This window comes from Mycobacterium tilburgii, assembly GCF_902168065.1.
Taxonomy (GTDB): Bacteria; Actinomycetota; Actinomycetes; order Mycobacteriales; family Mycobacteriaceae; genus Mycobacterium; species Mycobacterium tilburgii.
Window position 1 is genome coordinate 1 of sequence record NZ_LR655708.1, and the last position, 54,595, is coordinate 54,595.

General features: G+C 66.5%; 43 protein-coding genes and 27 pseudogenes. 19 read left to right on the forward strand and 51 right to left on the reverse strand.

Going from position 1 to position 54,595, the window contains the following annotated elements:
- Window positions 1-36 precede the first annotated feature (36 nt).
- Window positions 37-1,165 (reverse strand): annotated as a pseudogene (locus FQ389_RS09365) (methylmalonyl-CoA mutase family protein); the annotation flags it as partial.
- Between the two features lie 109 nt (window positions 1,166-1,274).
- Window positions 1,275-1,555: pseudogene (locus FQ389_RS09370) on the reverse strand (methylmalonyl-CoA mutase family protein); the annotation flags it as partial.
- 189 nt (window positions 1,556-1,744) lie between these two features.
- Here FQ389_RS09370 and FQ389_RS09375 point away from each other — a divergent pair.
- Complete coding sequence (locus tag FQ389_RS09375; RefSeq protein ID WP_144207025.1) at window positions 1,745-2,500, forward strand: TVP38/TMEM64 family protein; 756 nt, start codon at window positions 1,745-1,747, stop codon at window positions 2,498-2,500.
- 765 nt (window positions 2,501-3,265) lie between these two features.
- Here the strand turns inward: FQ389_RS09375 and FQ389_RS19635 are convergent.
- The 4 genes and pseudogenes from FQ389_RS19635 to FQ389_RS09395 all read right to left on the reverse strand — a co-directional run.
- Window positions 3,266-3,388: a hypothetical protein gene (locus tag FQ389_RS19635; protein WP_260860624.1), complete on the reverse strand. Its 123-nt coding sequence runs from the start codon at window positions 3,386-3,388 to the stop codon at window positions 3,266-3,268.
- A 176-nt stretch (window positions 3,389-3,564) separates the two neighbouring features.
- The gene (locus FQ389_RS09385; RefSeq protein WP_144207097.1) at window positions 3,565-3,924 is read right to left on the reverse strand and encodes a DoxX family protein; all 360 of its coding nucleotides are present in this window, start codon (window positions 3,922-3,924) and stop codon (window positions 3,565-3,567) included.
- Between the two features lie 18 nt (window positions 3,925-3,942).
- Window positions 3,943-5,023: pseudogene (locus FQ389_RS09390) on the reverse strand (SPFH domain-containing protein).
- 46 nt (window positions 5,024-5,069) lie between these two features.
- Window positions 5,070-5,222, reverse strand: a pseudogene (locus FQ389_RS09395) (NfeD family protein); the annotation flags it as partial.
- On the opposite strand from FQ389_RS09395, the pseudogene FQ389_RS09400 reads away from it, so the two are divergent.
- A pseudogene (locus FQ389_RS09400) lies at window positions 5,221-6,139 on the forward strand (hypothetical protein). The pseudogenes FQ389_RS09395 and FQ389_RS09400 overlap by 2 nt on opposite strands.
- On the opposite strand, the pseudogene FQ389_RS09405 reads toward FQ389_RS09400, so the two are convergent.
- The 4 genes and pseudogenes from FQ389_RS09405 to FQ389_RS19640 all read right to left on the reverse strand — a co-directional run bounded on the left by FQ389_RS09405 (window position 6,105) and on the right by FQ389_RS19640 (window position 9,159).
- A pseudogene (locus tag FQ389_RS09405) lies at window positions 6,105-7,173 on the reverse strand (ferrochelatase). The pseudogenes FQ389_RS09400 and FQ389_RS09405 sit on opposite strands and share 35 nt — an antisense overlap.
- Before the next feature lie 6 nt (window positions 7,174-7,179).
- Complete coding sequence (inhA, locus tag FQ389_RS09410; protein WP_144207029.1) at window positions 7,180-7,989, reverse strand: NADH-dependent enoyl-ACP reductase InhA; 810 nt, start codon at window positions 7,987-7,989, stop codon at window positions 7,180-7,182.
- Between the two features lie 19 nt (window positions 7,990-8,008).
- Window positions 8,009-8,764: a beta-ketoacyl-ACP reductase gene (gene fabG / locus FQ389_RS09415; protein ID WP_144207031.1), complete on the reverse strand. Its 756-nt coding sequence runs from the start codon at window positions 8,762-8,764 to the stop codon at window positions 8,009-8,011.
- A gap of 53 nt (window positions 8,765-8,817) precedes the next feature.
- Window positions 8,818-9,159 carry a GMC oxidoreductase gene (locus tag FQ389_RS19640; protein WP_260860625.1) on the reverse strand — a complete coding sequence of 114 codons (342 nt, stop codon included), beginning with the start codon at window positions 9,157-9,159 and terminating at the stop codon, window positions 8,818-8,820.
- On the opposite strand from FQ389_RS19640, the gene FQ389_RS19645 reads away from it, so the two are divergent.
- A complete protein-coding gene (locus FQ389_RS19645) occupies window positions 9,145-9,324 on the forward strand; it encodes a hypothetical protein (protein WP_260860626.1) in 180 nt (59 codons plus the stop codon). The two genes, FQ389_RS19640 and FQ389_RS19645, sit on opposite strands and share 15 nt — an antisense overlap.
- Window positions 9,325-9,522: 198 nt before the next feature.
- Here the strand turns inward: FQ389_RS19645 and FQ389_RS19650 are convergent, their stop codons facing one another.
- From FQ389_RS19650 to FQ389_RS19670, 5 genes are all read right to left on the reverse strand, one after another.
- Window positions 9,523-9,684, reverse strand: a complete 162-nt coding sequence (locus FQ389_RS19650) for a GMC family oxidoreductase N-terminal domain-containing protein (RefSeq protein ID WP_260860627.1) — start codon at window positions 9,682-9,684, stop codon at window positions 9,523-9,525.
- Window positions 9,612-10,073: a GMC family oxidoreductase N-terminal domain-containing protein gene (locus FQ389_RS19655; RefSeq protein ID WP_327021928.1), complete on the reverse strand. Its 462-nt coding sequence runs from the start codon at window positions 10,071-10,073 to the stop codon at window positions 9,612-9,614. The genes FQ389_RS19650 and FQ389_RS19655 overlap by 73 nt, the downstream gene beginning before the upstream one ends.
- Before the next feature lie 5 nt (window positions 10,074-10,078).
- Window positions 10,079-10,393 carry a GMC family oxidoreductase N-terminal domain-containing protein gene (locus FQ389_RS19660; protein WP_260860628.1) on the reverse strand — a complete coding sequence of 105 codons (315 nt, stop codon included), beginning with the start codon at window positions 10,391-10,393 and terminating at the stop codon, window positions 10,079-10,081.
- A gap of 73 nt (window positions 10,394-10,466) precedes the next feature.
- Window positions 10,467-10,739, reverse strand: a complete 273-nt coding sequence (locus tag FQ389_RS19665) for a helix-turn-helix domain-containing protein (RefSeq protein ID WP_260860629.1) — start codon at window positions 10,737-10,739, stop codon at window positions 10,467-10,469.
- On the reverse strand, window positions 10,736-11,254 hold the full coding sequence (locus FQ389_RS19670) for an AraC-like ligand-binding domain-containing protein (protein WP_407662829.1): 519 nt from the start codon (window positions 11,252-11,254) through the stop codon (window positions 10,736-10,738). Before FQ389_RS19670 ends, FQ389_RS19665 begins: the two co-directional genes overlap by 4 nt.
- Window positions 11,255-12,003: 749 nt before the next feature.
- On the opposite strand from FQ389_RS19670, the pseudogene FQ389_RS09430 reads away from it, so the two are divergent.
- A pseudogene (locus tag FQ389_RS09430) lies at window positions 12,004-12,600 on the forward strand (DUF559 domain-containing protein).
- 59 nt (window positions 12,601-12,659) lie between these two features.
- Here the strand turns inward: FQ389_RS09430 and FQ389_RS09435 are convergent.
- The 6 genes and pseudogenes from FQ389_RS09435 to FQ389_RS09460 form a co-directional block, all read right to left on the reverse strand.
- Window positions 12,660-13,664: pseudogene (locus FQ389_RS09435) on the reverse strand (VWA domain-containing protein).
- Window positions 13,661-14,623: a DUF58 domain-containing protein gene (locus FQ389_RS09440; RefSeq protein ID WP_144207033.1), complete on the reverse strand. Its 963-nt coding sequence runs from the start codon at window positions 14,621-14,623 to the stop codon at window positions 13,661-13,663. The pseudogene FQ389_RS09435 and the gene FQ389_RS09440 overlap by 4 nt, the downstream one beginning before the upstream one ends.
- Window positions 14,620-15,747, reverse strand: coding sequence for a chaperone MoxR1 (gene moxR1, locus FQ389_RS09445; RefSeq protein WP_144207035.1), 1,128 nt, complete (start codon window positions 15,745-15,747; stop codon window positions 14,620-14,622). The genes FQ389_RS09440 and moxR1 overlap by 4 nt, the downstream gene beginning before the upstream one ends.
- Before the next feature lie 116 nt (window positions 15,748-15,863).
- A complete protein-coding gene (gene ripB, locus FQ389_RS09450) occupies window positions 15,864-16,595 on the reverse strand; it encodes an NlpC/P60 family peptidoglycan endopeptidase RipB (protein WP_144207037.1) in 732 nt (243 codons plus the stop codon).
- A gap of 9 nt (window positions 16,596-16,604) precedes the next feature.
- Window positions 16,605-18,032: an NlpC/P60 family peptidoglycan endopeptidase RipA gene (gene ripA, locus FQ389_RS09455; RefSeq protein WP_144207039.1), complete on the reverse strand. Its 1,428-nt coding sequence runs from the start codon at window positions 18,030-18,032 to the stop codon at window positions 16,605-16,607.
- A gap of 240 nt (window positions 18,033-18,272) precedes the next feature.
- Entirely contained in the window at window positions 18,273-18,806 is a 534-nt protein-coding gene (locus FQ389_RS09460; RefSeq protein WP_144207100.1) for an Rv1476 family membrane protein, read from the reverse strand.
- Window positions 18,807-19,051: 245 nt separating this feature from the next.
- Between FQ389_RS09460 and acnA the strand changes: the two genes are divergently transcribed.
- Complete coding sequence (gene acnA / locus FQ389_RS09465) at window positions 19,052-21,850, forward strand: aconitate hydratase AcnA (RefSeq protein ID WP_186296337.1); 2,799 nt, start codon at window positions 19,052-19,054, stop codon at window positions 21,848-21,850.
- A 24-nt stretch (window positions 21,851-21,874) separates the two neighbouring features.
- Window positions 21,875-22,474 (forward strand): TetR/AcrR family transcriptional regulator, encoded by a 600-nt coding sequence (locus FQ389_RS09470; protein WP_144207043.1) that lies wholly within the window; start codon window positions 21,875-21,877, stop codon window positions 22,472-22,474.
- On the opposite strand, the gene FQ389_RS19675 is transcribed toward FQ389_RS09470, so the two are convergent.
- Both FQ389_RS19675 and FQ389_RS09480 read right to left on the reverse strand, forming a co-directional pair.
- Window positions 22,471-22,659 carry a helix-turn-helix domain-containing protein gene (locus FQ389_RS19675; RefSeq protein ID WP_144207045.1) on the reverse strand — a complete coding sequence of 63 codons (189 nt, stop codon included), beginning with the start codon at window positions 22,657-22,659 and terminating at the stop codon, window positions 22,471-22,473. The two genes, FQ389_RS09470 and FQ389_RS19675, sit on opposite strands and share 4 nt — an antisense overlap.
- Window positions 22,660-22,763: 104 nt before the next feature.
- Window positions 22,764-23,853, reverse strand: a pseudogene (locus FQ389_RS09480) (ATP-binding cassette domain-containing protein); the annotation flags it as partial.
- Between FQ389_RS09480 and FQ389_RS09485 the strand changes: the two are divergent.
- Window positions 23,833-24,246 (forward strand): annotated as a pseudogene (locus FQ389_RS09485) (acyl-CoA dehydrogenase C-terminal domain-containing protein). The pseudogenes FQ389_RS09480 and FQ389_RS09485 overlap by 21 nt on opposite strands.
- Before the next feature lie 10 nt (window positions 24,247-24,256).
- Here the strand turns inward: FQ389_RS09485 and FQ389_RS09490 are convergent.
- From FQ389_RS09490 to FQ389_RS09520, 7 genes and pseudogenes are all read right to left on the reverse strand, one after another.
- Entirely contained in the window at window positions 24,257-24,604 is a 348-nt protein-coding gene (locus tag FQ389_RS09490) for a metal-sulfur cluster assembly factor (protein ID WP_144207047.1), read from the reverse strand.
- Window positions 24,543-25,047 (reverse strand): annotated as a pseudogene (gene sufU / locus FQ389_RS09495) (Fe-S cluster assembly sulfur transfer protein SufU). Before sufU ends, FQ389_RS09490 begins: the two are co-directional and overlap by 62 nt.
- 18 nt (window positions 25,048-25,065) lie before the next feature.
- Window positions 25,066-26,319, reverse strand: a complete 1,254-nt coding sequence (locus tag FQ389_RS09500) for a cysteine desulfurase (RefSeq protein WP_144207049.1) — start codon at window positions 26,317-26,319, stop codon at window positions 25,066-25,068.
- A gap of 2 nt (window positions 26,320-26,321) precedes the next feature.
- The gene (sufC, locus tag FQ389_RS09505) at window positions 26,322-27,089 is read right to left on the reverse strand and encodes a Fe-S cluster assembly ATPase SufC (protein WP_144207051.1); all 768 of its coding nucleotides are present in this window, start codon (window positions 27,087-27,089) and stop codon (window positions 26,322-26,324) included.
- Window positions 27,086-28,270 (reverse strand): Fe-S cluster assembly protein SufD, encoded by a 1,185-nt coding sequence (gene sufD, locus FQ389_RS09510; protein ID WP_144207053.1) that lies wholly within the window; start codon window positions 28,268-28,270, stop codon window positions 27,086-27,088. Before sufD ends, sufC begins: the two co-directional genes overlap by 4 nt.
- Window positions 28,270-29,718, reverse strand: a complete 1,449-nt coding sequence (gene sufB, locus FQ389_RS09515; protein ID WP_144207056.1) for a Fe-S cluster assembly protein SufB — start codon at window positions 29,716-29,718, stop codon at window positions 28,270-28,272. The genes sufD and sufB overlap by 1 nt, the downstream gene beginning before the upstream one ends.
- Window positions 29,719-29,774: 56 nt before the next feature.
- A pseudogene (locus FQ389_RS09520) lies at window positions 29,775-30,574 on the reverse strand (helix-turn-helix transcriptional regulator).
- A 57-nt stretch (window positions 30,575-30,631) separates the two neighbouring features.
- Between FQ389_RS09520 and mptB the strand changes: the two are divergent.
- The 4 genes and pseudogenes from mptB (at window position 30,632) to FQ389_RS09540 (ending at window position 35,111) form a co-directional block, all read left to right on the forward strand.
- Window positions 30,632-32,342 (forward strand): annotated as a pseudogene (mptB, locus tag FQ389_RS09525) (polyprenol phosphomannose-dependent alpha 1,6 mannosyltransferase MptB).
- Window positions 32,343-32,413: 71 nt separating this feature from the next.
- The gene (locus FQ389_RS09530; protein WP_407662831.1) at window positions 32,414-33,301 is read left to right on the forward strand and encodes an ABC transporter ATP-binding protein; all 888 of its coding nucleotides are present in this window, start codon (window positions 32,414-32,416) and stop codon (window positions 33,299-33,301) included.
- Window positions 33,298-34,083, forward strand: a complete 786-nt coding sequence (locus FQ389_RS09535) for an ABC transporter permease (RefSeq protein WP_144207061.1) — start codon at window positions 33,298-33,300, stop codon at window positions 34,081-34,083. Before FQ389_RS09530 ends, FQ389_RS09535 begins: the two co-directional genes overlap by 4 nt.
- 92 nt (window positions 34,084-34,175) lie before the next feature.
- Entirely contained in the window at window positions 34,176-35,111 is a 936-nt protein-coding gene (locus FQ389_RS09540) for a COX15/CtaA family protein (RefSeq protein ID WP_144207106.1), read from the forward strand.
- Here the strand turns inward: FQ389_RS09540 and FQ389_RS09545 are convergent.
- Window positions 35,041-35,544 carry a hypothetical protein gene (locus FQ389_RS09545; RefSeq protein WP_186296339.1) on the reverse strand — a complete coding sequence of 168 codons (504 nt, stop codon included), beginning with the start codon at window positions 35,542-35,544 and terminating at the stop codon, window positions 35,041-35,043. The genes FQ389_RS09540 and FQ389_RS09545 overlap by 71 nt on opposite strands.
- Here FQ389_RS09545 and FQ389_RS19680 point away from each other — a divergent pair.
- A pseudogene (locus tag FQ389_RS19680) lies at window positions 35,435-35,713 on the forward strand (quinone oxidoreductase); the annotation flags it as partial. The gene FQ389_RS09545 and the pseudogene FQ389_RS19680 overlap by 110 nt on opposite strands.
- Window positions 35,714-35,728: 15 nt before the next feature.
- On the opposite strand, the gene FQ389_RS09555 reads toward FQ389_RS19680, so the two are convergent.
- Together FQ389_RS09555 and FQ389_RS09560 are read right to left on the reverse strand one after the other, a co-directional pair.
- On the reverse strand, window positions 35,729-35,917 hold the full coding sequence (locus tag FQ389_RS09555; RefSeq protein ID WP_144207067.1) for a hypothetical protein: 189 nt from the start codon (window positions 35,915-35,917) through the stop codon (window positions 35,729-35,731).
- Window positions 35,918-36,193: 276 nt separating this feature from the next.
- On the reverse strand, window positions 36,194-37,120 hold the full coding sequence (locus FQ389_RS09560) for a heme o synthase (protein WP_144207070.1): 927 nt from the start codon (window positions 37,118-37,120) through the stop codon (window positions 36,194-36,196).
- Between the two features lie 260 nt (window positions 37,121-37,380).
- Here FQ389_RS09560 and tkt point away from each other — a divergent pair.
- From tkt to pgl, 5 genes and pseudogenes are all read left to right on the forward strand, one after another.
- Window positions 37,381-39,484: pseudogene (tkt, locus tag FQ389_RS09565) on the forward strand (transketolase).
- A 13-nt stretch (window positions 39,485-39,497) separates the two neighbouring features.
- Entirely contained in the window at window positions 39,498-40,619 is a 1,122-nt protein-coding gene (tal, locus tag FQ389_RS09570) for a transaldolase (RefSeq protein WP_144207076.1), read from the forward strand.
- Window positions 40,616-41,892, forward strand: a pseudogene (zwf, locus tag FQ389_RS09575) (glucose-6-phosphate dehydrogenase). Before tal ends, zwf begins: the two are co-directional and overlap by 4 nt.
- A gap of 49 nt (window positions 41,893-41,941) precedes the next feature.
- Window positions 41,942-42,774, forward strand: a pseudogene (locus FQ389_RS09580) (glucose-6-phosphate dehydrogenase assembly protein OpcA).
- Window positions 42,771-43,532, forward strand: a complete 762-nt coding sequence (pgl, locus tag FQ389_RS09585) for a 6-phosphogluconolactonase (protein WP_144207079.1) — start codon at window positions 42,771-42,773, stop codon at window positions 43,530-43,532. Before FQ389_RS09580 ends, pgl begins: the two are co-directional and overlap by 4 nt.
- Window positions 43,533-43,779: 247 nt before the next feature.
- On the opposite strand, the pseudogene FQ389_RS22350 reads toward pgl, so the two are convergent.
- The 13 genes and pseudogenes from FQ389_RS22350 to FQ389_RS09640 all read right to left on the reverse strand — a co-directional run.
- Window positions 43,780-44,561: pseudogene (locus tag FQ389_RS22350) on the reverse strand (P-type ATPase); the annotation flags it as partial.
- Window positions 44,562-44,708: 147 nt separating this feature from the next.
- A pseudogene (locus tag FQ389_RS09595) lies at window positions 44,709-44,914 on the reverse strand (hypothetical protein); the annotation flags it as partial.
- A gap of 34 nt (window positions 44,915-44,948) precedes the next feature.
- A pseudogene (locus FQ389_RS09600) lies at window positions 44,949-45,095 on the reverse strand (acyl-CoA dehydrogenase family protein); the annotation flags it as partial.
- Window positions 45,096-45,394: 299 nt separating this feature from the next.
- Window positions 45,395-45,795 (reverse strand): annotated as a pseudogene (locus tag FQ389_RS09605) (TetR/AcrR family transcriptional regulator); the annotation flags it as partial.
- 58 nt (window positions 45,796-45,853) lie between these two features.
- Entirely contained in the window at window positions 45,854-46,741 is an 888-nt protein-coding gene (locus FQ389_RS09610; protein WP_144207082.1) for a universal stress protein, read from the reverse strand.
- Window positions 46,742-46,836: 95 nt separating this feature from the next.
- A pseudogene (locus tag FQ389_RS21215) lies at window positions 46,837-47,097 on the reverse strand (hypothetical protein); the annotation flags it as partial.
- Window positions 47,094-47,713 (reverse strand): annotated as a pseudogene (locus tag FQ389_RS09620) (RNA polymerase sigma factor). The pseudogenes FQ389_RS09620 and FQ389_RS21215, both read right to left, overlap by 4 nt.
- Window positions 47,714-47,723: 10 nt before the next feature.
- Window positions 47,724-48,312, reverse strand: a pseudogene (locus FQ389_RS09625) (hypothetical protein).
- A gap of 54 nt (window positions 48,313-48,366) precedes the next feature.
- Window positions 48,367-48,955, reverse strand: a pseudogene (locus FQ389_RS09630) (OsmC family protein).
- Between the two features lie 31 nt (window positions 48,956-48,986).
- The gene (locus tag FQ389_RS21585) at window positions 48,987-49,202 is read right to left on the reverse strand and encodes a hypothetical protein (RefSeq protein WP_327021929.1); all 216 of its coding nucleotides are present in this window, start codon (window positions 49,200-49,202) and stop codon (window positions 48,987-48,989) included.
- Between the two features lie 13 nt (window positions 49,203-49,215).
- Window positions 49,216-49,566, reverse strand: a complete 351-nt coding sequence (locus tag FQ389_RS19700) for a Dyp-type peroxidase domain-containing protein (protein ID WP_313901967.1) — start codon at window positions 49,564-49,566, stop codon at window positions 49,216-49,218.
- Window positions 49,538-49,756 carry a hypothetical protein gene (locus FQ389_RS21590; protein ID WP_327021931.1) on the reverse strand — a complete coding sequence of 73 codons (219 nt, stop codon included), beginning with the start codon at window positions 49,754-49,756 and terminating at the stop codon, window positions 49,538-49,540. Before FQ389_RS21590 ends, FQ389_RS19700 begins: the two co-directional genes overlap by 29 nt.
- A 132-nt stretch (window positions 49,757-49,888) precedes the next feature.
- Window positions 49,889-50,317: pseudogene (locus FQ389_RS09640) on the reverse strand (imelysin family protein); the annotation flags it as partial.
- A 143-nt stretch (window positions 50,318-50,460) separates the two neighbouring features.
- Here FQ389_RS09640 and FQ389_RS09645 point away from each other — a divergent pair.
- Entirely contained in the window at window positions 50,461-50,748 is a 288-nt protein-coding gene (locus FQ389_RS09645) for a hypothetical protein (RefSeq protein ID WP_260860633.1), read from the forward strand.
- A 72-nt stretch (window positions 50,749-50,820) separates the two neighbouring features.
- On the opposite strand, the pseudogene FQ389_RS09650 reads toward FQ389_RS09645, so the two are convergent.
- A pseudogene (locus FQ389_RS09650) lies at window positions 50,821-51,299 on the reverse strand (DUF3097 family protein).
- Window positions 51,300-51,506: 207 nt separating this feature from the next.
- Here FQ389_RS09650 and FQ389_RS22355 point away from each other — a divergent pair.
- Window positions 51,507-51,668: a DUF3349 domain-containing protein gene (locus FQ389_RS22355; protein WP_144207085.1), complete on the forward strand. Its 162-nt coding sequence runs from the start codon at window positions 51,507-51,509 to the stop codon at window positions 51,666-51,668.
- On the opposite strand, the gene FQ389_RS09660 is transcribed toward FQ389_RS22355, so the two are convergent.
- From FQ389_RS09660 to FQ389_RS19705, 4 genes are all read right to left on the reverse strand, one after another.
- The gene (locus FQ389_RS09660; RefSeq protein WP_144207088.1) at window positions 51,665-52,621 is read right to left on the reverse strand and encodes a patatin-like phospholipase family protein; all 957 of its coding nucleotides are present in this window, start codon (window positions 52,619-52,621) and stop codon (window positions 51,665-51,667) included. The genes FQ389_RS22355 and FQ389_RS09660 overlap by 4 nt on opposite strands.
- Window positions 52,618-53,688, reverse strand: coding sequence for an ABC transporter ATP-binding protein (locus FQ389_RS09665; protein WP_144207091.1), 1,071 nt, complete (start codon window positions 53,686-53,688; stop codon window positions 52,618-52,620). The genes FQ389_RS09660 and FQ389_RS09665 overlap by 4 nt, the downstream gene beginning before the upstream one ends.
- 3 nt (window positions 53,689-53,691) lie before the next feature.
- Window positions 53,692-54,531, reverse strand: a complete 840-nt coding sequence (locus FQ389_RS09670; RefSeq protein WP_144207094.1) for a carbohydrate ABC transporter permease — start codon at window positions 54,529-54,531, stop codon at window positions 53,692-53,694.
- Window positions 54,518-54,595 (reverse strand): hypothetical protein (locus FQ389_RS19705; protein WP_260860638.1); only part of this gene is annotated, 78 nt, incomplete at its 5' end. The genes FQ389_RS09670 and FQ389_RS19705, both read right to left, overlap by 14 nt.

Genomic DNA, 54,595 nt, shown 5'->3' on the forward strand with positions numbered 1-54,595 from the left:
CCTTCAACAACGTCGCCCACCCCTGCATCGAGGCGATGGCCGCGTGGTCCCCGACCCCTGTCGCAACACCAACTGTGTGTTGCGGGCTATGCGGGCGGAGAAGTCGGTCGGCAGTGCCAGAGCCTCGTACAGCACATTGGTGTGCATCGACTGGGTGTGCCCCTGCGTCGCGGCCATCGCCTCGATGCAGGGGTGGGCGACGTTGTTGAAGGCGTCCTGCGCAATCAGCGACCACCCCGAGGTCTGCGAATGCGTGCGCAGCGACAGCGATTTCGCGCTCTTCGGGTTGAACTGACCGACCAGTTCTCTCCACAGCAACCGTCCGGCCCGCAGCTTGGCGACCTCCATGAAGAAGTTCATCCCGATGCCCCAGAAGAAGGACAGCCGGGGCGCGAACTTGTCGATGCCCAGCCCGGCGTCCAGGCCGGCCTTGATGTAGTCGACGCCGTCGGCCAGCGTGTACGCCAACTCCAAATCTGCTGTGGCAAAGGCCTCTTAGATGTGATAGCCGGAGATCGAAATAGAATTGAATTCGGCATCTTGGCGCTGGTATAGTCGAAGACGTCGGGGATGATCCGCATCGACGGCTTCTGCGGATAAATGTAGGCGTTGCACACCATGAACTCTTTAAGGATGACACTGAGGACAGGTCGATACCGTCGATCAGCTGTCACATGTACAAGATGGAATCGATTGCCACACAGTCCATTCCGATGTCACCCTGCACGCGGGGATGGTCGGAGTCGTAGCCCCGGTGGGTAACCAGGTCGAACGCCACCGACAGCCCCTTCTGGTCCGCGGCCAGGTTGCGACGGTAGAAGGCGTTGGATTCCGCGGTGGAGAACCCGGCGTACTGCCGGATGGTCCAGGGCTGGTTGACGTACATCGTCGAGTATGGGCCGCGCACGAACGGCGGTTTGCCGGGAAAGCTGTGTAGCGGAAAACCATCGGCTGCGACGGCGGCGCGGTCGGCTGCGATGTACACCGGCTTGACTGCGATGTCTTCGGGCGTATGCCAGATCAGCTGCTCGGGCGAGTACCAGTGCGCCGCGGCGGCCGCGGCGACATGCTTGTCCACCGCGGCCGGCGCCGGCGCCTGGCCCGCGCGGTCACCGTGCAGCGGTACGTCGGCGAAGCTGCCGATAACCGGAGTAGACGTCGTCATCGTGTCACGCCCCAACCGAGTGAGCAGATCCGAAAGTGCTTCGATCGCATTAATGTTGGCTGTCAGGTACTCGTCGGGACGGTGCGCCGCATCGACGTCGGCGACCGCCTTGTCCGGCCCTCAAGCCGGATTTGACGTCGCGGAACGGGTCGGCGCCGCGCAGATAGGGCCATTCGCCGGGCAGCGCCGGCTCGGGGAGTTCGTCGAAGGCGGTGTAGAGCGGCCGCACGGCGAACCCGTCGTAGGTCGGGTGTCCAGCAGACGTTCGGGGTGGTCTCCCAACTCGGCGGGTTCCTTGTGGGTGCTCTTGGCAAGCACACCGGCAACCGCGGTGCGCCAGCGCTCGCGAACCTGTTCTAGGTCGGCGAGCTCGGGTACATCAATGGACACCGACTGTTCCTGTTTCCGCAGCTGCAGCAACGTTGATTGAGGCTGCTGGGGATATGCGACTCGCTAATCAGGCTAAATTGATTGACCCCGCCGCTAAAAACCGCTCGGGCAGCGATGAGGCCGAGCCGGCGGTGAAACGCCAGGTTTGGGATACAGGTTATTCACATACGACCCGTAACGTTGACTGACGTGACGGTCCCCGCCACCCCCAAAACCACCAGCACGCTGCGTACTCGGTCGCGCGCGCTGGGATTAACCGCGCGCCGGCTGGCGCGGCCGCACACGCTCGCAGCAGTAATTGGGATCACAGTCCTGATCGCGGTGGTGTTGTGGGTTCCGCTGCCCAGCGCGGTGCAACTGCGCGATTGGGCGCAATCGGTCGGCCCGTGGTTCCCGTTAGCCTTCCTGGTCGCGCACATCCTCGTCACGGTGGTGCCGATCCCGCGCACGGCGTTCACCCTGGCCGCGGGCCTGCTGTTCGGGCCGGCCCTGGGCGTGCTGATCGCCGTGGTGGCTAGCACCGCAAGCGCGGTGCTAGCGCTGATGCTGGTCCGCGCGGCCGGGTGGCGACTCAACCGGCTGGTTCGCTACCAGGCCATTCACCGCGCCGACGAGCGGCTGCGGGAGCGAGGCTGGGTGTCGGTGCTGTCGTTGCGACTGATTCCCATCCTGCCGTTCTCGGCGATCAACTACGCCGCCGCCGCGTCGGCCGTCGGCCTGCTCCCCTACACGGTGGCCACCCTGGCCGGTCTGCTGCCCGGCACCGCCGCGGTGGTTTTCCTCGGCGACGCGCTGGCCGGCCACCCCAGCCCGCTACTGTTTACGTTCTCGTTGTTCACCAGCGCCCTAGGCCTCACGGGTCTGTTTATTGAGATTCGGCACTACCGCCGCCAGCACCCGTCGCGTCCCGACGCGCCCGCGGCCAAGCCCGTCGTCATCAGCTAACTGCAAACGCACTGTTGAATGCGTAGCCGATTGCCTGAAAGATCTACATCAATGGAGAGGCTCTACGCGCAGCAGCTTGCGAGCTTCAATCTGCAACCGTCGCGGACCGGCCTGCTCATGCAGCTGCTCGGCGCCTTCACCTCGGTGGACGTCGCGATGCTATCGTTTGTGCTGGACCGGATCAAGCTGCATCGCGTTCCCGGCGGGGGCGTGGTGGCCGCCCGTACCGCCATCCGCTACGCGCCGGCACCACGGCCGCGACCACATGCCTCAAAGCTGACGATCGCGGCGGCGCTCGTGGCCGCGATCTGCATCACGGCCATCTGGCTGATCCCCAAGAACGTCGCCTACGCGCCGAACCCCACCCCGGTGCCCGGACCTGACGCCCATCACGTTTCCCGCGGCCAGTGCGGCCGGACGGGGCACCGGCATCTACTTCGAGTACGCAGACGGCTCTGGCGGAATGGGTTGTACTGCAGGGTTTTTGGTGCATACCAGCACGGGCCAAGCAGTGGTGCTGACCGCCGGACACTGCAACTGCCCTGGCAAGCCGAGCAAGGTGTGGTGAACCTCGGCGAAGTCCTTCCGTACGCCGCAATGGGCACCTTCGTCAAAACGGTCAGCGAAGGGGTGCACAACGAACAACACGACATCGGCCTGATCGTGCTCGACCGCGACAACGTACCACGCAGCTCCGCCATCGCCACGACACTGCCGATCACCGGGGTCACCAGCGAGCTGACGACCGGCCAGGAATTATGCAAGTTAGGCATGGGCAGCGTCGAGGCCGAATGCGGACAGATCTTCGACGTCACCGAGCGCAAGGTTTCGTTCGCCGCGGGCGGCCAACGTGGCGATTCCGGTGGCCCGGTCTACCTGATGCAACACGACGGCACCGTCACCGCGGTCAGCATAGACATCCGCGGCAGCAACCCCGCGACTCCCAAAGCGGGCTGCTTGGCTCCCGCGAAGTACTCCATCGCCGAACTTGTGCAGCCCTGGCTGGACAGGTGGCAGCTCACCGCCGTGACCGCGCAATCGGCCGGGCCGCGCTTACGGACGCCCTACCGGCTGCGGTCCGGCCCCTTGACGGTCATCGCGGCGAAAAGCGCCAAGAACACCGCGGCCGGCAGGCCATTGACGACCTTGTCCCGCACCCGCACATGCGCGCCCACCGCCAACACGAAGTACAGCGTCAGCATCGCCGTCGTCAGCCGCGCCAAAGCGGGGAACCGCACCACCGACGCCAGCCCGACCGCCGCGACGGCCTTGACCACGGGGAACACCGGCCGGATGTTTTCCGGGACGCCCACATCGTCCAGGGTCTTCTTGACCGGAGCCACCTGGACGCCGCACGCGACCGCGTCGGCGGCGTGGAACACGGCAAGGGCCGCATAGGTTTTAGGCGAAGTCAAAACACTCATCCGGCAATCCTAGTGATCTTATCGGGTCAGTTCCGGTGGTGCCCCGGGCTGGCCGTCGACAGGTTGGCGGGCGATCGCCTCGGCGTTGGCGGCAGCCTGGGCGATCTTCGGATAGCTCTCGGTGGAGAACCAGTCCGCGACCTCGGCGTCGTCCTCGTCGACGCTGTGTCGGGGCGCATCCTCGACCGGCGATGGCTGGAACCGGAAACACCCCGTCCTCGCCCGGTGTACCTAGCAGCTTGGTGAAGCCCTGTAGCGCCGCGCTGAAGTCGCTGGGCACCACCCGCACCTTGTTGGCATCGCCGCGCGCCGTCTTCGGCAGCGTCTGCAAATATTTGGTAGGCTAGTATCTCCGGCGTCGGCCGCCCCGCCTTGTTCGCCGCGAACGTCTTCTCGATGGCCTTGAGCTGCCCCTGCGCCTGCAGGTAGGTGGCTGCGCGTTCACCCTGGGCGCGCAGCATCCGGGACTGCCGGTCGGTCTCGGCCGCCAGGATCGCGGCCTCCCGGGTGCCCTCGGCGGTCAAGATCATCGCCCGCTTCTCCCGGTCGGCTTTCATCTGCTTTTCCATCGACGCCTGGATCGACGGTGGCGGGTCGATGCTGCGCAGCTCCACCCGTGCCACCCGCAGCCCCCAGCGGCCGGTGGCCTCGTCGAGGACGCCGCGCAGCTGCACGTTGATCTGGTCACGGGAGGTCAGGGTCTGCTCCAGGGTCATGCCGCCGACCACGTTGCGCAGCATCGTCGTGGTAAGCTGCTCGACACCGACGATGTAGTTGCTGATCTCATACACCGCCTTCTGCGGGGCCATGACCTGGAAGTAAACCACGGTGTCGATGTTGAGCGTCAGGTTATCCTCGGTGATCACCGGCTGCGGCGGAAGTGACACCACCCGCTCACGCAGGTCAACCCGGTCGCGGATGCGATCGATGAAGGGCACCAACAACGTCAACTGGCCGCTGACCGTACGACTGTACCGACCCAGCCGCTCGATCACCTCGCCTAGTCCTTCGGGATCAACGCCACCGATTTGGCCACAACGATGATCGCAAAGATCACCAGGACGGCCAGCAACACCAAACCAGCAACCGCACCTTCCACCGGAGTTCCTTTCTCTCGCAGCGTGTTCGCAGCGTCTAGGCCGACGTCAATGTTTCAAGACGACCGCCGTCGCACCGTCGATGTGGACGACGGTGACCGATTCCCCCGGTTCGTAGACATCGTCATCGTTGAACGACCGCGCCGTCCAGACCTGGCCGTCGAGCTTGACCTGGCCTTCGTCGCGGGCGACCCGTCCGATGTCCCTGTGGGCTAACGCATGGCTCGCGGGCACAGCTGCGCCCGACGATGTGGTGGACGCGTTATCTCTTTGAGCGCCAAAGCAATCCGTCACCGCGTATTATGCCGGCGCGGCCGGTCACATCGGGCTGCCTTAGCCCAATGTGCACGACGCCAGAACCGTCACCTTGTTACAGTTGCAGACACTGCGTGGCGCGGTTGGCCGGCTGACCGGCCCGGGTTCCAGCGGCGCCCTGGGGGCGTCGCGAGGGACGATCAACGTGGTGTTGCCGGTGCCCGGCGACGTGCGCGGCCTGACTCCCGGCACGCAGTTCGAGCGCGACGCCCTGGCCGCCGGTGAGGCCGTGATCGTCACCAACCCAGACGATCCCACCGCGGCCGTCGGCCTGGTTCCCGAGTTCTCCTACGCCGATGCCGACGACTCGGCAGACGACGACGGCACAGCACCGGAGCTGTGCGCACTGTCGTGGACGGTGTACTCGCTGCCCGACGCTCCGGTGTTCGAGCACCACGAGCTCGGCGATGCCGACTACTCGGTGCGGTCGGCCGCCGATACGCTCGGCGCCATCGGGCTGGGAGCGACGAGCGACATCGACGATCCGCGCGGCTTGGTGGGGCAGCTGCTGGAATCCGCACGCCAACATCGGGTTCCCCGATCATACACCTCGACGGGCGTTACGGGTGCTGGAGAACGCCGCGCATGTCGACGCGATCATCGCGGTCAGCACCGGGCTCACGCGGTCAGACTCGCCGGAGCGGTTCACGGCGCCGGTCGCCGCCGGCCCGAAACCACTCGAGACGCAATCCGCGTCCGAGGCACGCATCGCCGGCGATGCCCTGCTACCTTTGAGCGGCGTGGTGCGGTCGGCGCGGATGGCCGCGGTCAACGCGATCCTGCACTCGGCCTGGGCGAACTAACCGTTCTGTCCCGCAACGCAATGCGGCGGTCGGCACGCCTGGCCGTCGATGCTGGCAAGGCAACCGGGCACCGGATCGGGACCGCTCACCCGCTCCGGTGGGCGGCCGTACCGTAACTCGTCGATCAGATCCACGGCCAGCTGCGCGAACCGCTGGTGCGCGTTGGGCGTCGAGGCCCGCACCAACACCATGCCAGCCGCCTCAGCCTGCTCGCGTAGTTCTACGTCGAGATCCCACACCACCTCGATGTGGTCGGCCACGAACCCGACCGGGCAGACGATCACCGCCTTGGTACCCGCGGCGGCCAGGGCGGCCACCTGGTCCTCGACCTCGGGTTCCAGCCACGGCACCTGCGGCGGCCCGGACCGCGACTGCCAGGCCAGATCGTATTCGGCATATCCGGCCGCGGTCGCAACAAGCCTTGCGGCGTAGGCAACCTGGCGGCTGTACAATTGCGGGCCCATCCGTTCGTTAGCGGACACTGGAATCGAATGAGCCGTGAACAGCAACCGCGCGCCGGCTTGCTGCTCGGGGGTCAGGGCGCCGGCGGCTTCGCCGATGGTATCGGCGAAGATCTGCGCGAACCGCGGGTGGTCGAAATAGGGCCGCAGCTTGACCAGGTGGGGCACACCCGGCCCCGCAGCCCGGCGGGCGTGGGCGATGTCTTCGACATACTGCGTGCAGCTGGAATAGCCGCTCCAGGCCGACGTGGTGAACACCGCCGCGTGGCGAATACCGTTGTCGCGCATCGTCGTCACCGTGTCTTCGATGTACGGCTCCCAGTTGCGGTTGCCGAAATACACCGGCAGGTCCAGACCCCGGTTGCCGAGTTCATGTTCGAGCTCGGCGATCAGCGCACGGTTGATGCCGTTGATCGGCGAAACCCCACCGAAGTGCAGGTAATGCTCGGCGACGCGGTCGAGTCGTTCCGGCGGCACATCGCGGCCGCGGGTGACGTTCTCCAGGAACGGCCGCACCTGCTCGGGACCCTCTGGCCCGCCGAAGGACAGTAGCAGGACGGCGTCGAATTCCATTGCTGTCTACAGTAATTGGGTGCTGGCGCCGCCGTCGGCGTAGATGATGGTTCCCGTCGTCGCCGGAAGCCAGTCGGAAAGCAGCGCACACACCGTCTTGGCCACCGGGGTGGGGTCCTTCATGTTCCAACCGATCGGGGCCCGCTGGTCCCAGCCCTCCTCGAGCAGCTGCATCTGGGCACCGGCCTCTTCACCCAGCGCGCCGCCGACGATGGCGCTCATAGCGAGCGTCCGGATCGGCCCGGCGGCAACGAGATTGGAGCGCACTCCGGCCTTGCCCGCCTCGCGTGCCACGAACCGGTTGACCGACTCCAGCGCGCTCTTGGCGACCGTCATCCAGTTATAGGCTGGCATCGCCCGCGACGGGTCGAAGTCCATGCCGACGATGGAGCCGCCCGGATTCATGATCGGCAGCACCGCCTTGGCCAGCGAAGCGTACGAATATGCAGAGATGTGAATGCCTTTGGAGACGTCCTCGTACGGCGCATCGAAGAACGGGTTGATTCCCATCCCGGTCTGCGGCATGAAACCGATCGAGTGCACCACGCCGTCCAGCTTGTTGCCCTCACCGATCTCGGCGGTCACACGCTCGGCCAGGGTGTCGAGGTGCTTCTCGTTCTGCACGTCGAGTTCGATCAGCGGAGCCTTCTCGGGCAGCCGGTCGGCGATACGCTGGATCAGCCGCAACCGGTCGAATCCGGTCAGCACCAACTGCGCCCCGGCTCCCTGGGCCACCTTGGCGATATGAAACGCGATCGAGGAGTCGGTGATGATCCCGGTAACCAGGATCCGATTGCCCTCGAGAAGTCCTGTCATGTGAAAGTCCTTTTCTCTCTTAATGGCCCAGGCCCATGCCGCCGTCGACGGGGATGACCGCGCCGGCGATGTAGCTCGCATCCTCGGACGCCAGGAAGCTGACCGCCCCGGCGACCTCCTCGGCCGTACCGACCCGCTTGGCCGGGATGAATTCCAGTGCGCCCGCCTGGATCCGCTCGTCGAGCGCGCGGGTCATCTCGGTGTCGATGTAGCCAGGGGCAACCACATTGGCGGTCACCCCGGCCTTGGACAGCTCGCGGGAGATCGAGCGGGCCATGCCGATTAGGCCGGCCTTGGCGGCGGCGTAGTTGGCCTGGTTGCCGATGCCCCACATGCCGGACACCGACCCGATGAAGATGATGCGGCCGAACCGCTTGCACTGCATGCTGCGCGACGCCCGCTGGGCTACCCGGAACGCGCCGGTGAGGTTGACGTTGATGACCTCTTCAAAGCGCTCCTCGGTCATCCGGATCAGGAAGGCGTCCTTGGAGATGCCCGCGTTGGAGACCAGCACCTCGACCGGCCCCTGGTGCTCCTCGACCGCTTTGAAGGCGCGATCGACGGCTTCGCTGTCCGTGACGTCACACACCACGCCGAACAGTCTGTCGGGCGCGCTGGAGCCGCGGTGGGTGACGGCGACCTTGTGGCCGTCGGCGGCCAGCCGTTGCGCGATCGCCAATCCAATTCCCCGGTTTCCGCCGGTGACCAGGACTGAACGGGATACGAAAGGGGGTTTGCCGCCGGTCGCGGCGAGCTCAGTGGCTGTGTAAGTCACCCGGTCAACTTATCGCCTCGCCTCGTCGAGGCCGAAATCGGCATGCTCGCTGATCAATAACCGGCCGCGGTTAGCACGAAATCGGCCGCGCGCTCCCCGATCAGCACCGACGGCGCATTGGTGTTGCCAGAGGTGACCGCCGGCATGATCGACGCGTCGGCCACCCGCAACCCATCGACCCCGTAAACGCGGAGCTGCGAATTCACCACCGAGGCGGCCTCGACGCCCATCTTGCAGGTGCCCACCTGGTGGTGATACGTCATCGCGGTGCGACGCACGTAGTCGGCCAGCGCGGCCTCGGACCGCATCTCCGGCCCTGGGTATTGCTCTTGGAATCCGTACCCGCGCATCGCCCCGGGGCCGTGCACCTCGCGGCACAGTTGCAGAGCGGACACCAGTACGGCGAGGTCTTCGGCGCAGCTAAGGTCGCGGGATCGATCAGCAGCGGGTCATCCGGGTTCGGGCCGGTCAGCCGGATGCTGCCGCAGCTGTTCGGCCGGGCCTTGCCCGCCAGCAGCGAGATGCCGTTCTCCGGCCCGGTCATCCACGCCTCGCTGTAGAGCGGAAACGCGAACACGATCGGTTGGACGTCGGGCGTGAGCAGACCGGGCCGGGCGTGCCCACGGGGTGGGTCTGGGCCAGCGGCAGGCCGGGTGCCGGCGAAGCGATGGTTTGCTCGGTCGTCAACACCACCGGCGCCAGCACGTGGTCGTGCAGGTTGCGGCCGACTCCGGGCAGGTCGACCGGTCACACGGATCTCAAGGGGCGCGCAGGTTCCGGGCGTCGCCGATGCCCGACATCACCAGCAACCGGGGCGATTCGATCGCACCCGCCGAGACGACCACCTCTAACGCGGCGGTCGCCGCTTCCAGCCGGCCGGCGCGGATCCATTCCACCCCGATGCACCGGCCGCCGTCCATCTCAGCCGGCGAACGTGTGCACCGGTGAGGACCGTGAGATTGGGATGTGTCTCGACGGGTCGCAGATAGGCCGCGGCCGTGCGATGCCGCCGCCCGTCCTTGATCGTCAGCGCCATCGACGACACGCCGTCGAGCAGCCCGCTGTTGTAGTCCGCGTTGACCGGCAGGCCGAGCCCGACGAAGCCGTCCATCGCCGATCGTTGCACCGGATCCGGCTGGTAACGGGTGAGAACGCGCAGCGGTCCGTCGACGCCGTGCAATGCGGAGGTCCCGCCGTCGTAGTCCTCCATGCGCCGGAAAATGGTCAGCACGTCAGCCCAGGACCAGCCGGTGTTGCCCAGATACGCCCAATGGTCGTAATCGAATCGAGCGCCGCGCACGTAGATCATGGCGTTCAGCGAGCTCGACCCGCCAACACCTTCCCCCGCGGCCAGTTCAGCCGTCGATCGGCCTCCTGCGGCCGCGGGACGGTCTGGTGGGCCCAGTCATCGGGGCTGGACCACAGCTCGAACATCCGTGCCGGATCGGCGATCGCGGAATTGGTGTCTGGTCCGCCGGCTTCGAGAACCAAGACGGTCAGGCCGTGGTCGACAAGTCGGCGCGTGACGGCGGCTCCCGCCGATCCCCCCGCACCCACCACGATCACGTCCGCGTTGTACTCCGACGTCGGCGTCCAGCGCGACCCCCTTCGTTCGAGCGGTGGAATCACCTCCACTCTGGGGGCAGCAGCCGACCCGTTCTTGCCACCTCGCGCACAGGACTTTTCCGCCTAGCGCATGGACTTAGGCACCTTCGGCGGCTGTTGCGCGCGCACGGTAGTGCGTCGGGGGGACGCCGTGCACGGATTTGAACAGCCGGGAGAAATGCGCAGCGTTGGTCAGCCCCCAGCGTGCGGCCACCGAACTCACCGACACGTGGGCGTACCTGGCATCAGTGAGATCACGCCGGCACCGTTCGATCCGCCGGGCGCGGATCCAGCCGGTGACGGTGTCGCCGTCCTCTTCGAAGAGCCGTTGCAGGTACCGCACCGACATGCCGTTGGCCGCGGCGATCACGCCGACGTCGAGGTGGGGGTTGCCCAGTGAGCGCTCCAAATAGGCCTGAACGCGGGCCAGTTGCGCCTTCGCCGGCCAGGATCTGGCCGGCGGCCCGCGTCAAGAACGGGGACACCGCCGCGCCCAGACCCAACCGGCCGCTGATCGTCCGGGCGGTCAGGTCGGCCAGCCGCGCCGCGGGGAAGCGCAGCAGCGCCTTGGGCACCATCACCACAAGCAGACCGGTAGGACTCGGTGAACCGCAGTCGATACGGCCGCAAGGTGTCGTAGACGGCCATGTCGCCGGGCTGCAGAGTCGAGTGCCGGTCGTCTTGGTGCACCGTACAACGGCTGCTGAACTGCACCCCTACCTCGATGCAGTCCGGGTCGTTGCGCCGGACCAGCCGCTTCGTGCGCCGAACCTCTACGCCGTTGGCGTCGACGGCCATCTCCGACAACATCACATCGCCCACACTGGCGGAGCGGAGTTTGCCGGAGAATCGGGCGGGATCGGCGATGGACATCGTCAACGGCACGTAATGTCTCCGACACTGCGTGCCGGAACGTGTCGACCTGTTCTTCCGCGCCGTTGCGGGTGCCTTCCTCGATTTGCGGGTCCCGACGGTTCATGACTCCGTTGCGGTCTACAGCCGCGCTGGGCCAACCACGCCAGGATGCATTCGGCTGGCCACCGCTGTTCGAGCATCATATCGTGTCCGATGTTGGAGATGAGCTCAGCTCGGTGCCATAGCACGCCGCCGTCGCCACCACGTCACAGGGCGGATACTGGCGTCGTGTTCCCCGCCGACCACCAACACGGGAGCGCCGATCCGCGACCAGCGCAGCAATGTCGTCGGGCCCATGTCGATCAGCAATGCCCGCGTGCTTTCGGGTTGGAACTGCCGCGCTGACTGGGCGCCAGGACTTGAAATCCCCGTTCTGCGAAGAAGTCCAGGAAGTGTGCGTCCCAACACTATCCGCCCTGAAAGGCGCCGTGGACGAACACCAGCGGGTGCGGGTGCGCCTCGGTGGGCTGGCCCTTCGCGACCACTGCGAGCAAGCGATACTCCTCTACGTGCGATAAACGCTGCCACACCTCACTATTCGGCAGCTGCCCGCGCGAGACTTGCTCACAGGTGCACGACTGTTGTCCGTACGCGCCCAATGTCACATATCAAGCGCCGCGAGCGGAACGCCAGGGTGCAAAAGCGAGCCAAATCTCGCCCTGGCGTTAGGCTCGAGGTCATCAGTGCCGCGCTGTCGTGGCACTCGTCACACTTCCGCCATGGATGAGCCGTTTCTGGGCAGCCGGGCGCGGGCCGCGGGTGCAATCACCAGGCACGAGCTGCGCCGTCGATATGTCGCAGTGCACCGTGACGTGTATGTCGTTCGAGATACCGAGTTGACCCCGATACTGCGCGCGAAGGCATGTTGGTTGCGATCGCGTGGTCGCGGCATTCTTGCCAGCCATTCCGCCGCAGCCCTCTACGGCGCGAAATGGATCGATCCGGGGTTGCCGGCCGCGATCATCGACACCAATCGCCGTCGCATAGCCGGTGTGAATGTCTGGGAAGAGCGGATCGAGGCCGACGAGATCGCCGTCGTCGAGGGCATGCGGATAACCACCCCGGCGAGGACGGCTCTCGACCTCGCGCGACGGCATCGGCCGAAGCATATTTGGATATGGGCTCGGAGGACATCAAGGTCGCTGTGGAGTATGACGGAGACCGGCACCGGTCCAGTCCGAGCGCAGTACGTCCGGGACATTCGCAGGCTCGAAATGCTGCAGCGCAGGGGGTGGTTGGTGGTGCGGGTGATCGCCGAGGACCACCCCGACGACATCGTGCGCCGCGTCCGCGAAGCACGCGCGCGCCGAGCGTAACGGCAGGCCGCAAAACCGAGTCAGATCCCGCCCCGGCGTTACGCTCGCGGGAAATGGGGCTAGTTCGGGAGGCGGCGGTTGATCAGCAGGGCCGCCAGGGCGGCGAGCGCCAAAACCAGCGCCCCCAGTCGTAGCCAGCCCACGCTGGCGTCGCCTTTGATGGTCTCGTAGCCGATCTGCTGCTGCAGTGAGGCGTAGACGGCCTTCGGCTCCGCCAAAGTCGCGGCGTTGTAAGCGTTTCCACCGAACAGCTGGGCGACCTTCTTCAGCGTCTCGTCGTCGACCGGCACCGGTTGCCGTTGGTCGTTGATCTCGACGAACCCATAAGGGGCGCCGAACGAATCGTCGAAATCGGCACGCCTGATCTTTGGCGGTGCGCGCGGCGGTGAACGCGCCCTTCGGTTTATCCGGGTTGGTCGGCATCGTCTCCTTACCGTCGGAGAACAACACGATGCGCGCCGGGGGCGGTTTGTCGCCGCGCCGATCACCGCGCCGACCGTTGCGATCGCCTGCAGCGCAGTGAAGATCCCCTCCCCGATGGGCGGTGCGGTCGGCGAAATGCAGCTTGTCCAGGGCGATCTTGGTGGCGTCGCGGTTGGTCGTCGGCGACACCAGCACGGTCGCGGTGCCGGCGTAGGCGATCAGCCCAAGGTGATGCTCGGCGTGAGCTCGTCGGCGAATTGCTTGGCCGCCTCTTGCGTGGCGGCCATCCGGTTCAGTTCGACGTCGGTGGCCCGCATCGACTGCGACACATCTATCACGAGCATCACCACCGTGCGGTTGCGCGGAATCCGCACGTCGTTGGTCGGGCCCACCATCGCGATGGTCAACAACACCAACGACGCCACCAGCAGGATCGCCGGAAGGTACCGCCACTTGGCGGGCCGTTTGGAGGCCACGCTTTCCAACAGCTCCATGTTGACGAACCGCAGCATCCGCCGCTGGCGGACCAACTGCATCAGCACATAGAGCACGGCCAGCCCGGCGACGACGAGCAGGAACAGGAACCACCACGCGTGAGCGAACCCGGACAGCGACATTGCGCCAAGCAGAGGCACCGTCACTGGCGCCCCGCCATGGCCCCGCGCCGCCGGGACTCCACGAAGCGGACGATGTCGGCGATCCAGTCCCGGTCGGTGCGCAGCGTCAAAACCGGTGCGTCACAACCGCGGATGGTGCGGGCCACGTCGGCGCGATGCGCCGCCGCCGCCTTGGCGAAGTCGTCACGCAGCTGCGCGTCGACGGTGAACTCGCGGGTCACGCCGGTCTCGGCGTCCTGCAGCACGACGTCGCCGACGTCGGGCAGTTCGATGTCGCGCGGATCGAGCACCTCGATGGCCAGCGCCTCGTGCCGCGCGGCGATCGCGCGCAGCGGCCGCATCCAGTTGATCGGCCCCAGAAAATCGCTGATGATCACGGCCATACCGCGGCGCCTTTCCGGCCGGCGCAACGCGTCGATGGCCACCGCCAGGTCGCCGCGCACCCCGACCGGCGCCTTCGGCATCGTCGCGATGGTGCGCAGCAGCGTCTGCTCGTGTTGCCGCCCGGACCGGGCCGGTACCCGAACCGTGGTGGCGCCGTTGGTGATCAGCGCGCCGAGCCGGTTGCCGCCGGCGCTGTTGAGGAAGGTGATGGCGGCCGCGGCGGCCACCGCCAGGTCACGCTTTTCGCAGAACGTGGTGCCGAAGTCCAGGCTGGCCGACATGTCGACCACCATCCACGTCTCCAGCTCACGGTCGGCGATCATCTGCCGCACGTGCGGGTGGGTGGTGCGGGCGGTGACCGCCCAGTCCATCCGCCGCACGTCGTCGCCGGGCTTGTACTCCCGCGACTCCCCCGGCTCCGAACCGGGCCCGGGCATCAGGCCCAGGTGATCGCCGTGCAGCACGCCGTCCAGCTTGCGCTTGACGGTGAGCTCGAGGGTGCGCAGCGCCGCCGATAACTTCGAGTCGTCAATCTGTCCGCGCTGAAAAGACGGCGGATGCAGCGCCGCTGGTTTCGCGGCGGGTCTTGGGTCGGTCACCGACTGCCGGCCGCGCCCGCGGCCTGCATCACCGGCGGTACCGAATGCCCTTGCTGCGGGACGGCATTCACTTGCGGAAGGGCCACCGTCTGCAGGACCCGGTTGATCACGATCTCGGGCGAGATCTCGTCAGCGAGCGCGTCGTAGGTGAGCACCAACCGGTGCCGCAGCACATCGGGGATGACCTCCACGACGTCTTGCGGGATGACGTAGTCGCGGCCACGCACCAACGCCAGCGACCGGGCGGCGGCGATGATGCCCAGTGACGCGCGCGGGGATGCGCCGAACGAGATCCAGGTTTTGACGTCGTTCATGCCGAGCCGTTCAGGGTGGCGGGTAGCGGTGACGATGCGCACCACATAGTCGACCAGCGCGTGGTGCACGAAGTTGTTGGCGGCGATATCCTGCAGCCGGAGCAGGTCCCCGGTCTCCAGAATCTGCTTGGGCTGCGGGGGTTTGACACCCATCCGGTAGATGATCTCGCGCTCTTCCTCCGGCGACGGGTAGCCGACGTTAATCTTGAGCAGGAAGCGGTCGCGCTGGGCCTCGGGCAGCGGGTAGACACCCTCGTGCTCGATGGGGTTCTGCGTCGCCATCACCAGGAACGGGTTGGGCAGCGGGAACCGCTTACCGCCGATCGACACCTGACGTTCGGCCATGACCTCCAGCAGCGCCGACTGCACCTTGGCGGGCGCGCGGTTGATCTCGTCGGCCAGCAGGAAGTTAACCACGACGGGGCCCAGCTCGGTGTCGAACTCTTCCTTGCCCTGCCGGTAGATGCGGGTACCGATGATGTCGGTGGGCACCAGGTCAGGGGTGAACTGGATACGCGCGAACGTCCCGCCGACCACCTTGGCGAACGTCTCGACGGCCAGCGTCTTGGCAACACCGGGCACACCTTCAAGCAGCACGTGCCCCTTGGACAGCAGCCCGACCAGCATCCGCTCGACGAGCTGGTCCTGGCCCACGATGATCCGCTTGACCTCGAAGATGGCCCGTTCCAGGGTGTGCACCTCTGCAGCCAATCCGTCGGAACCCCCGAATGGCGCCGCGTGGGCACCGGGGCCCGACTGTCCACCCGGGTAACCACTGGCCCCCTGGGGTGGCCCACCTGCTGCTGTCATCACATCACCTTTCTCGGTCCCGCCTACAAAGCTTCGCCGTGCCCAGGTCCAACTATTCCAGGCCGCTGGGAATCCGTCGACGCCACGCAGCGCGGGAGCAAATCAGCGCACCCGGGTCAGTACTCGATGATCCTAGTCAGATACGGCGTCATCCCGAGCTTACGCACGGGGCTCACGGTCACCTTTCCTGCGCTGCCCGAGGCCTCCAGCATCTGCCCGTTGCCCAGGTACATGGTGACGTGTTGGCCGCCGCCGGGGCCGTAGAAGATCAGGTCGCCGCGGCGCGCCTCGCTCGGCGGAATGTGCCGACCGGCGTTGTACTGGTCGCCGGAGAACCGCGGGATCAGCACGCCGACGCCGGCGAATCCGTACCGCATCAGGCCCGAGCAGTCGAACCCGGTGATGTTGGCGCCGGAGCCGATGCCCTTGCTCGGCCCGTCCAGCGAGCCGCCGCCCCAGGAGTACGGGACACCCACCTGCGAGCCCATCCGCTTGATCACGTATTCGATGGCCTGCCGACCGTAGACCCTCGGGATCTTGCCGCCAGGGTTGGTGGGGGTCGCCGCCGCGAAGGCGGGATCGCCGAGGATGTTGATCCCGAGGCCGCCGAGGAACTGCCGGCCCAGGTCCATCGTGGTCTGGGTGGCCTGCGCGGTGGCCTGCAGCGAGGCGTTCGCCACGGCCAGCGGGTCGCCGGGCGCGCCGGCGCTGATGGTGGCCGGCAGGGTGGGATCCCATGCGGGATCGGCGTTGGCCACTGGAGCCGGAGCGGCGACGGCCAACATCAGCCCGGTCACCAGGACGGTGATCCAGGCCAGGTTGGTCGGGCGAAAACGCTTGTGCGCCACAGCTCCTCGTCAGTATTCGATGTAGCGAACCACGTACGGTGTCATGCCGCTGGTGCGCACCGGCGCCACGCGCACCTTCAGGCCGACGTCGGGAGCCTCGAGCATCTGACCCTGACCGAGGTAGATCGTCACGTGCTGGCTACCGCCCGGGCCGTAGAAGATGACGTCGCCGCGGCGCATCTGGGAAGACGGGATCTTGCGGCCCAGGTTGTACTGCGAGCCGGAGTAGTGCGGCAGCTTGATGCCGACCCCGGCGAACGCGTACAGGACCAGACCCGAGCAGTCGAAGCCGGTAATCCCGGCGCCGGAGTCGATCCCCTTACTGGGCCCGGCCGCGTTGCCCCCGCCCCAGGAGTAGGGCACGCCAACCTGGGACAGACCGCGACGGATCACGTACTCGGAGGCCTGCCGGCCGTAGACTCGCGGGATGCGTCTGCCTACGCCGCCGGGCGTTGCGTTAGTGATCCCGGTGTCGTCGGGACGCAAGATGCCGAGCCGCTGCAGGAAGCCCTTCCCCATCTGCGCGGTGACCTGGGTGGAGGTGGCCGAGATCCCCAGCACCTGGTTGATCACCGCCACCGGGTCACCCGGGACGTTGGCGCTCGGCACCATCGGCAGCGTGGGATCCCACCCGTCCCAACGGCGGCCGCCCGATATCGACGGTCCGGCCGGGGCGCCCGGATCCCAGCGGTCACCGGTCGTCGGCACACCGCCCTCGGACCAATGCGCCGACGTCAGCTGTGCCTCCTGGAGTTTGGCCTGAGCCTCGTCGCGCTCGGCGGCCAGCCGGGCGATCTGCTCGCGCTGCTCGTCGAACTTGCGCTTCGACTCGTTGAGCGCGGCGACGGCGGCATCCTGGCTGGCTTTCGCGTCCGCGGCGGCCCTTTCCGCCTTCCGCTCGGCCAGCCGCGCCGCGGACTCCTTATTGACTTGTTCGGTCCGCGCCCGCTGCAGGTTCGCCATCACCGTCTGCGAACTGGCCGTCAGGGTCCGCGCGGCGGATTCGGTGGAGATGATGTCCTCGGGGCTGCTCGCGGCCAGGTAGCTGCCCGACGGACCGTTCATGTACACGGCCGCCGCGAAGGTGTTGAACCGGCGCTGCGCCGCGGCGATGGCGGCGTTGGCGTCCTTGACCGACTGCCGGCTGACTTCCAGGTCGTGCTGGGCCGCGGCGAGGTTGTCCCGCGAAGTCTCGACGTCGACCAGGGCCTTGTTGACGGCCTCCTGCTCGCCCTGAATCTCGGCGCTCAGATCTTCCAGGCGCTGGTTGGCTTTGGCGACGTTGGCGATGAGCGCGCCGAGCGTGTCGGCGTTCGGATCACTGTGTGCCAGACCCGGTGTGGCGACCAGCAGGGCGACACTCAAGACTGAGCTCAAGACTGACGGAATGAGTGGACGGAACGGTCGCGTAGCGGAGCCGCAGCGTGTAGGTCTCATTGGACTTGGCTCCCCTTGGGCTCAACGCGGACGGCGGCGCCAGCCCCCTTTTTATCTACAGGCGCCAAACACAACACGAGCATCATTTGCACCGTACGTCACACTGATGCGCGTGGAAATGCTCGTTGCAAATCGCAACCCTCTACGTGTGTTTAATGTGACCGAACGGTGACCTAGGCCGTTTGCCGTGCGCTGTCGCGCAATTCGCCCGGAGGCGCCGTGCGCTACGGATGTGCGTGGTTAGACGCCGTCGGCAGGCCGGCCGACGTCGGCGGCTTCGCCATCGGGTGAGGTTGCTGACCGTTCGCGCAGCTGCAGGAACCGCGCGCCGACGGCCGCCGCGAACACAGCGATGAGAAAGAATATCGTCAGCCCGGTCCAAGGGAACTCCGGGGTTTGAAGCTCGTGCAAAAAGTGCTGCGCGGAGACGACGGGGTTGCCTGTTTTGGCGATGTCCTCGCCGGCCTCCAACGTGACGCGCGGGAACTGGGTGCTGTAGGTGCCAACGTAGCTGGGGCTCAGCGTCAGGACGATGGCGTCGTGGTAGTCGGCGCCGACGACGGTGGAGATGTCGCGCAACGGTGTGTCGTTGGGCGGATTGTGGTCGAGCAGCACGATTTTGAGATTGATGCCGTGGGCGTGCGCCTGGTTGACCACCTCGAGCAGGGCCGGCACCGTCTCCGGGGGCGCGCTGACGCCGGACGCCGCGACCGCCGCCTTGATTGCCGTCAGGTCGACGTCCTGGGGAATGTAGGTGGGCAAGACCGGACGCAAGCAATAGGTGGTCTGCGGTGCTGGGACGAACGAACTCTGCTCGGTCACGGTGTGCCTCCTGCCTGCGCTACACGAACCGTACGCGAACGGTGCGCAAAGGTTTCAACCCCGCCCCGACCCGGCCAAGACTGAGTTGGTGTGCCGATGAATTGCAGGACAAGCGTACTGTTAGGGTTGGCATGATCGTTCGGAGCACCGCCCGGCACAGCCCCGCCGGCGGAAGAACTTAATCCCAGGGAGTTGATGTGACCAAGCAAGATTCTGTGAACTCGTTCGGAGCCCGCGGCACCCTTACGGTCGGCGACAAGAGGTACCAAATCTACCGTCTGGACACCGTACCCAACACCGAGAAACTCCCCTACAGCCTGAAGGTCCTTGCCGAGAACCTGCTGCGCAACGAGGACGGCAGCAAGATCACCAAAGACCACATCGAGGCGATCACAAATTGGGATCCCAAGACGGAGCCCAGCATTGAAATCCAGTACACCCCCGCCCGGGTGGTGATGCAGGACTTCACCGGGGTGCCGTGCATCGTCGACCTCGCCACCATGCGGGAGGCGATCGCTGATCTCGGCGGCAAGCCGGACAAGGTCAATCCCCTGACGCCGGCCGACCTGGTGATCGACCACTCGGTGATCGCCGACCTATTCGGTACCGCCGACGCGTTCGAACGCAATGTCGAAATTGAGTACCAGCGCAACGGCGAGCGCTACCAATTCCTGCGCTGGGGGCAGGGCGCCTTCACTGACTTCAAGGTCGTGCCGCCGGGGACCGGCATCGTGCACCAGGTGAACATCGAGTACCTGGCCAGTGTGGTGATGACCCGCGACGGGGTAGCCTACCCGGACACCTGCGTGGGCACCGACTCGCACACCACGATGGTCAACGGCCTCGGTGTGCTGGGCTGGGGCGTGGGCGGTATCGAGGCCGAGGCCGCGATGCTGGGCCAGCCGGTCTCGATGCTCATCCCCCGGGTCGTCGGCTTCAAGCTGACCGGCGAGATCCAGCGGGGCGTCACCGCCACCGACGTCGTGCTGACGGTCACGGAGGTGTTGCGTAAGCACGGCGTCGTTGGCAAGTTCGTCGAGTTCTACGGCAAGGGCGTGTCCGAGGTGCCGTTGGCCAACCGCGCCACGCTAGGCAACATGAGCCCCGAATTCGGTTCCACCGCAGCCATTTTCCCGATCGACGAGGAAACCATCTCCTACCTCAAGTTTACCGGCCACACCGACGAGCAGCTGGCGCTGGTGGAGACCTATGCCAAAGAGCAGGGCCTGTGGCACGCCCCATCCCACGAGCCGGCGTTCTCCGAGTACCTGGAGCTCGACCTGTCCACCGTCGAGCCGTCCATAGCCGGGCCCAAGCGGCCGCAGGACCGGATCGCCCTGTCGGCGGCCAAGGAGACGTTCCGGGAGCAGATCCTCAGCTACGTCGACGGCAACGAGGACCCCAAGCAGGGCTACTCGAAGTTTCCGGCCAGCGACCCGGGCGCGGTGTCGAACGGACACGCCGACGACGTTCCCGAAGTGCATTCGGCGGCGATGCATTCCAAGGGACGACCCAGCAAACCGGTGACGGTGCGCTCCGACGAGCACGGCGAGCTCGTGCTCGACCATGGCGCCGTCGTGATCGCGGCGATCACCTCGTGTACCAACACCTCGAACCCCGAGGTGATGCTGGGCGCCGCGCTGTTGGCTCGCAACGCCGTTGAAAAGGGTCTGGCGTCCAAGCCGTGGGTGAAGACCACGATGGCGCCCGGTTCCCAGGTGGTCAACGACTACTACGACAAGGCGGGCCTGTGGCCCTACCTGGAGAAGCTCGGCTTCTACCTGGTCGGCTACGGCTGCACCACGTGCATTGGCAACTCCGGCCCGCTGCCCGAGGAAATCTCGAAAGCCATTAACGACAACGATCTTTCGGTAACCGCGGTGCTGTCCGGCAACCGGAACTTCGAGGGCCGCATCAATCCGGACGTCAAGATGAACTACTTGGCCTCCCCGCCGCTGGTGGTGGCCTACGCGCTGGCCGGCACGATGGACTTCGACTTCGAATCCCAGCCTCTGGGCACCGACAAGGACGACAATGACGTCTACCTCAAGGACATCTGGCCGTCGCAGCAGAGCGTCTCGGACACCATCGCCTCGTCGATCAACTCCGAGATGTTCACCAAGAACTACGGCGACGTGTTCAAGGGCGACGAGCGGTGGCGCAACCTGCCCACCCCGAGCGGCAACACCTTCGAGTGGGACCCGGATTCTACGTATGTGCGCATGCCCCCGTACTTCGAGGGCATGCTCGCCGAGCCCGAGCCGGTCGGCGACATCACCGGCGCGAGAGTGCTGGCGCTGCTGGGTGATTCGGTGACCACCGACCACATCTCGCCCGCCAGCAGCATCAAGCCAGGCACCCCCGCCGCGCAGTACCTCGACGAGCACGGCGTCCAGCGCAAGGATTACAACTCCTTCGGGTCGCGGCGCGGCAACCACGAAGTGATGATCCGCGGCACGTTCGCCAACATCCGGCTGCGCAACATGCTGCTCGACGATGTCTCGGGCGGCTACACCCGCGACTTCACCCAGGACGGCGGTCCGCAGGCCTTCATCTACGACGCGGCGCAAAACTATGCGGCGAAGAACATTCCGCTGGTGGTGCTGGGCGGCAAGGAATACGGGTCGGGCTCGTCGCGAGACTGGGCCGCCAAGGGCACCCGACTGCTGGGCGTGCGCGCGGTGATCGCGGAGTCGTTCGAGCGCATCCACCGCTCCAACCTGATCGGCATGGGCGTGATTCCGCTGCAGTTCCCCGAGGGCAAGACGCCCCAAAAACTGGGCCTGAACGGCACCGAGGTGTTCGACATCACCGGCATCGATGCGCTCAACGAGGGTAAGACGCCGAAGACCGTGCACGTCAAGGCCGCCAAGGAATCCGGAGACCCAATCGAGTTCGACGCGGTGGTGCGCATCGACACCCCCGGCGAAGCCGACTACTACCGCAACGGCGGCATCCTGCAGTACGTGCTGCGCAACATGCTCAAGTCCGGTTAGTCGGAGCCGAGCCAGGCCCGGCCCATGCCCAAAGTCAGCGAGGACCATCTGGCGGCGCGCCGCCGCCAGATCCTCAACGGTGCCCGACGGTGTTTCGCCGAACACGGCTATGACAGAGCCACGGTTCGGCGACTGGAGCAGTCGATCGGGATGTCGCGTGGCGCAATCTTTCACCACTTCCGGGACAAGGACGCGCTGTTTTTCGCGCTGGCCCACGAGGACGCGGAGCGGATGGCCGACGTCGCCTCGCGCGAGGGACTGATCCAGGTCATGCGCGACATGCTCGCCGCGCCCGAAGAATTCGACTGGCTGGCCACCCGGCTGGAGATTGCGCGCAAGCTGCGCAACGACCCCGCATTCAGCCGGGGCTGGTCGGAGCGGTCTGCGGAACTGGCGGCGGCCACCCACGATCGGCTGCAGCGCCAGAAGGAAACGCACCGGGTGCGCGACGACGTGCCCGGTGACGTCTTGCAGTGCTACCTGGAACTGGTCCTGGACGGATTGGTGGCCCGGCTGGCCTCCGACGAGGATCCACAACGGCTATCTGCCGTGCTGGATCTGGTAGAAAAGTCGGTGCGCCACAACGACTCTGGGCTGGCCGGAGCGCGGTCGGCGGACGGCTAGCAATGACGGGTGTGGTTCGGCCCGCACCGGCTGCGCATTTGTGGTACCGACTCATGCAGCAAGCTGTGTATCGACCCATACAATCTGCCGGTGCTGGCGACGAGCGTCCGAATGCTCGCTCCGCCTTCGTAGGCCGAGCGCAGCCCATCCAGCAATTCGGCACGCAGTTCTTTCGACGTTGGCACTGACCCCTCCACGCTTGAAACTCAAATCCAAGCCCCAAGAGTAAGAAGCCGCCGTCTTAAGCGTGTCAATTTCGCGGAATTCGCCCGCGATGATTTGCCCGGGCTCAGGCGAGTTCGATGAGATCCCGGTATTCCTCGGGCCAGTAGTCCTCGGTGCCGTCGGGCAGCAGCACCACCCGCTGGAGGTTCAGCGCATCGGCCGCCCCGGGGTCGTGCGTCACCAGCACCACCGCGCCCTGATAGCTGCGCAGCGCATCGAGCACCTGTTCGCGCGACGCGGGATCGAAGTTGTTGGTCGGCTCGTCGAGCAGCAGCACGTTGGCCGTGGAGGCCACCAGACCGGCCAACGCGAGTCGCGTCTTCTCTCCGCCGGACAGGGTCCCCGCCAGTCTTGCCGGCGCCGTTGAGCCCCAGCACCACCACGCGCGAGCCGCGGTCGATGGCCAGGTCGACGCCAGTGCACACCTCAAGCGAGCCGTAGGACTTGCTCAGTCCCCTGGCCACCAGTGGGGTGCGCCCGCACGCGGCCGGCGTGGGGAACTTGATCCGGGCGACCTTGTCGGCGACCCGCTCCTCGTCCAGGGCCGCCATAATCCGATCGGCACGTCGCAACATATTCTGTGCCGAAACGGCTTTGGTGGCCGTTGTACCCAGCTTGGCGGCCTGGGAACGCAGCGCGGCGGCCTTGCGTTCGGCATTGGCGCGCTCGCGGCGGCGGCGTTGCTCGTCGGTGGCGCGTGCGTCCAGATACTTCTGCCAGGTCATGTTGTACACATCGGCCTCGCCGCGCACGGCGTCCAGGAACCACACCCAGTTGACGACGTCGGCGAGCAACTCCACGTTGTGGCTGATGACCACCAGTCCGCCGGTGTGCGACCACAGGAAATCCCGCAGCCAGCCAATCGAATCCGCGTCGAGGTAGTTAGTCGGCTCGTCAAGCAGCAAGGTGGTCGATGAGCCCGATCCGGTGTCGGAAGCGGCAAACAGGAGATCGCGGTCAAGGCCGCCGGTGCGTAGTTCACCGGCTACCTCAATGCCCTGCACGACTATCCGCTCGAGCAGTACATCCGCGATTCCAAGATCGACTCCCTCTACGAGGGCACCACCGCGATTCGGGCGCTGGACTTCTTCTTCCGCAAGATCGTCCGCAACCACGGCCAGGCACTGCGGTTCGTGATCGCGCAGATCAGCAAGACCATCGACACCTGTGACGACGCACTGAAATCGCAAGCGCAGCAGCTGCAAACGGCGCTCGACGAGGTGACGGCAATGACGGGCGCGTTGACCGGCTTCTTGATGTCGGCCAGTCAACAGCCCACCGAGATCTACAAGGTGGGGCTCGGGTCGGTGCGGTACCTGCTAGCGGTGGGCGACCGGCTCATCGGCTGGTAGCTGCTGGTGCACGCCGGGGTCGCGCACGCAGCGCTGGCAGGCAGCCCGTCGCCCAGTGACGCGGCGTTCTATCAGGGCAAGATTGCGACATCGGCCTTTTTCGCTAAGAACATGCTGCCACGACTGACCGCGCTGCGCCACGTCATCGAACCCCTCGACGACGACGTCATGTGCCTCGCCGAAGACGCGTTCTGACCGGTCGCCTTCAGACGGTGAAGCCGAGCGCACGCAGTTGTTCGCGGCCGTCCTCGGTGATCTTGTCCGGGCCCCACGGCGGGTTCCACACCCAGTTGATTCGCAGGTCGTCGACCAGCCCGCTGCCGACCAGCGCGGTGCGGGACTGATCTTCGATCACATCGGTCAGCGGGCAGGCCGCCGACGTCAGCGTCATGTCGATGGTAGCCACCGTGCCCTCGGCACCCTCTTCGACGTTAAGGCCGTACACCAATCCCAGATCGACGACGTTGATCCCCAACTCCGGGTCGACGACGTCACGCATAGCCTCCTCGACGTCGGAGAGGAATTCCTCGTTTGCCGCGGCGGTTTCGCTCATCGCTGGTCCTCCTCGAAAGCATGGCTGGCTTGGACCAGTGCGTCTTTGAACGCCATCCAGCCCAGCAGGGCGCACTTCACCCGGGCCGGATACTTCGCCACTCCGGCGAACGCGATGCCGTCGCCCAGGATGTCCTCGTCGCCCTCGACCGTCCCCCGCGACGACACCATCTCGGTGAAGGCGGTCACCGTCTTCACCGCTTCCCCCACGCTCTGACCGATCACCTGCTGGGTGAGCACCGAGGTAGACGCCTGGCTGATCGAACAGCCCTGCCCGTCGTAAGAGACGTCGGCGACGGTCTGCCCGTCGTCGGACAACGCCACCCGCAGCGTCACCTCGTCACCGCAGATCGGGTTCACGTGCGACACCTGCGCGCCGAACGGTTCCCGCAGACCGCGGTACTGCGGGTGTTTGTAGTGATCCAGGATCACGTCCTGATACATCTGCTCCAGGTGCACGGCTCACGCTCCGCCGAAAAAATCCACGGACCGGCTCACGCCGGCCACCAGCCGATCGACCTCGTCGGCGGTGTTGTACACCGCGAACGACGTCCGGGCCGTGGCGGCCACCCCGAACCGGCGGTGCAGCGGCATCGCGCAGTGATGGCCGACCCGAACCGCCACGCCCTCGTCGTCGAGCACCTGGCCAACGTCGTGCGCGTGCACCCCGTCGACGACGAACGCGACCGGCGAGCCACGGTCCTCCATCGAGGTGGGCCCGATGATGCGGACCGCGTCGATCCCGGACAGGCCGTCGATGGCCTGCTCCACTAGCTCACGCTCGTGGGCCTCGACCGCGTCCATGCCGAGGGCCCCGAGATACCGGGTGGCCGCGGCTAAGCCGACCACCTGGGAGGTCATCGGGGTACCGGCCTCGAATCGCTGCGGCGGTGCGGCGTATGTGGTGGCTTCCATCGTCACCGTCTCGATCATCGAACCGCCGGTCAAAAACGGCGGCAGCGCCTCGAGCAGCTCGCAGCGGGCGTAGAGAACGCCTATTCCGTTGGGCCCCAGCATCTTGTGCCCGGAAAAGGCACCGAAGTCGACGCCCAGGGCGTGGAAGTCGACCGGCTGGTGCGGCACCGACTGGCAGGCATCCAGCACGGTGAGCGCACCCACGGCCCGCGCCCGGGCCACCAGCTCACCCACCGGCGCCACCGCACCGGTCACGTTCGAATGATGGCTGAAAGAAACAACTTTGACGCGCTCGTCCAGTTGCAGCGAGTCCAGGTCGACGCGCCCGTCGTCGGTCACGCCATACCAGCGCACCGTCGCCCCGGTCCGCCGGGCCAATTCATGCCACGGGACGATGTTGGCGTGATGTTCGAGTTCGGTGACGACGATGACATCACCCTCGCCGACGGCGCCGTCAAAGCGCTTGTCGCCCAACACATAAGACACCAGGTTGAGCGACTCGGTGGCGTTCTTCGTGAAGACCAGCTCGTCGACGCCAGCGCCGACGAACGCCGCGATGTCGGCCCGCCCCTGCTCGTAGGCGTCGGTGGCTTCCTCCATCAACTGATGGGCGCCGCGATGCACGGCGCCGTTGGACGTGACGAGGAATTCACGCTCGGCGTCCAGCACCTGCAACGGCCGCTGCGACGTCGCACCGGAATCCAAGTACGCCAACTGATTTCCGCTGCGCATCACCCGCTTGAGGATGGGGAAATCGGCACGGATAGCCGCGAGATCCAGTCGATTCACGGAGGCCGTCATCGTTACGCCCCCGCGGCCGCCGAGGTGAAACGCTCGTAACCGTGCTCTTCGAGTTCGTCGGCGAGTTCGGAGCCGGCGGACTCGACGATGCGACCACTTACGAACACGTGCACGAACTGCGGTTGGATGTAGCGCAGGATCCGGGTGTAGTGCGTGATCAGCAGGACACCGCCGTGCTCGGCCTCGGCGTAGCGGTTCACACCCTCGCTGACCACCCGCAGCGCGTCGACGTCCAACCCGGAGTCGGTCTCGTCGAGGATCGCGATCTTGGGCTTGAGCAACGACAGTTGCAGAATCTCGTGCCGCTTCTTCTCGCCGCCCGAAAAGCCTTCATTGACACTGCGTTCGGAGAAGGACGGATCGATACCGAGATCGTCCATCGCGCCCTTGACTTCCTTCACCCAGTGCCGCAGCTTCGGCGCCTCGCTGCGCACCGCGGTGGCCGCGGTGCGCAGGAAGTTCGACATCGACACCCCGGGCACCTCGATCGGGTATTGCATCGCCAGGAACAACCCGGCGCGGGCGCGCTCGTCGACGCTCATCGCCAACACGTCCTGGCCGTCCAGCGTGATCGAGCCCGACGTCGCCTCGTACTTGGGGTGCCCGGCGATCGCGTAGGACAGCGTGGACTTGCCGGACCCGTTGGGGCCCATGAGCGCGTGCGTCTCCCCCGAGGACACCGTGAGGTCGACACCCTTGAGGATCGCGATGGTGTCGGCGTCGGTGCGTGCGACGCTGACGTGCAAATCCTTGATTTCCAGCGTGGTCATTGGTTCTTGATTCCTTCGGTCAACTCAAGTTCGTGCTCGATGGCCTCAGTGAGCCGGTCCCGCACGGCGGGCACGGCGATCTTCTGGATGATCTCGCCAAAAAAGCCGCGCACGATCAGACGGCGGGCCTGGGCTTCCGGAACACCGCGGGCCTGCAGGTAGAACAGCTGCTCGTCGTCGAATCGCCCGGTGGCACTGGCGTGTCCGGCACCGACGATCTCACCCGTCTCGATCTCGAGATTGGGCACCGAGTCGGCGCGGGCGCCGTCGGTGAGCAACAGGTTGCGGTTGGTCTCGAAAGTATCCGTGCCGATGGCCTGCGGGCGAATCAGCACATCGCCGACCCAAACGGTGTGTGCGTCGGGGCGGCCGGAGCCCGGGTCGGCTTGCAACGCACCCTTGTACAACACATCCGAGCGGCAGTTGGGCTGCGCGTGGTCGACCAGCAACCGGGATTCGAAGTGCTGGCCGTCGTCGGCGAAGTAGGTGCCGAGCAGCTGAGCTTCGCCGCCAGGCGCGGTGAACCGCACCGTCGTCGACGTGCGGACCAGGTCGCCGCCGAGCGTCACGTTGACGTGCCCGAGCACCGAATCCTTGCCCAGCCGTGCGTGATGCGCGCTCACGTGGACGGTGTCGGCCCAATCGGCGATCCAGATCACCCCGACGCCGGCGGAGTCACCGACGATGATCTCGACGTTGTCGGCGTAGGTTCCGCTGCCGCGCAGGTCGACGACGAAGATGGCCCGGGCGAGCTCCTCGACGCGAATCTGCAGATGCCCGTAGGCGACCGCGCCTTCGCCAGGTCCCTTGATCGCGATCTCGACGGGTTTGGCCACCTCGGTGTCCCGCGCGACGGTCACCACCGTCGCCGAGTTGAACGACGAAAAGGCTTGCGCAGCAACACGGTCGGTGGGAGCGCCGCCCTGCCCGAGTCGCTCGTCGCCGCGGTGCACGGTTTCGACCGTCACGCCGGGTTGCTCGCCGACGGTGATCTGGGCCTTGCCGGTGGCGCGAGCCGAGCCGTCGTGCAGGCCGCGCAGCCGCTTGAGCGGCGTGAACCGCCACAGCTCGTCGCGCCCGTGCGGAACCTCGAACGCGTCGACGTCGAAGGACGCGAACAATTCGCCCTTGTTGACGGCAGTGAGTGCCGAACCCTCCACTGCCTCGGTCAGATTGCCCACTAGCCGACCGCACCTTCCATCTGCAGCTCGATCAAGCGGTTGAGCTCCAGAGCGTACTCCATCGGAAGTTCCTTGGCGATCGGCTCCACGAAGCCGCGCACCACCATCGCCATCGCCTCGTCCTCGGTCAGCCCGCGGCTCATCAGGTAGAAGAGCTGGTTCTCGCTGACCTTCGACACGGTGGCCTCGTGCCCCATCGTGACGTCGTCCTCGCGGATGTCGACATACGGGTAGGTGTCGCTGCGGCTGACCGTATCAACAAGCAGAGCATCGCATTTCACGCTGGACCGCGACCCGTGAGCGCCCTTGTTCACCTGCACCAGGCCGCGGTAGGACGCCCGGCCACCGCCGCGCGCCACCGACTTGGAGACGATGTTGCTCGACGTGTTGGGCGCCAGGTGCAGCATCTTGGCGCCGGTGTCCTGGTGCTGGCCCTCGCCGGCGAACGCGACCGAGAGCACCTCACCCTTGGCGTACTCACCGGTCATCCACACCGCCGGGTACTTCATCGTCACCTTTGACCCGATGTTGCCGTCGACCCACTCCATGGTGGCGCCCGCCTCGGCGCGGGCCCGCTTGGTGACCAGGTTGTAGACGTTGTTCGACCAGTTCTGAATGGTCGTGTACCGGCAGCGGCCACCGGGCCTCACGATGATCTCGACCACCGCCGAGTGCAGCGAATCGCTCTTGTAGATCGGTGCCGTACAGCCCTCGACGTAGTGCACGTAGGCACCCTCGTCGACAATGATCAGCGTCCGCTCGAACTGCCCCATGTTCTCGGTGTTGATCCGGAAGTACGCCTGCAGCGGGATGTCGACGCACACGCCCGGCGGCACGTAAATGAAAGAACCGCCCGACCACACCGCGGTGTTCAGCGCGGAGAACTTGTTGTCCCCGGCCGGGATCACGCTGCCGAAGTACTGCTTGAAGATGTCCGGGTGCTCGCGCAGGCCGCTGTCGGTGTCCAGGAAGATGACGCCCTGGCTCTCAAGGTCCTCGCGGATTTGGTGGTAGACGACCTCGGACTCGTACTGCGCGGCGACGCCGGCGATCAGGCGCTGCTTTTCCGCCTCGGGGATACCCAGCTTGTCGTAGGTGTTGCGAATGTCCTCGGGCAGGTCCTCCCAGGAGGCGGCCTGCTTCTCCGTCGAACGCACAAAGTACTTGATGTTGTCGAAGTCGATGCCCTCCAGGTTGGAGCCCCAGGTCGGCATCGGCTTCTTCTCGAAGGTGCGCAGCGCCTTCAGCCGGGTCTGTAGCATCCACTCCGGCTCGTTCTTCTTGCCGGAGATGTCGCGTACCACTGCCTCGGACAACCCGCGTTGCGCGCTGGCGCCCGCGACGTCGGAGTCCGCCCAGCCGTAGCCGTACTTGCCCAGCGAGGCGATCGTCTGCTCCTGGGTCAGGGGCTCTGACGGCGACGTGGTTGCCTCTGGTGTGAGGGTCATACGGACACTCCTTTGATGCTCGTACGGTGCGGGTGCGGACTGGGCGCCGCTTGATGCTAGGTCTTGATTGCTACCTTGCCCGCCGCCTGGGTCAGCGGGACGTGGGTGGTGCACGCGCAGTCGCCGTTGACGATGGTCGCCAACCGCTGTACGTGCGTGCCTAGTACCTCGGCCATGGCCTCCCGCTCCGCCTCGCACAACTCCGGGAACGCCTCGGCGACATGCGATATCGGGCAGTGGTGCTGGCAGATATGCACGCCGTGCAGCGGCGGACCCACCCGCGTCGTGGTGGCCACGTAACCGGCCTTGGTCAGCGCGCCGGCCACCCGCTCGGCGGCGGCCTCGACGTCGGCGTCGCCGGCACTGCCGGCGGGCTGCACCTCGGCCAGAATCGTGTCGATGCGGCGCCGGGCGAACTCCTGCAGCGCGCCCTGCCCCCGATTTCCCACAGCTGGCGCATGGCCGCCGCGGCCAGATCGTCGTAGGCGTGGTCGAGCTTGGCTCGCCCGGCAGCCGTCAGCCGGAACCGCTTGGCGGGCCGTCCCCGGCCGGCCTGCTGCCACGCCGCGGCGGGGGCGGACTCGACGTCGCCGGCGTCGACCAGCGCGTCGAGGTGCCGCCGCACACCGGCGGCGGCCAGGCCCAGCCGGTCGCAGATCTCGCTGACCGTGATAGAGCCGGATTTCAGCAGCAACCGCACGATGGCATGGCGGGTGTGACCATCCAACACTCCAGCCGGAACCGCCGCACCGATCGTGGGCGCGGCGCTGTCCTGAGAGGTCGGGATTTTCACAACACCAGTGTGACGCAATTCGGAAATCGGTCCAGGAAGGGTGCCCTCAGTCGGCGGATGCACGGGATCGGCGGCCCGACATCGGGCCGCTCCCCGGCGGCATGCCGCTACGCTGCACTGATGGCAGCGCGCCAGCACACGCTGAGCTCGTCGATCGCCAGTTTGCACGGCGACGAGTCAGCGGTGGGTTCACCGCTGAATGAGACGGAACTCACTGCACTTCAACGCACCCGTTTGTTCGGCGCGACCGGAACCGTCCTGATGGGGATCGGCGCGCTGGGCGCCGGGGCCCGGCCCGTCGTGCAAGACCCCACGTTCGGCGTCCGGCTGTTGAACCTGCCGTCGCGCATCCAGACGGTGTCGTTGACGATGACCACCGTCGGGGCCGTGATAATGACGCTGGCCTGGCTGATGCTGGGCCGATTCGCGCTGGGCAAGCGGCAGATGTCGCGCGGCGAACTGGATCGCACCCTGCTGCTGTGGATGCTGCCGCTGCTGATCGCGCCGCCGATGTACAGCAAGGACGTCTACTCCTATCTGGCGCAGAGCCAGATCTCCCTTGAGGGCCTCGATCCGTACAAGGTCGGTCCGGCGTCCGGTCTCGGCCTCGGGCACGTGTTCACCCTGTCGGTGCCCAGCGTGTGGCGGGAGACGCCTGCACCCTACGGCCCGTTGTTCCTGTGGATCGGCCGCGGCGTCTCCGCCCTGACCGGCGAGAACATCGTCGCCGCCGTGCTCTGCCACCGGCTGGTGGTGCTGGCCGGTGTGGCGATGATCGTCTGGGCCACGCCGCGGCTCGCCCGCCGCTGCGGGGTGGCCGAGGTCGGCGCGCTGTGGCTGGGCGTGGCCAACCCGCTGCTGCTGATGCATCTGGTGGCGGGCATCCACAACGAGGCGCTGATGCTCGGGCTGATGCTGATCGGCGCCGAGTTCGCGCTGCGCGGTATCGAAGCGCCGCTGCTGTGGCCGACCTCGTGGCGTCGGCTGGGGCCCGGCTGGGAGCCGCTAGGCATGCTACTCGCGGGCTCTGTCCAGATCACGCTGTCCTCGCAGGTCAAACTGCCCTCGCTGCTGGCACTGGGGTTTGTCACGATGGCGCTGGCCCACCGCTGCGGGGCCAACCTGCGCGCCTTTCTGCTGGCCGGCGGCGGCATGGGAGCGTTGTCGCTGGCGGTGATGGGCCTGGTGGGCTGGGCCAGCGGGCTCGGGTTCGGCTGGGTGTTCACCCTCGGCACCGCCAACGTGGTGCGCAGCTGGATGTCGCCGCCGACGCTGCTGGCCCTGGCCACCGGTCAGGCGGGAAATCTGCTGGGTCTGGGCGACCACACCACCGCCGTGTTGGCGCTTACCCGGTTCATCGGCGTGCTGATCATCATGGTGCTGGTCACCTGGCTGCTGCTGGCCGTGTTCCGCGGTCGCCTGCACCCGATCGGCGGCCTCGGCGTCGCCCTGGGCATCTGCGTACTGCTGTTCCCGGTGGTGCAGCCCTGGTATCTGCTGTGGCCGATCATTCCGCTGGCGTGCTGGGCGACCCGGCCCGGCTTCCGCGTCGCCGTCATCGTGATCACCCTGGTCGTCGGCATCTTCGGCCCGACCGCCAATGGCGACCGGTTCGCACTGTTCCAGATCCTGGACGCCACCCTGGCCAGCGCCGCCGTGGTGGCCCTGCTGATCGCGTTGACCTACACCCGGCTGCCGTGGCGGCCGCGGCTGCTTACACCGATGGACACTAGACTCGCCGAGCAGGCGCCGAGTCCAGAGACGACGTCGGCCGAGCGGTCGACCCCTACAATCCGAGTCGGCGCCCGGCGCCTATGCTGACTCGACGTGAGTTCGGCGCCCACATCTCCCCCCGCCAGCGAAACGGTGGTGCGGCTGCGCGGGGTGAGCAAGCATTACGGTATGGGTGCGACCGTCTGTCAGGCCGTGTCCAACCTCGATCTGGACGTGCACGCCGCCGAGGTGCTGGCCCTGTTGGGACCCAACGGCGCCGGCAAGACGACGACGGTCGAGATGTGCGAGGGGTTCGTGAGCCCGGATGCCGGCACGATCGAGGTGCTGGGGCTGGATCCGATAGCAGACAACGCGCGACTGCGTGCCCGCATCGGGGTGATGCTGCAGGGCGGCGGAGGCTATCCCGCGGCGCGCGCCGGGGAGATGCTCGAGCTGGTCGCCGCCTACGCCGCCGACCCGCTGGACCCGAACTGGCTGCTGTCCACCCTGGGGCTGACCGACGCCGCGCGCACCACCTATCGGCGACTCTCCGGCGGCCAGCAGCAACGCCTCGCCCTGGCCTGCGCGCTGGTCGGCCGACCCGAACTGGTTTTCCTCGACGAGCCCACCGCCGGCATGGACGCGCACGCCCGGCTGCTGGTTTGGGAACTGATCGACGCCCTGCGCCGCGACGGGGTGACGGTAGTGCTCACCACCCACCAGCTCAAGGAGGCCGAGGAACTCACCGACCGGATCGTCATCATCGACCGCGGCGCGACCGTCGCGGCGGGCACCCCGGCAGAGCTGATGCGCTCCGGCGCCAAAGACCAGCTGTGTTTCACCGCGCCGCCACGGCTGGACCTCTCGCTGCTGTCGTCGGCGCTGCCGGAAGACTACAAGACCACCGAGGTGACCCCGGGTGAATACCTGGTCGAGGGTCCGGTCGACCCCCAGGTGCTCGCAACGGTGACCGCGTGGTGCGCCCAGATCGATGTGCTGGCAACGGATCTGCGCGTCGAACAACGCAGCCTCGAGGATGTGTTCTTGGACCTCACCGGCAGGAAGTTGCGACCGTGACCTACAGCAACGCGCCGCTGTTCCCGGCGGGCACCTTCACCCCGGATCCGCGCCCCAATGCGGTGCCGAAAATGCTGGCCGCGCAATCCAGGCTGGAGCTGAAGTTGTTGCTGCGCAACGGCGAACAACTGCTGCTGACCATGTTCATCCCGATCACCCTGCTGGTCGGGCTGACGTTGTTGCCGTTCGGCTCGTTCGGACACAACCGCTCCGCGACCTTCACCCCGGTGATCATGGCGCTGGCGGTGATCTCGACGGCGTTCATCGGGCAGGCGATCGCGGTGGCTTTCGACCGCAGGTATGGGGCGTTGAAGCGGTTGGGTGCCACGCCGCTGCCGGTCTGGGGCATCGTCGCCGGCAAATCGCTGGCCGTCATCAGCACGGTGTTCCTGCAGTCGATCATCTTGGGCGCCATCGGTTTTGCGCTAGGCTGGCGGCCCGCCCCGGCCGCGCTGGCGCTGGGCGCGGTGGTGATCGCGCTGGGCACGGCCGGCTTCACGGCGCTCGGCCTGTTGCTGGGCGGCACGCTGCGCGCCGAGATCGTGCTGGCGTTGGCCAACCTGATGTGGTTCGTCTTCGCCGGTCTGGGTGCACTGACGCTCGAGACGAACATGATCCCGACGGCGGTCAAGTGGGCAGCGCGACTCACCCCCTCTGGCGCGCTCATCGAGGCGCTGGCACAGGCGATGACGCTGTCGGTCGACTGGTTCGGCGTCGTCGTGCTGGGGGCTTGGGGTGCGGTGGCTGCCCTCGCCGCGCTGCGCTGGTTCCGCTTCACCTGACGTCAGGCCCTGTTCCCGACACTGCCGCCACGTACTACAGGCCGTAGTTTTCGTTGGGCTACGATCGGACGGTGGGCGTCGGACGAATGCTGATGCGGTTGGTGGACTTGCTCCCCGACCCCAGCGCGCGCGTCAAACGCATCATCACCGCGACTATGATCCTGTCCCAGGGCGGCATCGCCGTCACCGGCTCAATCGTGCGCGTCACCGCCTCGGGGTTGGGCTGCCCCACCTGGCCTCGGTGTTTTCCGGGCAGCTTCGTCCCGGTGACCGTGTCCGAAGTGCCGCGCGTGCATCAGGCCATCGAATTCGGCAACCGGCTGTTCAGCATCGCGGTGGTCATCACCGCGGCACTCGCGGTGCTGACGGTGACCCGGGCCCGGCGGCGGAGCGAGGTGCTGGCCTACGCGTGGCTGATGCCGGTGTCGACGGTGGTCCAGGCTGTGATCGGCGGCATCACGGTGCGCACCGGACTACTGTGGTGGACAGTGGCCATCCACTTCCTGGTCTCGATGACGATGGTGTGGCTGTCGGTGCTGCTCTACGTCAAGGTCGGCGAGCCCGACGACGGCGTTGTGCACGCGCGGGTGGCCCGGCCGTTGCGACTGCTCGCCGCGCTCACTGGAGTGATCCTGGCGGTGGTGCTGGTCACCGGGACGCTGGTGACCGCCGCCGGCCCGCATGCCGGTGACCGCAGCCCCAGCCGGACGGTGCCGCGGCTGAAGGTCGATATCACCACGCTGGTGCACCTGCATTCGTCGCTGTTGGTCGCCTACCTCGCCCTGCTGGTGGGGCTGGGGTTCGGGCTGCTGGCCGTCAACGCCGCGCGTCCGATAATGGTGCGCCTCGGCGTGCTGCTGGCGTTGGTGTGCGCGCAGGCCGCCGTCGGGACCACCCTGTACTTCACCGGTGTCCCGGCCGTCCTGGTCGCCATCCATGTCGCCGGGGCCGCGGCCGTCACGGCGGCCACCGCGGCGCTATGGGCATCGATGCGGGACCGGGCCCAGCCCGAGCCGCTCGCAGGCTGACACCACTGCGAACGCGAACGAGCGCTGAGGCCAGATCACGGGCGCCGTTGTCCAGCAGCCGCCAGCCCAGCGACGGCGCCACCACATCCACTCCCACCCGCACCGGGTCGGCTGCGGTCACGTCGACCCGCGCGTACAGCAGCTCACCGGCACGGATGCCGACGCGGTCAGCGGCCGCCGCGATGGCGGCATGACCGACATCCCAGGACTCGAACTCGGGCTCGACCGCACGCGTCGCGGTAAACGAGTGCGACTGCTCACCCCCGACGAACACCAACGCAACGGTGTCTCGCGGCGCGACACCGAACAGTGTTGGTACAAAGTCGTTCTCGTTGTTCGGCACGGCCAGCGGCCCGGTGCCGCCGGTGGACCGGCAACGGCTCAACGCCGCGGGCTCGGTGTTCCTGACCCGGTTCACACTGACCCACTTCATGCGCACCGGTCACGAATTCAGTTGGCGCGCCTAGGAATTGTTCGACGTGATCGGCAACGTGTCGATCAGTATCGAAATCGGCGGCCGCTACCCGCTGGCCGAAGCCACCCGCGCTCACCAGGATTTGGAAGGACGCAATACGATCGGTCCGATCGTATTGCCACCCTGAGTAATTCGGCCCCGGTCACGTCTTGTGGCAGAAGATGCCCAGGATCTGCTGGCAGTTGTCCCGGTTGATCAGGCCCGGCGGCGCCGGTGGGGGCGACGGCGGATCGTCGCCTTCCCAAACGTTTTGGGCGAAATTGCCATTCCCGAAATACACGTAGTAGTAGGTGTGGCAAATGTTGTTGTCCCAAACCACGGGGTTGGTCACGTGATTGCCGGTCGGCGATAGTGTTACCCGGGGCACCAACGGCACGGGCCGGCCGGGTGGTCATACGGGCAGCCGGGCCAGGCATTCAACGGCATCGGCCCGGGCGCAGCAGCGGCGATACCGGCATTGGACACGACCAGTGCGCCCGACAGCAGCGCGCCGGCGAGCATTTTCCTGACAATGCGCTGGTTTTGCCGTGGCCACAGTGTGAGCCGGTGGGCCGGCTACCGATCCCAAAATCGTGACATCGGCCGCACGCCGAAAGGGCCGCGCGGGTCAGAGCAGGGTCGGCAGGGCGATCACCGAGTCGATCGCCAGCGCGCAGAACACCACCGCGAGGTAGTTGTTGGACTGCAGGAACAGCCGCAGCGGCTTGACCGGTTCGCCTGCGCGGATCCCGGCATACAGCTGGTGGGCCATGGCCAGGAACCACACCCCGGCGACCACCGCGACGGCCGTGTACAGCCAGCCGGCGGCCAGCGCCAGCACCATGGTCGCCAGCACGGTCAGCCAGGTGTAGATCAGGATCTGCTTGGTGACCTGACGCTCGGACGCCACCACCGGCAGCATCGGCACGCCGGCCGTTTTGTAGTCGTCCTTGTAGCGCATCGCTAGCGCCCAGGTGTGCGGCGGCGTCCAGAAGAAGATGATCGCGAACATCGCCAGCGTCGGCCATCCGATGGTGCCGGTGACGGCCGACCAGCCGATCATCACCGGCATGCAGCCGGCAGCACCGCCCCATACCACGTTCTGCGAGGTGCGGCGTTTGAGCAGCAGCGTGTAGACGAACACGTAGAACGCGATCGTCGCGATGGCCAGCAGGCCGGACAACAGGTTCGTCGTCCACCAGAGCCAGCAGAACGAACTCACCGTCAGCACCAGCCCGAGGACCAGCGCGTTGCGCGTCAGGACCGCCGCCCGGGCCAACGGCCGGCGCGCGGTCCGCTTCATCATCTTGTCGATGTCGGCGTCGGCCACGCAGTTTAGCATGTTGGCGCCGCCGGCCGCCAGCATCCCGCCGATCAGCGTGTTGAGGATCAGCAGCGGGTTCACGTGACCCCGGTCGGCGAGCAGCATCGCGGGAATCGCGGTGACCAGCAACAGCTCGATGACGCGCGGTTTGGTCAGCGCCAGGTAAGCCAGCACTGTGCCGCGTATGCGGCTCGGGGCTCGGGTCGGCTTGACGCGCCCGCGAACGCTCACGCTATGACTCCTCGGGTGCAGCGGGGCGCAGGATCTACTACAGACGATGGTAGACCGCGTCACCACCGCGGCCAGCCTCCAGGATCTATTCATCAAGAATTTCCCGGCCGCAGCCTTGAGCGCAAGCCTTGCTCCACCCCGATGCTCGGGGCCGAGGCGGGCGCAATACCCCGGATCCCGTACTGCAACGCCGGCGGTCCCGCACTAGGGTGAGCATTGATCGGCGCTACGAATTTCGGCCACCCCACGGACTGACGCCTGTGACCACACTCGAAGAGATCTCCACGCTGACCCGACCGCACCACCCCGACGACTGGACCGAGCTCGACACGGCCGCCGTCGACACGGTGCGGGTGCTCGCCGCCGACGCGGTGCAGAAGGTCGGCAATGGTCACCCGGGCACCGCGATGAGCCTGGCCCCGCTGGCCTACACGCTGTTCCAGCGCACGCTGGTGCACGACCCCAGTGACACGCACTGGCTGGGCCGCGACCGGTTCATCCTGTCAGCCGGCCACAGCAGCCTCACGCTGTACCTGCAGCTCTACCTGGGCGGGTTCGGCCTGGAGCTGTCCGACATCGAGTCGCTGCGCACCTGGGGATCCAAGACGCCCGGGCATCCGGAGTTCCGGCACACCCGGGGTGTCGAGATCACCACCGGTCCGCTAGGGCAGGGCCTAGCCTCCTCGGTCGGCATGGCGATGGCGGCGCGGTACGAGCGCGGCCTGTTCGACCCCGATGCGGCCCCGGGCGAGAGTCCGTTCGACCACTACATTTTCGTGATCGCCTCCGACGGCGACATCGAGGAGGGCGTCACCTCCGAGGCGTCGTCCCTGGCGGCCGTCCAGCAGCTGGGCAATCTGATCGTGTTCTACGACCACAACCAGATCTCGATCGAGGACGACACAGACATCGCCCTGTGCGAGGACACCGCGGCCCGGTATCACGCCTACGGCTGGCACGTCCAGGAGGTCGAGGGCGGCGAGAACGTCGTCGGGATCGAGGAGGCCATTGCCAACGCCAAGGCCGTCACCGACCGGCCGTCGTTCATCTCTCTGCGCACCATCATCGGATATCCCGCCCCCAAGTTGATGAACACCGGCAAGGCGCACGGCGCGGCCCTGGGTGACGAGGAGGTCGCGGCGGTCAAGAAGATCCTGGGCTTCGACCCCGACAAGACCTTCGAGGTGCGCGACGACGTCATCGCCCACACCCGCAAGCTGGTGCATCGAGGCAAGGAAGCGCACGAGAAGTGGCAGGCGTCCTTCGACGCCTGGGCCCAGCGCGAACCCGAGCGCAAGGCGCTGCTGGACCGGTTGACGGCCGAGAAACTGCCGGACGGCTGGGACGCCGACCTGCCGCGGTGGGAACCGGGATCCAAGGAGCTGGCCACCCGCGCGGCGTCGGGCAAGGTGTTGTCCGCGCTGGGACCCAAACTGCCCGAACTGTGGGGCGGTTCGGCCGACCTGGCGGGCAGCAACAACACCACCATGGACGGTGTCGAATCCTTTGGGCCGCCGTCGATTTCCACGAAGGACTACATGGCCGACTGGTACGGCCGGACGCTGCACTTCGGGGTGCGCGAGCACGCGATGGGCGCCATCTTGTCCGGCATCGTGCTGCATGGCCCGACCCGCGCCTACGGCGGCACCTTCCTGCAGTTCTCCGACTACATGCGCCCGGCGGTACGGCTGGCCGCGTTGATGGACATCGACACCATCTACGTGTGGACGCACGACTCCATCGGCCTCGGCGAGGACGGCCCCACCCACCAGCCGATCGAGCACCTTGCGGCGCTGCGGGCCATCCCCAGGTTGTCGGTGGTGCGCCCCGCCGACGCCAATGAGACGGCGTACGCCTGGCGCACGATCCTGGCCCGCGGCAACGGCAGCGGACCCGTAGGGTTGATCCTGACCCGCCAGGGCGTTCCGGTGCTGGAGGGCACCAGCCTCGACGGTGTCGCCCGCGGCGGCTATGTGCTCAGCGCCGGGACCGGTGACGACGAAGACGACGAGCCCGACGTGGTCCTGATCGCCACCGGTTCGGAGGTCCAGATGGCGGTGGAAGCCGCAGAGTTGTTGGCGGACAAGGACATCATCGCGCGGGTCGTGTCGATGCCGTGTGTGGAGTGGTTCGAGTCCCAACCGGCAGAGTACCGCGACAGCGTGCTGCCGCCGTCGGTCTCGGCCAGGGTGGCCGTCGAGGCCGGCATCGCCCAGTCCTGGCACAAGCTGGTAGGCGATACCGGAAAGATCGTTTCGATCGAGCACTATGGCGAATCCGCCGACGCCAAGACATTGTTCCGTGAGTTCGGCTTCACCGCGGAGGCCGTCGCTGCCGCTGCGGAAGGAAGTAGTCGACAACTGAGAAAGGCGATTCCATGAGCACTCAGAACCCCAATCTGGCGGCACTGTCTGCCGCGGGCGTGTCCGTGTGGCTCGACGACCTGTCGCGTCAGCGGCTGCAGTCGGGCAACCTGCAGGAGCTGATCGACACCAAGAGTGTCGTGGGCGTGACCACTAACCCGTCGATCTTCCAGAAAGCCTTCGCGGAGGGCGTGTTTTACACTGAGCAGAACACCGAACTGGCCGAGCGCGGCGCTGACGTGGATGCCACAGTCCGCACAGTCACCACCGACGACGTCCGTACCGCTTGCGACGTGTTGCGGCGCGAGTGGGAAGCTTCCGACGGCGTGGACGGACGGGTGTCCATCGAGGTCGACCCGCGGCTGGCCAACCAGACCGACAAGACCATCGCGCAGGCCGTCGAGCTGTGGAAGATCGTCGACCGGCCGAACCTGTTCATCAAGATCCCGGCCACCAGGGCCGGCATCTCCGCGATCACTTCCGTTCTGGCGGAAGGGATTTCGGTTAACGCCACGCTCATCTTCTCGGTCGAACGGCACCGCGAGGTGATGGACGCCTACCTGGCCGGCCTGGAGAAGGCCCGCGAAGCGGGATGCGACCTGTCCAAGATCCACTCGGTGGCCTCGTTATTCGTCTCCCGCGTGGACACCGAGATCGACAAGCGGCTGGAGAGGATCGGCACCCCCGACGCGCTCGCGTTGCGCGGCCAGGCCGGTGTGGCCAACGCGCGGCTGGCGTACGCGGCCTACCAGGAGGTGTTCGAGGGTGGCGAGCGGTACCAGCCGCTGAAGGCCGACGGGGCCCGGGTGCAGCGGCCGCTGTGGGCGTCGACGAGCGTCAAGAATCCCGACTACTCCGACACGCTTTACGTCACCGGGCTGGTCGCGCCGAACACGGTGAACACCATGCCGGAGAAGACAATCGACGCCGTCGCCGACCACGGCGTCATCACCGGCAACACCATCGCCGGCACCGCCGAGGCTTCGCAGGCCCTGTTTGACAGGCTGTCGGAGGTGGGAATCGACGTGACCGACGTGTTCCTGGTCCTCGAGAAGGAGGGCGTGGACAAATTCGTCGAATCGTGGACCGAGTTGCTGGACGAGACGCAGAAACAGCTGAGCTCTATCACCAAATGACGCGAAGAGGCGACAGCGCGCAGTGGCGCAATCCACTGCGAGACAAGGACGACAAGCGGCTTCCCAGAATCGCCGCGACCTGGTCCACAAAAAGGTGGTGCCCGCGGTCTACGACCTGGCGAACCGCGGTTTGTTGTCGCCGACGTTCTCCCTGGTCGGCTTCGGCCGACGGGACTGGGAGATCACGAGGCGTTCGCGCAAGTGATCCACGACGATGTCAAGCAGTATTGCCGCACGCCGTTCCGGCAGGCGATCTGGGAGCGACTGGCCGACGGATTACGGTTTGTCCGTGGCGAATTCGACAATGACACCGCATTCGCCCGACTGGCCGAACCGCTCGACAAGCTGGACGCCGAACGCGGTATCGGCGGCAATCACGCGTTCTACCTGGCGATCCCGCCGAAGTCCTTCCCTGTGGTGTGCGAGCAGCTGCACGCCTCGGGCCTGGCCCGTCCGCAGGAGGACCGGTGGAGCCGGGTCGTCATCGAGAAACCGTTCAGCCAAGACCTCAAGAGCGCGTGCGACCTCAACCATGTGGTCAACTCGGTCTTCCCGGAAGAAGCGGTGTTCCGCATCGACCACTACCTCGGCAAGGAGACGGTGCAGAACATCCTGGCCCTGCGGTTCGCCAATCAGCTGTGAGATCCGATCTGGAACGCGCACTACGTCGACCACATCCAGATCACCATGGCCGAAGACATCGGGCTGGGCGGCCGGGGCCGGCTACTACGACGGCATCGGCGCGGCACGCGACGTGATCCAGAACCAGTTGATGCAGTTGCTGGCGCTGACCGAGATGGAAGAACCGGTCAGCTTCACCCCCGGCGCGCTGCAGGCCGAGAAGATCAAGGTGCTTTCGGTCACTCAGCTCACGCAGCCGCTCGACGAGACCACCAGCCGCGGCCAGTACACGGCCGGCTGGCAGGACGGCGAACAGATGGTAGGCCTGCTCGACGAGGAGGGGTTCTCCAAGGAGTCCACGACCGAGACCTTCGCCGCGATCACCCTCGAGGTGGCTACCCGGCGGTGGGCCGGCGTCCCGTTCTAGCTGCGCCCGTAAAACGCTTGGGCCGCAGGGTCACCGAGATCGGGCTGGTGTTCAAACGAGCACCCCACCTGCCATTCAACGCAACCATGACCGACGAGCTCGGCGCCAACGCACTGGTCATCCGGGTGCAGCCTGAAGCCGGAGCCCTACGAATCCGGCACCTGGGGACCCGCCTTCTCGTTCGAGATGCTACGCCGCACCGGCCGGGAATGGCGGCGGCCATGATCCGCACCGGCGACGATGCAGAGCACAGCGATGTGGGGGAGCGGCGCACATGATTGTCGATCTGCTGGATACGACCACCACCGCCGTCAACAAGAAGCTCGACAGTCTTCGCGAGCAGGCCGGCATGGTGATGATGGGGTGTTTCGGCACGCTGATCATCAAGTCGGATAACGACACCCTGCTCGAGGAAGCCATCGAGGCCGCCAACCATGAGCACCCGAGCTGGGTGCTGGTGGTGGCGGCGGCCGGCAACACCGACGGCCGCAACGCACGTCTGGATGCCCAGGTGCGGTTCGGCGGCGACGCCGGTGCCGGCGAGGTCGTGGTGCTGCGACTGTCTGGCCCGCTGTCCGGTCACGCCGCCAGCGTCGTGATCCCGTTCCTGCTTCCCGACATCCCAGTCGTGGTGTGGTGGCCGGATGTGGCCCCCGCCGTTCCCGCCCAGGATCCGTTGGGCAAGTTGGCAATTCGGCGCATTACCGACGCGATCAACTCCGACGACCCGCTGTCGGCGATCAAGAGCCGACTGCCCGGCTACACCGCCGGGGACACCGACCTGGCCTGGGCGCGGACGCCTACTGGCGCGCGCTGCTTACCTCGGCGGTCGACCAGAAGCCGCACGAGGAGATCGAGTCCGCCGTGGTGTCCGGCTTGCGCACCGGACCGTCGCTCGACCTCCTGGCCGGCTGGTTGGCCAGCCGCATCGACGGTCCGGTGCGCCGGGACGACGGCGACGCTGAGCCGAACCGGCCGGCCGGACGCTCTGGTTCCGTTGGCGCGCAGGGAACCCGCGACTGCCTGGCCGAGGACATGAGGCGTCTGGACCCCAACGAGGTCTACTTCAGGGCGCTGGAAGGAATCGACGAGGTGCAGTACGCGTGAGTACGGCGGTAGAGGTCTTTCCGGATAGCGACGCCCTGGTGCAGGCTGCCGGACGCCGGCTCGCCGACACCGTTCGCGCCGCCGTAGCGGCGCGGGGGCGCGCCCTGATCGTGCTGACCGGCGGGGGCAACGGCATCGGGTTGTTGAAGTACCTGCGCGCCCAGGCCGACCAGATCGACTGGTCGAAGGTGCACCTGTTCTGGGGCGACGAGCGCTACGTGCCCGAGGACGACGGCGAGCGCAACGAGAAGCAGGCACGTGAGGCGCTGCTCGACCACATCGACATCCCGTCGAGCAACGTGCACCCGATGGCCGCCAGTGACGGCGAGTTCGGCGCCGATCTGGCCGCCGCGGCGCTGGCCTACGAACAACTGTTAGCGGCCAACGCCGGACCCGGCCAGCAGGTCCCGGAATTCGACGTACATCTGCTCGGCATGGGACCCGAGGGCCACATCAACTCGCTGTTTCCCGATACCCCGGCGGTGCTGGAGAACACCCGCATGGTGGTCCCGGTCGCCGACTCTCCCAAGCCCCCACCACAACGAATCACCCTGACGATCCCAGCAATTCGGCGCTCCCGCGAGGTGTGGTTGCTGGTTTCCGGGGCGGCCAAGGGCGAGGCCGCCGCCGCGGCGATCGGCGGCGCCCTACCGGTCGAGGTACCGGCCGCCGGGGCCGTCGGCCTGGACACCACGCTGTGGCTGCTCGACCGAGAGGCCGCCGCTCAGCTGCCTGCCCGCCCGGGGCAGGCGGACTAGCCGGGCGGCGGGCCGGTTCCCCAGTCGGCTAGTTGGTCGGTATAGCCGGCCACGTAATCGCCCAGCCTGCGGGTCAGATCGCGACCGCAGCCTCAGCTCAGGCGGCCACGCCGACCGCCGTCGCAGTGTTGTTTGCGCACATCCAATTCGATGTTTCCGGGTTTCCCCTGGTTCCCCCGCGATAATTACCGTCATGGCTGACAAAACGGTGCGCAGCTCACCCGAGCGGAACCGGATCAAGACGGTGACTCACCGGCGCCGCCAGCAACAGCGGGCACGGCGTCACCACGACCAGCACCGCGGACCCGCTCGCTAACCACGCAGCTGCGGCAACGGCCAGCGCCAGCGGCAAGAACCACGTCGCGTAGCGGTCGGCCAACCGCACAATCGGCGCGTTTCCGCTCCCGCCTGCTGCGCCAATCACACTATGCCGGCTTACGTGCTGTTGTCGACCGTTGTGGTCCGCCCGCAGTTCGAAAGGGCTGCCCGCATTGAACACCCCGCTCCGCACAGGCTCCCCGACATGACGTTCGACTTGCAGCGATTCGCTTGTCAGCGCAGACTCGTCGAGCACCGCTACCCCACCACAGACCCGGCCATCGACCGGAAGCACCTCGCCGGGACCGACGACTAAGACATCGTCGACGTCCACCTCCGTCAGGGGACGACGGTGACCTGCGATCCGGTCCGTCGTCGAGCGAATCGCGGCGCGCGCTTGAGGAGCGCGTGCAATTCGTGCGCCGCCCGGCGCGCGGCAGACGACTCCAGAGCTCGACCACTCGCCAGCATCACCGCGATCAGGGCCCCCGGCCAAATACTCACTCGACGAGCAGGCTGCCCACGAGTGGACAACACCGCAATGATGTCCACGCCGCCGCGCTTGCGACGCAACGCCGAGATGACCCAACCCGTCGCCGGCGCGATCGCCAGTGCAGTGCAGGCAAGCCAGAACTCGTCGGCCACGCCCCGCCTGCCTATCGACCAGGCGATCCCCCGGCCGTCAACGTCACCCAACGTACACACCACCAGACTGGTTCACCCCAGGTGCGCGCCAGGGCGATCGAACGGCCCGCCGCACCTCCGATCATGATGAGTCCTTTCAGCCGGACAGATGGCAACAACTGACCGGACAGATGGCAACAACTGAGTTGACCAGTTGCGCATCCGCTGGGGAAGCGCAACCATGATGCCGCCCGCTTCATTGCGCATTTCCCGACGGATCAAGACGGTCGTGATCCGTTGGTCTCGCCGAGGTCCATGGCCGAGTGTTTGCGCCCGATGTAGCGGTAGCTGAGCAGGCCGGTCCAGCGGCGGAACAACTCGTCCCGATAGGCGTCGGCGTCGCTGGCCAACTCCGGGATGTCTCGAAGTTGGTCGCTCACCGTGGGCCACCTTTCTCTGACATCGGATTATGCGTCAGGACGGCCGGTTTCGCCGCACCTGGTTGAACGGCACGCCGCGGTCGGCGGCGTACTCACGCGGGAAGTTCAGCACCCGCTCGCCGATCACGTTTCGGGCCATCTCGGTGGTGCCGCCGCCGATGCTGGCAATCTGGCGACGGAGCTACACGCGTGGAGCAACGTGGGGGTGTTCGACACCATCGTCAGTTCGTCTGGGCCGGGTTGGCCGTCGCTGCGTGCGCAAGAAGACAGGACGGTGGCTCGATGCCTCGCCGGCTGAAACGAGCGATACCCCGACGTCCCCGGTCCAGACGATCATCGCGCGTGACAATCCGGCCCGGCAGCTTGTCGAGAGTTCCGGCGCCCCCAGCTGGTCGTGGTCGGCGGCCACGGCTACGGCGGCTTCGTCCGGATGATGCTGGGTCGTCAGCGCGGCAGTGCTGCTGTTGACGCACGTGCCCGTCATCTGGGTCGCCGACAGTCCTCGGCGAACACCCCTTCGGGAAGCAGGCGGCGGCAGATCCGGCGCGCCTCGTCGGCGCGGGCCCCAAACAGCCGCAACACGTTTTCGGTGACGGCGTCGGCGGCTTGTTCGTCATCGCGGCTCGGGTCGTTGCGCAACAACTTTCCCAGGCCCAGCAGCGCGCGGGGGCCAAACCACGATCGGACGACAGCAAGGCCGCGCCGTGCGCCAACAGAATCTCGCTCTCCTGCGGGCGGCGCCGAAACAGCCGTCCGGACAGCGTGAGGCGGTCCAGCTGAGCCCCGTGCACGTCGAGTACGTCGGCGACAGCCGCGCCGCGGTCGCGCTGATGCGGCCTGACCGGACGGTCATGCGTGCCGGGCGCGACGTCTCCGCCCTGTGCGCGTGGGCGTCCGGCGTCGTGAGTCTTGGCTTCGCCGAGGCCGTTACGAGCCCGTCTATGAGGGCCGGGCGACGATTACCGGGGCCTTGACCGAGTGCAGGACGGTGTTGCTGACCGAACCCAGGATCAGGCCGGTGAGACCGCCCCGGCCGTGACTGCCCACCACGACCAGCTGCGCCTGGCTGCCCTTCGCCTGCTGGATGAGCTGTTGGGCCGGCAGATCCCGCACCAGTAGTCGGCGCACCGTGACGTCAGGATAGTGTTCCTGCCAGCCGGCCAGGTTCTCGGCGAGACTGCGTTGGGCCTCGGCCCCCACCGCCTCCCAGTCGAATGCCGGAAGTTCGAGCACCGCGATATCGGTCCACGCGTGCAGCGCGACGAGATCAACGCCGCGCCGCGATGCCTCGTCGAACGCGACCGCCGTGGCCAATTCGGACGCCGGCGAACCGTCGATTCCGAACAGCACAGGGCCGTGCACGGGATCGGGTAGATCATCGTCGCGGATGACCGCGACCGGGCAACGGGCGTGCCGCACCACGGACGAACTGACCGACCCGAGCACACTGCGGGCGAGCAGGCCGCGACCGGAACTGCCCACCACGATCATTTCCGCCTCTTCGGACATGTTCATCAGGGCAGGCGCCGGACTCGAGTACACGAATTCCTTGCGGATCGTGACCTTGCGGTCGGCCGGCATCGCTTCCTCGGCTAGCTTGGACGAATGCGCGAGTTGTCGGCGGCAGTCGTCTTCCAACTTCACCAGTACCGAGTCGGGATAGGGAATGGGCGGCCACGTCGTGGTGGGCGTCGCCACCGCATGGAAGAGGGTCAGCGGGATGTTTCGCATCGCCGCGTCGCGGGCTGCCCAGACCACCGCGGCATTCGACGCGGGCGAGCCGTCGACCGCGGCGACGATGCCGAGTGGTTTCAGGGGTGCCGACATTTCGTACTCCTTTCGTCAGGAATAACGCTATTAGCTGGCGCGCCCGCGTGTCGTGAGACTTTAGTCCTCACCTGGCGGGACGGACGGCCTCCGGGTTTGCCATGGCTGCGGTCGGTGATCGCCCGAACGACCCCGGTGAGGTGTTCCTCGCTGAGCCGCTCGCCGTCGAAGACATAGTTGAGCAGGACCTTCAGGTCGAGCATCTGTTGCAGTTAGACCAGACACGGCGGGCAGTCCTCGAGGTGCGTGGCCGCGATCGGGCCCCAGTGCGCCGGGTCCGTGTTCACCAGGTCGTCGACCATCCGGACGAAATCGACGCAGTCGATTGCGGGAACAATGTTGTCGTGCAAGGTCATTGGCGATACCGCTTCTCTAGTTCATTGCGCAGGTTGCCGCGGGCGCGGTAAAACAGTGCGCGCTGCCCTTTGGCGGTCAAATGCAGGATTTGGGCCGTCTCGTCGGCGGATGTACCGACGAGATCACGCAGGATCACGAGTTGCCGCTGCCTTTGCGGCAGCGCATCCAGCGCCGCGCGCACGTAGCCGACGAGTTCCTGCGCCACGGTGCGGTCTTCGGGAAGGAAACGCCGCGACGGTGGCACACTCCAGTGCCCGGCGTCGGGGTGCCCGATCGGATGCATGCGGCCTGACAGCGGGTCGTCATCGGCGTATTCTTTCGCGGCCAGCTCGTGGTCACGGATACGGGATTCGCGGCGGCGGTACCGCGCCGCGGTGTTTCTGACGATGCCGAACAGCCAGGTGCTCACCGAGGACCGGCCCTCGAAGGAGTCGGCTGACTGCAGCACCTGTACCCACGCCTCCTGCACCGCTTCCTCGGCGCCGTGGGTGAATCCACCATCGTGCTAGTGAACTTCACCATCGGTCGATGGAATTGGCGAACCAGATTTGTCAACGGGATACCACCGACCTGGTGTCGCGTGCCTTCCGGCGGTACCGCCACCGGTGTCACCATGGACTCGAACTCAAGCGCATCGCCCGAGTTCCCAGCGCAATTGAGCCTCCGACTGAGACTGCACCGGGATAAAAGCCGCCTCGCGGTAGCGCCGGCTGGTCGGCGTCCGGCTGGCATATCCCTTACCGTCGGCGGTGCGGATCTCCAAATCCGCCCACCGCAGCGTGCCGCTCAGCCGGTAGCCGCCGTCGGCCGGCACCGCGGTGAGGTCCAGGCTGCCGCAGCCGGCCGCCTCCCGGAACGCCGACGCCATGCCGGTGACCCCCAGCGCGGTCCCGACGAGCAGCGATCTGACCTCCGCAAGCGCGAACGGCGTTGCGGCCGTGAGCAGAAACTCTACCGCAATCCGGTTCGGGCCCACACCGAAAATCCCGTGCTCATGCATTCGCCAGAGATCTGGCCGATGATCTCGGCCATCTGCGGGAGCAGTCCGTCAGGGTTCCCGGGTGCGCCCAGCCCGCAGCCCGGCGGCGCCGAGGCGTGTGAAACTGCGCCGGGAGGCGTACTCGCCGCGATCCAACGTGTCGGCGTGGGCGCGGATGTCGGCCAGCAGTTCCGGATCGAGCCATTGGGAGTTCGGCGTCCGCGGTTGCGGTCACGTCAGTCCCCTGTTCGTGTGTTGTCATCTGTCGTCACCGAACCGCCGTGCGGCACTAGCCGATGTACAGTGTCGAGTCGACGCTCGTCGGGCGGCGGAACGTGTTTACTACCGACGACCAGGCGATGGCGTTGTCGTGGATTTCCTTCAGCGTCGCTTCGTCGGCGTCGCCGGCCAGCGTCACCTTGCAGCGGACCGCGGTGAAACCGAGCACCTTGCCGTCCGGGGTATCGCCGACTCCCCACACCGCGGAGATGTCGATGTCGCCTTCCATCTCGACCTCGATCTTGGTGAGCGTCACGCCGCGGTGAGTGGCGTTGCCTGCATGCCGACCGAGATGCAGGATCCCAGCGCAGCCAGGGCCGTCTCGGAGGGATTGGGTGCCGAGTGTCGCCGAGCAGGGCCGGCGGCTCCCCCACGAGCAGCGGGCGCGAGGTCGCGCACGTAGGTCATGTTGCGGAACCCCGCCTCACAGACAGTCCTGGCTTTCACGGTCTTCTTGCCGGCGCACGGTCTTCTTGCCGGCGCACGGTCTTCTTGCCGGCGCACGGTCTTCTTGCCGGCGCACGGTCTTCTTGCCGGTGCCAGGTTTTCCTTGGCAGCCGGTCGAGCCCTGCCGCGTCGATGACAAGTGCGTCAGTCATGAACTTCCTCCGTTTCTCGCTGGATTGATCCTCATGGGGTTAGTACGCTGCCTGGGCCCCCGCGCGTGACGGTGGGCCGAATCGATGTGCCGGGCCGACGCGCTGGATCAGCGAATTCGGACGTGCCGCTCAGCGGCGCGCCTTCCTGCTTGGTGCGGCCGAAGATTTTCTGCTGGTTGCCGATCCGGTCGACGTCCCAGCTCTCGAGCAGCACTCCGGATCTTGCGGACGACCTGATAGATACCACCGTTCATCCAGGGCTAGTCGCTGTCGGCGACCCAGACGAACCGCTCGTACTCCGTCTGGGTGCTAACGTTGCGAATACCGTCCTTGAACCCCAACAGGTTTCGCGGGGTCTGCTGGCCGGGTCCGGCGGGGGCCCGCCCAAAGCCCAGCACAGCCCAGTACTGTGAGACGATGTCACGGCCGAGGCGGGCCAGGTTGCGCACCGCGTGGTAGCAGACCTGCGGGTCGTCGGCGCAGGCTTGCACCGACAGGTCGCCGCCGCGCAGCCGCGGATCCAGGTTATCGCCGTTGAGCGGCGGCAGATCGGTGAGCCGGCGCGCGGCCAGCCCGAACCGGTCACCGAACAGCGCCGGCCCGAAACCGATCGTGACGGGTCAGACTCGCCGGGCTCAGCCCGTACGCCTCTCCGGTGTCGGTGGGTGATTGCACATCGACTTGCGGCTGAACGGTTCCTACCGGCTTGCCGCCCTGCAGCACGGCCGCCGCGGCCGACCACCGCGCCAGCAGCGCCTGCACATCGGCGCGGGCGGCGCCCGACGCCAGCGAGAACGACATGAACACGGCGTAGCGCTGTAGGAGCGTCGCGATCCCCCTGGTGCACCTGGCCGTAGAACGGATAGCTGCGGCGCAGGTCGACGGTACCGACCCGCCGCCAGGGCGTGGCCGGCGAACGCGCCGCCGACGGCACCGGCGCGCCGCGTAGGCCTGTTGCGCGCCTTCGACATTGCTCGAGAAGTCGACCAGATCGAGGTGACTGAAGTCCTCCTCGCCGGTGATCTTGGTGTTCTGCACCTCTTCGATCAAATCGCTCGCACCGTTGGCCAGATCCTCGAGCCGGTATTGTAGGCCGGCCACCACGTTGTTCAATTTGCGGACGTTGCTGACCAATTTGGTGCTCAGAACCTTGGTTCCGGCGGTGATGACACCAGCCTGCTGCAGGTCGCGTTCGATGGCATGAAGGCCCTTCCAGCCGACCTTCGCGTCAACGGGCTTCGAGGCGCGCATGTCGATCATATAGTCCAGACTGCTGGCGTTGTCACCAGCCGCGAAGCCGGGCAGCACAAAACCCTCCACCGTACGCTCACAAAACATTCGGGCCTTGGCATAGGCAGCCTCCTGGCCATGGCATTCTTGGGTGCACTCGAGCTGGTACCGCTGGATGGCTGCACGCGGTCGCGGCGAACACCGTGACTAGGGTGAAAAGCGCTGTAGTTGTGCCGTCATCGATGTCATGAACTCCACCCTTTATCGTGCGTGTCTTGTGGTCCTGGCTGTCGGATGCCGCGAATTGGTACAACACATTTCCGGGCATGGGCCGGAGCTGGCTTCCTGTCCTCGTGCCGTACAACGAGCATCTGGTGACCGATGTCGGCGGCATGTATCTGGGTTTGGCCGCCCTGAGCGTGCTGACGCTGGTCAATCTTTCGAATTCGGCGTTGCGCCTGGTCACGGCGGTGAGCCGGACGGTGTTCAACCTGCTGCACCTGATCTATCACCTCCGGGATGCTGCACATGTATGGACCCCCGCGACGCCGTGCTCAACGTGATCGCGCTGACTACGGTGCTGCTGTTCTCGGTGGCGCTAGGCCCTGCCGGCACGGTCGTCGCACCCAGGCGGGTCAGCGGCCCGGTTCCGTCACGAAGTCGATGAGTTCTTCGACCTTGCTTATCAGCGCGGGTTCCAGATCGTTCCAGTCGCGGACCCGGGAACGGATGCGCTGCCACGCCCGAGCGATGTCGGCCTGGTCGGCGTGCGGCAAACCGAGAGCGCGGCACGCGCCGTGCTTCCACTCGACGTGTCGCGGCATGTCGGGCCAGACCGCCAGGGCCCAGCCGCTGGGGTTTCACCGCCTGCCAGATGTCGACGTAGGGATGCCCGACGACCAGGGTGTCCGGGCCGCCCGGGCCCGAGCGGAAAGCCACGGACGCGGCCATGGCGGTCTTCCAGGTCGACGCGCCCGTACTCGACGCGGACGACGGCACCGACATACCCGGTCTGCACGTCCTCGACGACCAAACCCGGTTTCGCCGGATGTTCGGTCGATTTCGGCTTGCGCCGGCCGGCGGCCATAACATCGGTTCCGTAGCGATCCGTCACCCGGGCAATACTTAGGAACGATCGCGGCCAAACATGGTGAGGGCACACCCGACCGGTTGACGTTAATAAACCGAAAAGATCGCCACGATCCGCGTAAGGACGGCGTTGCCGCGGCTGCGCATCGACGAGGCGGCCGCTGTTACGTTCCCCAGCAGCGCTTGACGCCCTTCGGGTTACGAGGTGAAGACATGGGAATGGTAGCTATGGGTGTCGCGTACGGTCGCGTTTCTGCGCGAGGGCTGCCCATCCGAGATGCCGGCGACCGGCTATGTGCCGATGGCATCGCTACTGCCCCGGCGCATCAGCAATGCTGAGATCGCCAGTCTCACAAGCGAACTCGACGGACACGACGCCCGGGTGCGACGCTAGTCCTGCGCTCTGGGGCCGCCACAGGCCGCCAGGTAGTCCGCGTAGTTCCACTCGGCCAGGAATTTCTGGGCCGCAACCAGTCCGCGGTCATACAGTGCATTGCGCTGCTGCGCGGGGATGTCGAAGTCGATGGGGCTCACGTCCTCGGCCGGGACGAAGATGGTGCGCCGGACCGTACACGGATCGTCGACGTAAGCGTTGTCCTGATTGCCCACCAACGTCTCGATTGCGGCCAGTCCCAGTGAAACCGGACCGTGCACGGGATGGGTGGGCGGAATACCCGGCCGCGCCGACAGCCGGACACCGAAGGTCGGCCAGCGCGGCTCGGACCGGTCGAACAGCTCCACCGGGAAACTCGACAGCAGGCCGCCGTCCACCCAGGTGGCACCTGCTACCCGCACCGGTTGGAACACATACGGAATGGCCGCCGAGGCATGCACCGCGCAGGCGACCAAGAAGTCGTTTGGGTCCAGGCCATAGGAGTCGAGGTCCCATGGGATCCGCACCAGCCTGCGGCGGGACAGATCGCTGGCGGTGACGACCAGCGAGAAGGCGAATTGCTCGGGCTCCTCGCCGGTGCGCAGATCACCGAAGGTCCGGACGCCGAGATCGGCCAGCAGCCCGGCCAACAGCTGCTCGAGGTAATCACCGCGGTAGACGCCTTCGGACAACAGCAGCGAAAGTCCGCCACCCACCAACGGTATGTGCCCGATCAGCGTGCGGTCCAAAAACTTTCGGTAGTCGATCGACCGCATGATCTCGGCGAGCCGGCTCATCGGCTCGCCCGCCACCTGCAGCGCCGCCACCAGGGACGCAACGATCGCGCCGGCGCTGGTCCCGGCGACGCGGGGGAATTTATAACCCGCCGCAGTCAGCGCATCCACCGCCCCGACCAGGCCGATACCCCGGACGCCGCCGCCCTGAAACACCAGATCAGCGCGTGCCGTACTCATCGCATTCGCTCTCCATCGATGTCGAAGAAATGCAGATGTCCGAGTTCTGGATGCAATCGTACCCGGCTGCCCTTCTGCGGCGGATTGCGGCCGTCCGCGCGGGCAACGACGTGTTTGTCACTTGCCTTGGCGGAGTCTGTGATTCGCCCGTACAGGTAGGCATCCGCCCCGAGCTCTTCGACGACGTCGATCTCCATCTCGACACCCAGGGTCCCCAACTCCAGATGCTCCGGACGCACCCCCACCACGACTTGGCTGGCGCCGTTGACGAGCTCCCGGGGTAGTGGGATGGGCCAATCGCCCAGCGACACGGTGCAATCGACCACCGGCAGCGTGAACAGGTTCATGGCCGGCGACCCGATGAATCCCGCGACGAAGACGTTGGCGGGGTTGCGGTAGAGCTCGCGGGGCGCCGCGAACTGCTGCAGCACACCGTCGCGCAACACCGCCACGCGGTCCCCCATCGTCATCGCCTCGACCTGGTCATGGGTGACATACACCGTCGTGGTCTCGAGCCGACGCTGCAACGCGGCGATCTGATTGCGGGTTTGTACACGCAGTTTGGTGTCGAGGTTGGACAGCGGCTCGTCCATCAGGCACACTTGCGGACGACGCACGATCGCCCGCCCCATCGCCACCCGCTGCCGCTGCCCACCCGAGAGGTCTTTGGGCTTGCGATACAGATACGGCTCGAGGTCCAGCAGTTTGGCCGCATCCAGAACCCGCTTCCGAATCTCCATCTTCGAGATTTTCGCGATCTTCAGCGCGAAGCCCATGTTTTGGGCGACCGTCATGTGCGGGTAGAGGGCGTAGTTCTGGAACACCATCGCGACGTCACGATCCTTGGGATCCAGATCCGTGACGTCGCGCTCGCCGATGTGGATGGATCCGTCATCCAGCGTTTCCAGCCCGGCCACCATGCGCAGCGACGTGGTCTTGCCGCAACCCGACGGTCCGACCAGAACGACGAATTCGCCATCGGCCACCGACAAGTCGAGGCTATCCAGGGCCGGACGGTCCGCGCCCGGGTACCGCAGAGTCGCCCGTTCCCACCTGACTGAAGCCACGCCTCACCCACCCAGCCCGGTAACGGCGATGCCGCGGACGAACGAACGCTGGGCGACCGCGTAGATGATGACCAGCGGCACCATAATGAGCATCGAGGCCGCCATGATGATCGGCCAGCGGGCGACGTACTCGCCGCGCAGCCGCACCAGTCCGAGTGTCAGGGTGGCCAGGCTGTTGCGCTGCAGCATCAGCAGCGGCCACAGAAAGTCATTCCAGACGTTGACCCAGGTGAGCACCCCGAGCACCATCACCGCGGGCCGTGCATGCGGCAGCAGGATCCGCCAGTAGATCTGCCACGGCGAGCAGCCGTCGAGGATCGCAGCCTCCTCGAGATCACAGGGCAGCGTTTGAAAGAACTGACGCATCAGGTAGGTGCCGAAAGCGCTGCCAAACAGGCCGGGCACGATCATCGACCACAGGGTGTCGACCCACCCCACCGTGCGCATCAGAATGAACTGCGGGATCACGGTCACCGTCAACGGCACCATCAACGTCCCCAGGTACAGCACGAACAGGGTGTCACGGCCGCGGAACTGCAGCCGCGCGAATGCATATCCGGCCAGCGAGCAGAAGAAGACCTGCCCGGCGGTGACCGCCCCGGCGTACAGCACGGTATTAAAAAACATTCGCCAGAACTGCATCACGCGGAAGACCTCGGCGTAGTTCGACCATTGCGGCTGGGCGGGGAACAGCCTCGGCTCACTGATCTCCCCCTCCCTCTTCAGCGACCCCGACACCGCCCAGGCGACGGGGAACAGCCAGCACCACGCGATCGCGATCAGTGCCGCGTAAACCGGAACCCGAACAACAGTGCGTTTGAACACTCCCTCAGCCAAGGCCACGAGACGCCTCCCATGATCGCCGATGCGAAAGCCGCATCTGCACCAGCGTTAATACCAGCAAGAT

Coding starts and splice junctions, on each gene's coding strand:
- FQ389_RS09530 (WP_407662831.1), top strand. CDS start 32,414: ATGGGTGCGACCGTCTGTCAGGCCGTGTCCAACCTCGATCTGGACGTG.
- FQ389_RS09660 (WP_144207088.1), bottom strand. CDS start 52,621: ATGAGTACGGCACGCGCTGATCTGGTGTTTCAGGGCGGCGGCGTCCGG.
- FQ389_RS09470 (WP_144207043.1), top strand. CDS start 21,875: ATGCCCAAAGTCAGCGAGGACCATCTGGCGGCGCGCCGCCGCCAGATC.
- sufB (WP_144207056.1), bottom strand. CDS start 29,718: ATGACCCTCACACCAGAGGCAACCACGTCGCCGTCAGAGCCCCTGACC.
- sufC (WP_144207051.1), bottom strand. CDS start 27,089: ATGACCACGCTGGAAATCAAGGATTTGCACGTCAGCGTCGCACGCACC.
- FQ389_RS09610 (WP_144207082.1), bottom strand. CDS start 46,741: ATGTCGGCACCCCTGAAACCACTCGGCATCGTCGCCGCGGTCGACGGC.
- tal (WP_144207076.1), top strand. CDS start 39,498: ATGAGCACTCAGAACCCCAATCTGGCGGCACTGTCTGCCGCGGGCGTG.
- inhA (WP_144207029.1), bottom strand. CDS start 7,989: ATGACAGGACTTCTCGAGGGCAATCGGATCCTGGTTACCGGGATCATC.
- ripA (WP_144207039.1), bottom strand. CDS start 18,032: ATGAGACCTACACGCTGCGGCTCCGCTACGCGACCGTTCCGTCCACTC.
- moxR1 (WP_144207035.1), bottom strand. CDS start 15,747: ATGACAGCAGCAGGTGGGCCACCCCAGGGGGCCAGTGGTTACCCGGGT.
- FQ389_RS09500 (WP_144207049.1), bottom strand. CDS start 26,319: ATGACGGCCTCCGTGAATCGACTGGATCTCGCGGCTATCCGTGCCGAT.
- FQ389_RS09540 (WP_144207106.1), top strand. CDS start 34,176: ATGCGGTTGGTGGACTTGCTCCCCGACCCCAGCGCGCGCGTCAAACGC.
- FQ389_RS19655 (WP_327021928.1), bottom strand. CDS start 10,073: ATGATCTACGTGCGCGGCGCTCGATTCGATTACGACCATTGGGCGTAT.
- FQ389_RS19650 (WP_260860627.1), bottom strand. CDS start 9,684: ATGGACGGCGGCCGGTGCATCGGGGTGGAATGGATCCGCGCCGGCCGG.
- FQ389_RS09545 (WP_186296339.1), bottom strand. CDS start 35,544: ATGAAGTGGGTCAGTGTGAACCGGGTCAGGAACACCGAGCCCGCGGCG.
- FQ389_RS21590 (WP_327021931.1), bottom strand. CDS start 49,756: ATGTCGTTCTCGCTGGCGTCGGGCGCCGCCCGCGCCGATGTGCAGGCG.
- FQ389_RS09490 (WP_144207047.1), bottom strand. CDS start 24,604: ATGAGCGAAACCGCCGCGGCAAACGAGGAATTCCTCTCCGACGTCGAG.
- FQ389_RS09385 (WP_144207097.1), bottom strand. CDS start 3,924: ATGAGTGTTTTGACTTCGCCTAAAACCTATGCGGCCCTTGCCGTGTTC.